The 57,671-nt window shown below is 73.7% G+C and carries 44 protein-coding genes; 32 read left to right on the top strand and 12 right to left on the bottom strand.

The genetic code is table 11. The annotated features are described in order from the left end of the window. The first annotated feature begins 5 nt into the window (after window positions 1–5). Together K7G61_RS11415 and K7G61_RS11410 are read left to right on the top strand one after the other, a co-directional pair. A complete protein-coding gene (locus K7G61_RS11415) occupies window positions 6–308 on the top strand; it encodes a putative quinol monooxygenase (protein WP_225846629.1) in 303 nt (100 codons plus the stop codon). A 149-nt stretch (window positions 309–457) separates the two neighbouring features. Beyond that, window positions 458–1,108 carry a hemerythrin domain-containing protein gene (locus tag K7G61_RS11410; protein WP_225846628.1) on the top strand — a complete coding sequence of 217 codons (651 nt, stop codon included), beginning with the start codon at window positions 458–460 and terminating at the stop codon, window positions 1,106–1,108. A 160-nt stretch (window positions 1,109–1,268) separates the two neighbouring features. On the opposite strand, the gene K7G61_RS11405 is transcribed toward K7G61_RS11410, so the two are convergent. Both K7G61_RS11405 and K7G61_RS11400 read right to left on the bottom strand, forming a co-directional pair. Then, window positions 1,269–2,189 carry a zinc-binding dehydrogenase gene (locus K7G61_RS11405; RefSeq protein ID WP_225846627.1) on the bottom strand — a complete coding sequence of 307 codons (921 nt, stop codon included), beginning with the start codon at window positions 2,187–2,189 and terminating at the stop codon, window positions 1,269–1,271. Between the two features lie 335 nt (window positions 2,190–2,524). Beyond that, complete coding sequence (locus K7G61_RS11400) at window positions 2,525–3,526, bottom strand: beta-ketoacyl-ACP synthase III (protein ID WP_225846626.1); 1,002 nt, start codon at window positions 3,524–3,526, stop codon at window positions 2,525–2,527. A 280-nt stretch (window positions 3,527–3,806) separates the two neighbouring features. Here K7G61_RS11400 and K7G61_RS11395 point away from each other — a divergent pair, with 280 nt between their 5' ends. The 5 genes from K7G61_RS11395 (at window position 3,807) to K7G61_RS11375 (ending at window position 9,398) form a co-directional block, all read left to right on the top strand. Then, complete coding sequence (locus K7G61_RS11395) at window positions 3,807–4,295, top strand: hypothetical protein (protein WP_225846625.1); 489 nt, start codon at window positions 3,807–3,809, stop codon at window positions 4,293–4,295. A 382-nt stretch (window positions 4,296–4,677) separates the two neighbouring features. Further along, a complete protein-coding gene (locus K7G61_RS11390; protein ID WP_225846798.1) occupies window positions 4,678–5,979 on the top strand; it encodes an ABC transporter substrate-binding protein in 1,302 nt (433 codons plus the stop codon). 92 nt (window positions 5,980–6,071) lie between these two features. Continuing rightward, window positions 6,072–6,992, top strand: coding sequence for a carbohydrate ABC transporter permease (locus K7G61_RS11385; protein ID WP_374204116.1), 921 nt, complete (start codon window positions 6,072–6,074; stop codon window positions 6,990–6,992). Then, on the top strand, window positions 6,989–7,909 hold the full coding sequence (locus tag K7G61_RS11380) for a carbohydrate ABC transporter permease (RefSeq protein WP_225846623.1): 921 nt from the start codon (window positions 6,989–6,991) through the stop codon (window positions 7,907–7,909). Before K7G61_RS11385 ends, K7G61_RS11380 begins: the two co-directional genes overlap by 4 nt. A 169-nt stretch (window positions 7,910–8,078) precedes the next feature. Continuing rightward, window positions 8,079–9,398 (top strand): cellulose-binding domain-containing protein, encoded by a 1,320-nt coding sequence (locus K7G61_RS11375; protein ID WP_225846622.1) that lies wholly within the window; start codon window positions 8,079–8,081, stop codon window positions 9,396–9,398. A 192-nt stretch (window positions 9,399–9,590) separates the two neighbouring features. Here K7G61_RS11375 and K7G61_RS11370 read toward each other — a convergent pair whose 3' ends face one another. Then, window positions 9,591–11,087 (bottom strand): cellulose binding domain-containing protein, encoded by a 1,497-nt coding sequence (locus K7G61_RS11370; RefSeq protein ID WP_225846621.1) that lies wholly within the window; start codon window positions 11,085–11,087, stop codon window positions 9,591–9,593. A 430-nt stretch (window positions 11,088–11,517) separates the two neighbouring features. On the opposite strand from K7G61_RS11370, the gene K7G61_RS11365 reads away from it, so the two are divergent. The 12 genes from K7G61_RS11365 (at window position 11,518) to K7G61_RS11310 (ending at window position 23,917) form a co-directional block, all read left to right on the top strand. Beyond that, the gene (locus K7G61_RS11365) at window positions 11,518–11,910 is read left to right on the top strand and encodes a hypothetical protein (RefSeq protein ID WP_225846620.1); all 393 of its coding nucleotides are present in this window, start codon (window positions 11,518–11,520) and stop codon (window positions 11,908–11,910) included. A 145-nt stretch (window positions 11,911–12,055) separates the two neighbouring features. Then, window positions 12,056–12,295 (top strand): hypothetical protein, encoded by a 240-nt coding sequence (locus K7G61_RS11360; protein ID WP_225846619.1) that lies wholly within the window; start codon window positions 12,056–12,058, stop codon window positions 12,293–12,295. A 641-nt stretch (window positions 12,296–12,936) separates the two neighbouring features. Continuing rightward, on the top strand, window positions 12,937–13,167 hold the full coding sequence (locus K7G61_RS11355; RefSeq protein WP_225846618.1) for a type A2 lantipeptide: 231 nt from the start codon (window positions 12,937–12,939) through the stop codon (window positions 13,165–13,167). A gap of 138 nt (window positions 13,168–13,305) precedes the next feature. Then, window positions 13,306–14,106: an HlyD family efflux transporter periplasmic adaptor subunit gene (locus K7G61_RS11350; protein ID WP_225846617.1), complete on the top strand. Its 801-nt coding sequence runs from the start codon at window positions 13,306–13,308 to the stop codon at window positions 14,104–14,106. A gap of 83 nt (window positions 14,107–14,189) precedes the next feature. Beyond that, window positions 14,190–16,337, top strand: coding sequence for an NHLP family bacteriocin export ABC transporter peptidase/permease/ATPase subunit (locus K7G61_RS11345; protein WP_225846797.1), 2,148 nt, complete (start codon window positions 14,190–14,192; stop codon window positions 16,335–16,337). Between the two features lie 12 nt (window positions 16,338–16,349). Further along, complete coding sequence (locus K7G61_RS11340) at window positions 16,350–19,262, top strand: NHLP bacteriocin export ABC transporter permease/ATPase subunit (protein ID WP_374204115.1); 2,913 nt, start codon at window positions 16,350–16,352, stop codon at window positions 19,260–19,262. Between the two features lie 20 nt (window positions 19,263–19,282). After that, window positions 19,283–19,786, top strand: a complete 504-nt coding sequence (locus K7G61_RS11335) for a metallophosphoesterase (protein ID WP_225846616.1) — start codon at window positions 19,283–19,285, stop codon at window positions 19,784–19,786. Between the two features lie 155 nt (window positions 19,787–19,941). Then, window positions 19,942–20,127, top strand: coding sequence for a hypothetical protein (locus K7G61_RS11330; protein WP_225846615.1), 186 nt, complete (start codon window positions 19,942–19,944; stop codon window positions 20,125–20,127). Between the two features lie 16 nt (window positions 20,128–20,143). Continuing rightward, the gene (locus K7G61_RS11325; protein WP_225846614.1) at window positions 20,144–20,833 is read left to right on the top strand and encodes a hypothetical protein; all 690 of its coding nucleotides are present in this window, start codon (window positions 20,144–20,146) and stop codon (window positions 20,831–20,833) included. Then, on the top strand, window positions 20,827–21,789 hold the full coding sequence (locus K7G61_RS11320; protein WP_263984235.1) for a hypothetical protein: 963 nt from the start codon (window positions 20,827–20,829) through the stop codon (window positions 21,787–21,789). Before K7G61_RS11325 ends, K7G61_RS11320 begins: the two co-directional genes overlap by 7 nt. Further along, a complete protein-coding gene (locus tag K7G61_RS11315) occupies window positions 21,786–22,715 on the top strand; it encodes a hypothetical protein (RefSeq protein WP_225846613.1) in 930 nt (309 codons plus the stop codon). The genes K7G61_RS11320 and K7G61_RS11315 overlap by 4 nt, the downstream gene beginning before the upstream one ends. Then, window positions 22,712–23,917 carry a serine hydrolase gene (locus K7G61_RS11310; RefSeq protein ID WP_225846612.1) on the top strand — a complete coding sequence of 402 codons (1,206 nt, stop codon included), beginning with the start codon at window positions 22,712–22,714 and terminating at the stop codon, window positions 23,915–23,917. The genes K7G61_RS11315 and K7G61_RS11310 overlap by 4 nt, the downstream gene beginning before the upstream one ends. A gap of 88 nt (window positions 23,918–24,005) precedes the next feature. Here the strand turns inward: K7G61_RS11310 and K7G61_RS11305 are convergent, their stop codons facing one another. Next, window positions 24,006–24,431 (bottom strand): CBS domain-containing protein, encoded by a 426-nt coding sequence (locus K7G61_RS11305; protein ID WP_225846611.1) that lies wholly within the window; start codon window positions 24,429–24,431, stop codon window positions 24,006–24,008. A gap of 279 nt (window positions 24,432–24,710) precedes the next feature. Between K7G61_RS11305 and K7G61_RS11300 the strand changes: the two genes are divergently transcribed. Next, on the top strand, window positions 24,711–25,328 hold the full coding sequence (locus K7G61_RS11300) for a DUF5947 family protein (protein ID WP_225846610.1): 618 nt from the start codon (window positions 24,711–24,713) through the stop codon (window positions 25,326–25,328). A 100-nt stretch (window positions 25,329–25,428) separates the two neighbouring features. Here K7G61_RS11300 and K7G61_RS11295 read toward each other — a convergent pair whose 3' ends face one another. After that, window positions 25,429–26,262: a slipin family protein gene (locus K7G61_RS11295; protein ID WP_225846794.1), complete on the bottom strand. Its 834-nt coding sequence runs from the start codon at window positions 26,260–26,262 to the stop codon at window positions 25,429–25,431. A 167-nt stretch (window positions 26,263–26,429) separates the two neighbouring features. After that, window positions 26,430–28,649 carry an NADP-dependent isocitrate dehydrogenase gene (locus K7G61_RS11290; protein WP_225846609.1) on the bottom strand — a complete coding sequence of 740 codons (2,220 nt, stop codon included), beginning with the start codon at window positions 28,647–28,649 and terminating at the stop codon, window positions 26,430–26,432. A gap of 277 nt (window positions 28,650–28,926) precedes the next feature. Between K7G61_RS11290 and K7G61_RS11285 the strand changes: the two genes are divergently transcribed. From K7G61_RS11285 to K7G61_RS11275, 3 genes are all read left to right on the top strand, one after another. Continuing rightward, the gene (locus tag K7G61_RS11285; RefSeq protein ID WP_225846608.1) at window positions 28,927–30,471 is read left to right on the top strand and encodes a Re/Si-specific NAD(P)(+) transhydrogenase subunit alpha; all 1,545 of its coding nucleotides are present in this window, start codon (window positions 28,927–28,929) and stop codon (window positions 30,469–30,471) included. A gap of 6 nt (window positions 30,472–30,477) precedes the next feature. Further along, window positions 30,478–31,956, top strand: a complete 1,479-nt coding sequence (pntB, locus tag K7G61_RS11280) for a Re/Si-specific NAD(P)(+) transhydrogenase subunit beta (protein ID WP_225846607.1) — start codon at window positions 30,478–30,480, stop codon at window positions 31,954–31,956. Window positions 31,957–32,038: 82 nt separating this feature from the next. Beyond that, the gene (locus tag K7G61_RS11275) at window positions 32,039–33,478 is read left to right on the top strand and encodes a serine hydrolase (RefSeq protein ID WP_225846606.1); all 1,440 of its coding nucleotides are present in this window, start codon (window positions 32,039–32,041) and stop codon (window positions 33,476–33,478) included. 31 nt (window positions 33,479–33,509) lie between these two features. Here the strand turns inward: K7G61_RS11275 and K7G61_RS11270 are convergent, their stop codons facing one another. The 3 genes from K7G61_RS11270 to K7G61_RS11260 are packed head-to-tail and all read right to left on the bottom strand — an operon-like array spanning window position 33,510 to window position 36,789. Next, a complete protein-coding gene (locus K7G61_RS11270; RefSeq protein ID WP_225846605.1) occupies window positions 33,510–34,322 on the bottom strand; it encodes a hypothetical protein in 813 nt (270 codons plus the stop codon). Beyond that, entirely contained in the window at window positions 34,319–35,752 is a 1,434-nt protein-coding gene (locus tag K7G61_RS11265; RefSeq protein ID WP_225846604.1) for an ABC transporter permease subunit, read from the bottom strand. Before K7G61_RS11265 ends, K7G61_RS11270 begins: the two co-directional genes overlap by 4 nt. Next, window positions 35,749–36,789 (bottom strand): ABC transporter ATP-binding protein, encoded by a 1,041-nt coding sequence (locus tag K7G61_RS11260; protein WP_225846603.1) that lies wholly within the window; start codon window positions 36,787–36,789, stop codon window positions 35,749–35,751. The genes K7G61_RS11265 and K7G61_RS11260 overlap by 4 nt, the downstream gene beginning before the upstream one ends. Before the next feature lie 118 nt (window positions 36,790–36,907). Here K7G61_RS11260 and K7G61_RS11255 point away from each other — a divergent pair, with 118 nt between their 5' ends. From K7G61_RS11255 to K7G61_RS11225, 7 genes are all read left to right on the top strand, one after another. Beyond that, window positions 36,908–38,119, top strand: a complete 1,212-nt coding sequence (locus tag K7G61_RS11255; RefSeq protein ID WP_225846602.1) for a sensor histidine kinase — start codon at window positions 36,908–36,910, stop codon at window positions 38,117–38,119. Between the two features lie 46 nt (window positions 38,120–38,165). Further along, window positions 38,166–38,921: a response regulator transcription factor gene (locus K7G61_RS11250; RefSeq protein WP_225846601.1), complete on the top strand. Its 756-nt coding sequence runs from the start codon at window positions 38,166–38,168 to the stop codon at window positions 38,919–38,921. Between the two features lie 140 nt (window positions 38,922–39,061). Further along, window positions 39,062–39,928 carry an MIP/aquaporin family protein gene (locus tag K7G61_RS11245; protein ID WP_225846600.1) on the top strand — a complete coding sequence of 289 codons (867 nt, stop codon included), beginning with the start codon at window positions 39,062–39,064 and terminating at the stop codon, window positions 39,926–39,928. Window positions 39,929–39,985: 57 nt separating this feature from the next. Continuing rightward, on the top strand, window positions 39,986–41,503 hold the full coding sequence (gene glpK, locus K7G61_RS11240) for a glycerol kinase GlpK (protein WP_225846599.1): 1,518 nt from the start codon (window positions 39,986–39,988) through the stop codon (window positions 41,501–41,503). A gap of 225 nt (window positions 41,504–41,728) precedes the next feature. Further along, entirely contained in the window at window positions 41,729–42,676 is a 948-nt protein-coding gene (locus K7G61_RS11235; RefSeq protein WP_225846598.1) for a N(4)-(beta-N-acetylglucosaminyl)-L-asparaginase, read from the top strand. Window positions 42,677–42,749: 73 nt separating this feature from the next. After that, on the top strand, window positions 42,750–43,580 hold the full coding sequence (locus K7G61_RS11230) for a M55 family metallopeptidase (RefSeq protein ID WP_225846597.1): 831 nt from the start codon (window positions 42,750–42,752) through the stop codon (window positions 43,578–43,580). Window positions 43,581–43,904: 324 nt separating this feature from the next. Further along, entirely contained in the window at window positions 43,905–45,014 is a 1,110-nt protein-coding gene (locus K7G61_RS11225) for a sugar ABC transporter substrate-binding protein (RefSeq protein WP_225846596.1), read from the top strand. Between the two features lie 217 nt (window positions 45,015–45,231). On the opposite strand, the gene K7G61_RS11220 is transcribed toward K7G61_RS11225, so the two are convergent. Beyond that, a complete protein-coding gene (locus tag K7G61_RS11220) occupies window positions 45,232–45,993 on the bottom strand; it encodes a metallophosphoesterase (protein WP_225846595.1) in 762 nt (253 codons plus the stop codon). A 524-nt stretch (window positions 45,994–46,517) separates the two neighbouring features. Between K7G61_RS11220 and K7G61_RS11215 the strand changes: the two genes are divergently transcribed. Then, window positions 46,518–50,552, top strand: a complete 4,035-nt coding sequence (locus tag K7G61_RS11215; RefSeq protein ID WP_225846594.1) for a carboxypeptidase regulatory-like domain-containing protein — start codon at window positions 46,518–46,520, stop codon at window positions 50,550–50,552. Between the two features lie 109 nt (window positions 50,553–50,661). On the opposite strand, the gene K7G61_RS11210 is transcribed toward K7G61_RS11215, so the two are convergent. Then, on the bottom strand, window positions 50,662–51,675 hold the full coding sequence (locus tag K7G61_RS11210) for a LuxR family transcriptional regulator (RefSeq protein WP_225846593.1): 1,014 nt from the start codon (window positions 51,673–51,675) through the stop codon (window positions 50,662–50,664). Window positions 51,676–51,864: 189 nt separating this feature from the next. Between K7G61_RS11210 and K7G61_RS11205 the strand changes: the two genes are divergently transcribed. Continuing rightward, the gene (locus K7G61_RS11205) at window positions 51,865–53,004 is read left to right on the top strand and encodes a hypothetical protein (RefSeq protein ID WP_225846592.1); all 1,140 of its coding nucleotides are present in this window, start codon (window positions 51,865–51,867) and stop codon (window positions 53,002–53,004) included. Between the two features lie 137 nt (window positions 53,005–53,141). Here the strand turns inward: K7G61_RS11205 and K7G61_RS11200 are convergent, their stop codons facing one another. Further along, on the bottom strand, window positions 53,142–57,077 hold the full coding sequence (locus tag K7G61_RS11200; RefSeq protein ID WP_225846591.1) for a GH92 family glycosyl hydrolase: 3,936 nt from the start codon (window positions 57,075–57,077) through the stop codon (window positions 53,142–53,144). Between the last annotated feature and the right edge of the window lie 594 nt (window positions 57,078–57,671).

Here is a 57,671-nt window from a genome sequence, read left to right as displayed (position 1 = left end):
CCACCATGGTTTCCGTAGGACTGCTCGCGCGTTTCCCGGTCCGGCCGGGCAAGGAGGAGGAGTTCGCCGCGCTGCTGAGGGAGGCCGTCGCACTGGTGGACGACGAGCCCGCGACGACCGCCTGGTTCGGCCTGCGGATCGGGCCGTCGGAGTTCGGCATCTTCGACGCCTTCCCCGACGAGGACGGCCGCAAGGCGCACCTCGCCGGCCGGCTGGCCGAGATCCTCATGGGCAAGGGTGCCGAGCTCTTCGCCGGCCCGCCGTCCATGGAGGAAGTGGACGTGATCGCAAGCAAACTCCCCGCCTGACGGATCCGCCCGGCCGGCCCGCCCGACAGGAGCCGGCCGGCCGCGGGTCCGGTGGGAGGGATCAGCACGGATGACGGCGGTGGCCCGCGGGCCGCCGCCGTCGGTGTTTTCCCGCACCCCCGTAGTCCCGCCTTCTTCGAGGAGCCCCCATGAGCGTCGACACCCGGTACGGTGCGCCGTCCCGGCACGACTTCCTGATGATGTACGCCACCCACGACGCCTTCCGGCGCGACCTGGAGCGCCTGGCCGCCGCGGCCGAGCCCCGGACCGGCAGCCTGCGGGCCTTCAAGGAGGGCTGGAGGACCTTCACGTACTACCTGACCATCCACCACACTTGCGAGGACAAGGCCCTGTGGCCGCCGGTGCGGCGCAAGGCGGGCGGCGACCCGGCGCGGGTGGCGGTGCTGGACGCCATGGAGGCCGAGCACGGCGCGCTGGACCCGCTGATGGCGTCGGTCGACGCGCAACTGGCCTCCGGCGACACGCGGCGGCTGCCGGAAACCGTCGCGGAACTGTCCGCGGCGCTGACCGCGCACCTGGAGAACGAGGAGGCCAAGGGGCTGCCGCTGGTGGACGCGCTGCTCGGCGAGAAGGAGTGGAGCGCCTTCGAGAACGAGCAGCGCGACGCGGTCGGCGTCACGGGCGCGGCGCAGTTCTTCCCGTGGGTGCTCGACGGCGCCCCCGCCGCGGTGGAGGAGAAGGCGCTCGCCCTCCTGCCCTCGCCGGTGCGGTTCCTGTACCGCAGGCAGTGGCTGCCGAAGTACCGGAAGAACTCGCCGTGGGGCGCGAGCCGCGCCTGACGGCGCCACCTGCCCGCTCCACCACGACCGCCGGGCACACCAGGGGCCGGTCCACCCTCCGGGGCGGACCGGCCCCTCTCGCGTTTTCCGGCGTTGTACCGCGGCTTCCGGGCGTTCTCCCGCGGTGTCGGCGGCCCGCGCGGCGCCGCGGCCCGGGCGCTCAGAGCGTCAGGACCACCTTGCCGGCCACCGTGCGCGCCTTGAGCGCGAGCAGCGCCTCGCCCGGGGCGGACCAGTCGGTGACCAGGGCCACCTGGGGGTCGATCCGGTCCTCGGTGACCATCTGGAGGAGGAACGCCAGGTCGCGGCCGACGTCGTGCCGGGTGATCTCGTCGAACAGGCCGAGGGAGTACAGGCTGACGCCCGGCCGGGCCCGGCCCCAGTCGGCGGGCAGGCGAAGTTCGGCGCCGGCCGAGTTGCCGAAGCAGACCACCGAGCCGCCGGGCACCACCGCCTGGAACCCCTGCGCGAGCACCTCGCCGCCGCAGCCGTCCAGCAGGACGTCGACCGGCTCGGTGTTCCTGGCGCCGTAGACGTCGACGACGTCCGCCCCGAGTTCCGCCAGTCCCCGCGCCCGTTCGGGCGAGCCGACCCAGGCGATGACCCGGGCGCCCGCGGCGGCGGCCAGCTGCACCGCGATGCGCCCGACACCGCCCGCCGCACCGGTGATCAGTACGGTGCGGCCGAGCAGCCGGCCCGCGTGCCGCAGTGCGTTGAGCGCGGTGAGTCCGGCCACCGGGAGCGCGGCGGCGGGTGCCCATTCGACCCCGCCGGGGATCTTCGCCAGCCGTGAGGTGTCGAGGGCGACGCGTTCCGCCCAGCCGTCGCGGTCGGCGAGGCCGACCACGCGGGTGCCGGCGGCGGGTCCGCTGCCGTCGTCGGCCGCGCGGACGACGGTCCCGGCCACGTCCCAGCCCAGCCGCGAGCCGGGTGGCAGCCGTTCCAGGAAGCCGAGCTCACCGCGGTTGACGGCGACGGCCCGGACCTCCACGAGTGCCTGTCCGGGCGCGGGCCGGGGTTCCGTGACCGCGTCGAGCCGTATCCCGTAGGCGCCATCTGTTGCTGTGACGAGAGCCTTCACGAGTTACCCCGCTTTCCTTCGCACATCACCAGTGGGGGAAGGGAGCGGCACGTCCGGCGGACCGACGGACGCGGCGGCCCGTACCCGGGTGTGCCTCTCCTCCATGTGTAAGTAGAGCCCTGGGACCGGCCGGTCGTGACGCTTCGGTAACCGATCCCGCGCGGCGCGGCCGCCGGCGCCCGCGCCGCGCCCGCCTGCCCGTACGGCAACCGCGCAGGCCAGACGAGCCGCGGCGGCGGGCGGGGCGCGGAAGGCGCGAGGGGGTGCGAGAAACATCACAGGGGCGGCGGGCGCCCGTCGGTGGCCGTGCGGCGAAGGCCGCCCGCCGGGACGCGTCAGGGCAGGGTCGCCACCAGCGCCGCGTACGACAGCCCGGCGCCGTAGCCGAGGAGCAGGGCGGTGTCGCCGGACACGGCGGCGCCGGAGGACAGCACGGCCTCCATGGCCAGCGGGATGGAGGCGCCCGAGGTGTTGCCGGAGGTGACGATGTCCTTGGCGACGGTGACCCGCTCCGGCAGGCCCATGGAGCGGGTCATGCTGTCGATGATGCGCTCGTTGGCCTGGTGCGGGATGAAGGCGTCGAGGTCGGCCGGGGTGAGGCCGGCCGCCTCCACGGCCCGCACGGCGACCTTGGACATCTCGTACACGGCCCAGCGGAACACCCGCTGGCCGTCCTGGCGCAGCGCGGGGAACGGGTGGCCCGGGTCGCTCCTGAGGACGTCCCAGGGCACGCTCTGGCGGATGGCGTCGGCCTGCGAACCGTCGGCGCCCCACACGGCCGGTCCGAAGCCGGGGGTGTCGCCGGGGCCGACGACGACCGCTCCGGCGCCGTCGCCGAAGATGAACGCGGTGGAGCGGTCGGTCAGGTCGAGGATGTCCGACATGCGCTCCACGCCGACCACCAGGACGTGGCCGCCGCGGGCGCGCACCGAGTCGGCGGCCAGCACGATGCCGTGCACGAAGCCGGCGCAGCCGGCGGAGATGTCGAAGCCGGCCGCGTGGCGGGCGCCGATCCGGTGGGCGATCTCGGTGGCGACGGCGGGCGTCTGCATCAGGTGCGTGAAGGTGGCGGCTATGACGCAGGTGATGTCGTCGGGCGTGACGCCCGCCGCGGCCATCGCCTTGCCCGCCGCCTGCTCGGCCATGGCGCCGAGCGTCTCGTCGGGGCCGGCCCAGCGGCGTGTGACGATGCCCGTCCTGGCCCTGATCCACTCGTCCGAGGAGTCGATGTACCGGCAGACCTCGGCGTTGTCGACCACCCTGCGCGGGCGGTAGGCGCCGACGCCCAGCAGCCGGGCGTGCCGGGCCCCTGCCGGGGCGGCGAACTCATTCTTCATGCGAGTCTTTCCCGTCCATCCTTCTCGCGAGCCTCTCCCGTCCGTCAGCCGGTCGCCGGCTTTCGACGGTGCGTAGCCGACCGAATGCGTGCAGTCCTCTGATCATCTCGCGGTCCGCGCCCCGCCGCCGAACCGCCCCCCTGATCCGGGCCGGCCGGGGGCGCCCACCGGCAAGTTGCGGTCGAGGCATTGCCGGGAGCCGGGCGGGGCCGCAGTTTGGGGGTCGTTCCGCATCACCGGCCGGGCGCCCCACCGCCCGCCTCGAAGAAGGGACCACGCCGTGCTCCGCACAACGTTCGCGTGCCTCGCGGCCGCCGCTGCCGCCGCGCTCGTCGCACCCGGTCAGGCCTCGGCCGCGACCGCTCCCCCCACGCCCGCCCCCGCCGCCTGCGCGAGCGTCGGCGGTGTCGCGGTCGGCCCGCTGACCCTCACCCCGCCCGAGGTCCGGCCCGGCCAGTTCTCGACGGCCTCCTTGCCGCTCACCGACTGCGGCGACACCCCGCAGACGGTCGGCGTCATGTCGTACGGGATCTGGCTGTCCGCCGCCTCGACCGGCATCCCGGCCGGCTGTCCGGCGATCGACCCGCTGGTGCGGCAGGTCGTCCTCGCCCCGCACCAGACGGTTTCGACCGCCACGACCTATCTCGTGCCCGCCTCCTGCACCGCTGACGTGCTGCGGGTGACCATGCAGATCAGTGGTCAGGACGGCACGCTGCTGGCCCGGCGCACCGCCGATCTGGTGATCGACCAGCCGACGGCGGTGGGATAGTACGAAGAACTGCGGCCGCCTTCCCCCGCCACCGCGGGGAAAGGCGGCCGACGTGCGTTCAGGCGCCGCACGGAAGCGAACAGGTTCCAACACACCAGGGGAGATCACGGTCCGGCAACGCATCACGAAGAGGGCGTTGACGGTGCCTGCCTAGTGGCGTAGAACTAGCCTGCAGTTGCGATGGCGTTTCATCTTGGTGACTTCTGTTGGAAACGGACCAGTGTGAGAGGGCCCCTTGAACCTCCGCTCCCGCCAGCACATTTCGCCTTCCGCTCCCTGAAAACGCCCACACACACATGGAGGCACCATGTCGGACGTCGAGTCGTCGGGTAGCTCGTCGGGAAGCACCACCCAAGGCGGCACCTCGCCCACGCGCAGAAGCCTGCTGAAGGGCGTCGGCGGCGCCGCGGGCCTGGCCGTCGCCTCCGGCGGTCTGCTGTCGGCCTGTTCCAGCTCGTCGAAGAAGAAGGACAACAGCTCCAAGGGCGGTTCGAGCGGCTCGGTGGCGGGCAGCACGGTGACCTTCGGATCCAACTACTCCGACCCGGCTGCCAAGACGGCCTTCGCCGCGCTGACCGCGGGCGCGACGGCGTCGACCAAGGTCAAGATCAACATTAACACGGTCGACCACAACACGTTCCAGCAGAACATCACCAGCTACCTGCAGGGCACCCCGGACGACCTGTTCACCTGGTTCGCCGGCTACCGCATGCAGTACTTCGCGGCGCAGGGCCTGGCCGAGCCGATCGACGACGTGTGGGAGAAGATCGGCTCCAGCTTCGGCCCGGCGGCAAAGCAGCTGTCCACCGGCCTGGACGGCCACCAGTACCTGGTGCCGATCTACAACTACCCCTGGGTGGTCTTCTACAACAAGTCGGTCTTCCAGTCCAAGGGCTACACCGTCCCGACCACGTGGGACGACTACATCGCCCTGTGCAAGAAGATGAAGGGCGACGGGCTGATCCCGCTCGCGTTCGCGGACAAGGACGGCTGGCCGGCGCTGGGCACGTTCGACATCCTGAACCTGCGCATCAACGGCTACGACTACCACGTCAAGCTGATGAAGCACGAGATCCCGTGGACCGACCAGGGCGTCAACACCGTGTTCCAGCACTGGGCAGAGCTGATGCCGTACCTGCAGTCGGGCGCCAACGGCCGGATCTGGCAGGACGCGGCCAAGACGCTGGAGCAGAAGAAGGCCGGCATGATGTTCCAGGGCACCAACCAGGTCGCCGCCCAGTACGTGACGGACAAGGCGAACCTGGACGACCTGGACTTCTTCGTCTTCCCGGCGATCAACCCCAAGTGGGGCCAGGACTACATGGACGCCCCCACCGACGGCTTCATGCTGTCGAAGAAGGCGAAGAACGTGGACGCCGCCAAGGCGGTCCTGGAGTACATCGGCACCGGCGCCGCGGAGGCCGCGTACCTCAAGACCGACCAGTGGGACGTGGGCCTGGCCCAGGGCCTGCAGGTGCCCACGTACAACGCCATCCAGAAGAAGTCGGTCACCGAGATCGGCAAGTGCAAGGCGGTCGCCCAGTTCATGGACCGCGACGCCGACCCGGCGATGGCCACCGCGATGATCTCGATCATCCAGAAGTTCATCGACGACCCGTCCGCGAGCAACATCGCCTCCTTGCAGAAGAGCGCGGAGTCCCAGGCGAAGGCGATCTACTCCTGATGAGTTCCGCCTCCCAGGTGCGCACCCCGGCGGCGGAGGCCGGCCCGTCCCCAGCGGACGGGCCGGCCCGCCGCCGTCGGCATGTGCGCCGCATGACGACCCGCGACCGGATAATGGTCGCGGTGCTGCTCGGTGTGCCGCTGCTGCTCGACCTGGCCTTCGTGTGGTTCCCGGCGATCGGCACGGTCGCGCTGTCGTTCTTCAAGTGGAACGGCGTGGGCAGCCTGCACACCCACTCCTGCAAGCCCAACATGCCGTCGATCCTGAACAACGGCTGCGTCTACGGCGTGCAGAACTATCACCAGGCCGCGACCATCTACCCCGAGTTCTGGCCGGCGGTCCGCCACAACCTGATCTGGCTCGCCGTGTTCGTGGTGATCGCCACCCCGCTCGGCATGCTCTTCGCGGTCGTGATCGACCGCGGCATCCGCGGCAGCCGCATGTACCAGTCCATCCTGTTCCTGCCGGTGATGCTCTCGCTCGCCCTGGTCGGCATCATCTGGGAGTTCGTCTACTCCCAGAACTACGGCCTGATCAACACGGTCATCCACCGCAACGGCGACAGCAACGCCATCGACTGGCTCGGCAACCCGCACCTGAACCTGTGGGCCGTGCTGGTCGAGGCGACCTGGCGGCAGTCCGGATACGTGATGGTGCTCTACCTGGCCGGCCTCAAGGCGGTCGACCCCTCGCTGCGCGAGGCCGCCCTCGTCGACGGCGCCAACGCCTGGCAGACCTTCTGGCGTGTGGTCTTCCCGGTGATGCGGCCGATCAACATCGTGATCATGGTTGTCACCGTCATCGAGTCGCTGCGCGCCTTCGACCTGGTCTACATCACCAACAAGGGCATCAACGGCCTGGAACTGCTGTCGGTGCTGGTGACCTCGAACATCGTCGGCGAGACCCAGCGGGTCGGCTTCGGCTCCGCGCTGGGCGTGGTGCTGCTGGCGATCTCCCTGGTGCCCATCTGCATCTTCCTCTACCAGTCCTTCCGCCGAGAGGAGACGCAATGAGCGCCGAAACCCTCACCCGGGTCCCGGCCGCCTCCCCGGCCGGCCGCGGCCCCGGCAACCGCCGCAGGCCCTGGGGCCAGATCGCCTCGCAGATCTTCCTGATCTCCGCGTCCATCCTGTGGCTGCTGCCGATCGCCTTCGCGCTGTACGTGGCCGTGCGGCCGTACTCCGACACCCGCAAGTACGGCTACGTGTCCATGCCGCACCACCTGACGTTCAAGAACTTCTCGGACGCCTGGTCGCAGTCGGACATGCTGCACTTCTTCTGGAACTCGGCGCTGATCACCGTACCCGCGGTGATCATCGTGCTGGGCCTGGCCTCCGGAGTGGCGTTCGTCCTCACCCGGGTCGATGTCAAGGTCAACGTCGCGCTGCTGATCGTCTTCACGGCCGGCAACCTGCTGCCGCAGCAGGTCATCATCACCCCGCTCTACCGGATGTACCTGAAGATCCACCTGCCGCACTTCCTGGCCGGCAGCGGCCTGATGTACAACTCGATCTTCGGCCTGATCGCCATCAACGTCGCCTTCCAGCTGGGCTTTTGCGTCTTCGTGCTGAGCAACTACATGAAGTCGATCCCCGGCGAGATGTACGAGGCGGCCGTCGTCGACGGCGCGTCCTTGTGGACCCGCTTCTGGCGGCTGACCCTGCCGCTGTGCCGGCCCGCCCTGGCCGCTCTGGCGACCTTGCTCACCACCTGGATCTACAACGACTTCTTCTGGGCCATCACCCTGATGTCGTCCGGAGACAAGCGCCCCGTCACCTCGGCGCTGGCCAACCTGCAGGGCCAGTTCGTCAGCAACCAGAACCTGATCGCGGCGGCCGCCATGATCGCCGCGGTCCCCACCCTGGTCGTCTACATCCTGCTGCAGAAGCAGTTCATCGCCGGCCTCGCGCTCGGCTCCAGCAAGGGCTGAGCCGCGGCCGCCACGGCCCGCGGGGGCCCCGGACGTCCGGTACTTCCGGGTATGAGGGGGCTTCCGCGGGGCGGCGCAACACCCGTGCCGTACGCGGACATTGACATGTCCGGCTCCTCCTCGTATATGTGGGAGCGCTCCCACACCCCCCACCTCAGGAGGAGCACGCATGCGCATGTTGTTCTCCCGGGTACGGCGCCGGCCCTGGCTGTGGCCGGCCGCGGCGGCGGCGCTGCTGCTGCCCGCGCTGATCACACTGCCCGCACACGGCGCGTCGGCCGGCTGTTCCGTGACCTACACGCCCAACGAGTGGTCCGGCGGCTTCACCGCCCAGATCCACGTCACCAACTCCGGTCCCGCGCTGAGCAGTTGGCAGGTGACCTGGACCTACGGCGGCGACCAGCAGATCACCTCGGGCTGGAACGCCCAGGTCACCCAGTCCGGCAACGCCGTCACGGCGGTCAACGAGAGCTACAACGCGTCGCTGCCGAGCGGCGGCTCCGCCGACTTCGGCGTACAGGGCACCTGGCACGCCTCCGATCCGACTCCGTCCGCGTTCAGCCTCAACGGCATGGCGTGCGGGGGGACGGGCGGCACGACCGGCGGGACCACCGGCAGCACCACGACGACCGGCGGGACGACCACGGGCGGCACCACGACCGGCGGCACGACCACCGGTGGCACGACGACCGGCGGAACCACGACCACCGGCGGGACGACGACCGGCGGGACCACGACGACGGGCGGAACCACGACCGGCGGAACGACCACCGGCGGGACCACCGGCGGGACGACGGGCGGCGGCTGCCAGGGAGCCGTGATCTGCACGGACTTCGAGGACCAGACGGGCACGGCGCCCTCCGGCCAGTGGCAGACGGTCGCCCCTGACTGCCAGGGCACGGGCACGGTCTCGGTCGACACCTCGGTCGCCCACAGCGGCACGCACTCGATGCGGGTGGACGGCAAGACCGGGTACTGCAACCACATCTTCCTGGCCTCCACGAAGGACCTGTCCTCCGTCGGCCCGGTGATGTACACGCGGATGTGGGTGCGCCACACCACGGCGCTCCCGGTGAGCCACGTCGCCTTCGTGTCGATGCCGGACAGCTCCCAGGGCGGCAAGGCACTGCGGATCGGCGGGCAGAACAGCGCCCTGCAGTGGAACCGGGAGATCGACGACGCCACGCTGCCCGCGCAGAGCCCGGCCGGTGTGGCGCAGAGCGTCCCGCTGCCCACCAACCGCTGGGTCTGCCTGCGATTCGCCATCGACACGACCAAGCAGGCCGCGCAGACCTGGGTCGACGACCAGGAGGTGCCGGGCCTGCACCTGGACGGCGTCCCCACCCAGGACATCGACAACCAGTGGCTCAGCCGCACCACTCCCCCGCGTCCGACCGCGCTGCGGCTGGGCTGGGAGAGCTACGCGAGCGGTGACGACACCCTGTGGTTCGACGACGTGGCGGTGGGCGCCTCGCCGATCGGCTGCTGAGGGTGCGCGCGGTCGCGCCGGAACGGGACAGGCCGGCGCGGCCGCGGGAACGGACACGGCCGGCCGCCGATGGGAATCGGCGGCCGGCCGTGCCGTGCGCGGCGGCCGGTCCGCTGCGGGATCAGCGGACCGACCCCCGCCGTTCGCCGGGGCGCCCGCGCCGCGGGGCGGGCGGGCGCCGTACGACGCCGCTCAGGAGGCCGTGCAGGACGGCGTCCCGAGGTTCTGGTCGGAACCGGTCAGTGTCATGCCGAGGGTCGTACTGGCCGCCGGGGCGAGCGTGCCGTTGTAGGAGGCGTTGCGCAGCGTCGTGGCGGGCGCCGAGGCGTCGACCGAGGCGTTCCAGACGCTGCTGATCTGCACCCCGGACGGCAGGGCGAGCCGCACGGCCCAGCCGGAGGTGGCCTTCGTACCGGAGTTCAGCACCTGGACGTCGACCTGGTAGCCGCCGGGCCAGGAGCCGGTGACCTTGTAGGTAGCGGTGCAGCCGCCGCCCGTCGTCCCGCCGGTGGTCCCGCCGGTCGTGGTGCCGCCCGTGGTCGTACCACCGGTCGTGGTCCCGCCGGTCGTCGTACCACCGGTCGTGGTCCCACCCGTGGTCGTCCCGCCCGTGGTGGTCCCGCCGGTCGTTGTACCACCCGTGGTCGTCCCGCCCGTCGTGGTACCACCGGTCGTGCTGCCGCCGGTCGTCGTACCACCCGTCGTCGTGGTCCCGCCGGAGGTCGTGTACGTGACGCCGGTGTACGCGGCCGAGCACGTGCCGCCGCAGGAGGACGGCAGCGAGAAGGAGTAGGTGCGGCCGCCGAACAGGTAGGCGTCGGAGGAGTCGCGCACGCGGATGGTGAAGTCGGTGCCGCCCGAGGTGGTCGGGTCGATGAGGAACGCCTGCCCCATGTCGCTGTCCATCTGGGCGTCGTGCCAGGTGCCGTCGGCCTGCTGGTACTCGACGCCGTGCACGCCGTTGGGGAGGTTGGAGACGGCGACCGCGGCCCAGTAGCGCTGGGCGCCCTGCAGGAAGCCGATCTTGATGTCGCCGCTGTAGTTCGGGGCCGGCTCGAAGTGCCAGGCGATGTGCCGGTTGTTCCATTTGTCCGCCAGGCCGGTCACGGCGGTGCCGTTCTGCTGGAAGCGGCCGAGCGAGGAGGTCACCAGGTCCAGGTGGTTGGGATCGTCCCGGCACCAGGCGTTGCTGTCGCCGCAGCTGTCGGCGACGAGCATGTCGAGGGTGGCGCCGTTGTACGAGTCGGACGTCCACGAACCGTTGCGGCAGAACGGCTCGTTCTGGGCACCGTCGTTGATGCCGGTGCAATAGTCGCCGATGCTGACCTTCACCCAGCGCCCGCAGTTGTGGCCGTTGTCCCACAGGCCCATCTTGGAGCTCATGTCGGGCGGCAGCGGGCGCGGGTAGAAGCTGTAGTCACCCGGGGTGTTGTAGACGTTCAGGGCGACGAAGTCCTGCGTCTCCAGCGCCGTCTGGGGCAGGCCGCAGCCGCCGTACGGCTGGCCCAGGCCGTCGAAGTGGGTGGCGTTGCCGACCAGGTCGGCGTCGGCGGCCACTTGGGACCGCGCCGCGCTCGCCGCGGAGGCGGGCAGCAAAGTGGCCGCGCACAGCAGCGCGGCGCCGAACACGGCGACGAGGGCCACCAGAAGCCGCCGGGACGGCGGGCGTGGGGGTGCGTATCTGCGCATGGGGCATCTCCGGTGTCGTGGGGGGAGAGCACTGCAAGGGAATGCCGATGGGAGCGCTCCCATAATCTCCCGGTCCCGCCGACCGTGTCCACCCGCCGGATACACCCGGGCCCACCGTTTCCGTGCGGCCGGCGGGGCCCGGGAGAGCGCGCAGGACACGCGCTCGCGGCCCCGCGCATTCACCGCCGCGCCCGTCCGCCCCGGCAATTCGGAATAGGGCGCCAGCAATGCGGCACCGGTCGCGTCTTGACGTGATTTTTCGCCACATGCCTTCGGCCCGGCGGCAGTTGCCGGGCGTCGACCGGTCCGCTGTTCGTGGTGTAACCTCTGCCGCCAACACCGCGTGCCCCCGGGAAAGATCCCCGTTCGGATCCGCCCCGCCTCATGGTGTCATTCCTCGGTGAAATGCGCGTGTGCAAGGAGCCAGGGCATGGCCGCAATTCCCGCGCCCGTTCCCGGGCCGCCGCCGGACACCTGGGACCGCCGCCTGCCCAGCGACCCGGGCGCGCACGAACGGGCACGCCTCGCGGCAATCGTCGCTTATGCGTTCACGGTGGCCACGGTTGTGGCGGGAATCGTGCTGCGACCGCGCTTCAGGCACCGCACGGTCAACCGGGCGGCTTTCCACCGCGCCCACGCCGAACCCGCGCTGTCCGCCATGATCTCCGGCGGCGTCAACGGCCGCGCTTTCGTCCGCCGGCCGGTGTGGCGGATCGGCGCCCGGGAACTGCCCGCGCCGTTCGGCGGCGCGAGGCGGCGGAATCCGGTGGGCGTCGAAACTCTCGGCGCCGGGCGTCCACCGGCGCCGGGAGCGGTCGAATGAGCGGTACGGAGCCGGTCGGCGGGTACGGGCCGTACAGGGGCGGGCCCCCGCCGTCCGTTCCCGCGCGTCCCGCGGTGGCCGCGGCGCCCGTCGTCCACGCCGGCTCCTTCCCGGCGCGGAGCGCCCCGGCCCCGGGCCGCTCCCGGTGAGCGGCTACCGGGCCCGGCGGCCCGGGCGCCGGGCGCCGGCCGGGGGGCTGCTGCCCCGGCTGCTGAGCCTGCCAGCCCGGCTGCACGTGCGCTGGCTCGTCATCGCCCTGGTGATGGCCGCCGCGGTGGGCCTGTACGGCAGGGTGCTGGCGACCGCGCCCCCGATGCCGCCCACCCGCGCGCCTCAAACGGGCACGGCCACCTCGTCGCCCCCGCCGCGCGCGACCCTCCCGTAGCCCGGGCCCATCGCCTCCCGCCCTCACGGGCCGCGCCCCGGGACCTCGCCCGCCCCGGCGAACTCGCCCATGTCCCGTACCCCGCGCCGCCACCGGCCACCGGCCACCGGCCAAGCGCGCACTTCCCGCGGTTCGCGAATGGCGTGACATCGCCGCACATGCCCGGATCACTGCGCGTGTCTGCCGACGTGCGTGTACGAATACCGCTTTCGACTGGCCCGCACACCACAGTTGCAGAAGCTGCACAGACTCCCGCCGCATCCCCGATTTCATGACGCGGAGCACACCGCGGGCGCAGAAGTGTTCGAGGGAATTGGGCCGTTCGGCGCCCGCTCGCGTACCGGCCGGTAAGGCATGTGAAGAAAGCGTCGCCATCCGGTGCGCGATTCCCGTGCGGTGCGGGCGGGCCGGCCGGCACGCGAACGGTGACGGGTGGCCGGGTGGCCGGTTGACGTGCTTACATCGGGCGCCAAGCGGGAGTCGATACACGCACTTCCGGTTCTCCGGGCGTCAGGACGACCGTTGCCGCCGACCTGCCGCGGACGTGATGCCGTGCCGCGCACGGCAGTTGTCGAATGCATTACCGATTCCGGTCGGCGGCTTTATGAAACATTCCAGAAGGACGAAGGGAAAACGCGAGTATGCGTAAGGACTCCACGCCCCAGGTCGAGACCCGCGAGATCTCGGACAGCGACCTGGACGGCATTTCCGGCGGTGTGAGCGTCTCCGGCGGCGTCTCCGTCGACGGTCTGGACACCCTGCTGTCCGAGGCCACCTACGCGCTGCCCTCCCTGCCCGTCGGGCAGGTCGTGGGTCTGGTCGGCGGTGCCACCGGCACCCTGTCCGGCGTGACGGGTCTCGCCGGCCTCTGAGCCGACGGACACCCCGCCCCGCCGCGGGGCGGTAGCAGTGCCCATGAACCCCGGCGCCCGACGGCCCGGGGTCCATGGGGGTTTCGGGCCCCGGCCGCGCCGGCCGGGGCGGTCGACAGATGTGAGGAAGCGCCGTCCGTGGAGTTCCGCCAGAAGGCACTCGCCAAACTGCGGTCGCCCGAGGAGCTGGACCTGCCCGTGCGGCTGGCCCGGCCGCAGGGGTGGCTGGTGCTGTCGGTCGCGGTCGTGGTGCTGGCCGCCGCCGCGGTGTGGGCGGTGGCCGGCACGGTGTCCTCGAAGCTGAGCGCGCCGGGCGTCCTCACCCACGGGCAGGGCAGTTACGTGCTGCAGAGCCCGCTGGCCGGGCAGGTGGTGGCCGTCCGGGCCACCGAGGGCGACACGCTCGCGGCCGGCGCACCGGTGCTCGACCTGCGCACCGCCCAGGGCGTGCGGCCGGTGCGTACGGTCGCGGCGGGCCGGGTGGTCACGCTCCCGGCCGGTATCGGCGCGGTGATCGCCACCGGCGCCGATGTCGCGACCCTGGAGCGGGTGCGGCAGGCGTCCGACCCGCTGGTGGCGATGCTGTACGTCTCCCCGTCCAGGGCCGCCTCGATCCCCGCCGGCGCCCCGGTGGAGCTGACCGTCGCCTCGGTGCCGGGGCGTTACGGCAGGCTGCGCGGCAAAGTCGCCGCCGTCGGCGGCCTGCCGCAGACCCGCGGGCAGCTCACCGCGTTCCTCGGCGACACGCAGCTCGCCGACGCGTTCTCCGCCAAGGGCGCGCCGGTGGCCGTCCTGGTCCGCCTGGAGCGGGGCCGCTCCCCGTCGGGGTACGCCTGGTCGGAGCCGCCGGGACCGCCGCGGGCCCCGGCCTCGCTGACCGGCGTCAGCGGTTCGGTACGGCTGTCCGCGCAGCGCCCGCTCGACTGGCCGCTGCCGTGAGCGGCCGCCGCGCCCAGGACCGCGCCGGGCGGCACCGTCCCGCGCCCGCCGCCCCGGCCCGCGCGACGCCGCGGCGCAGGATCGTGCGCACCCCGTCGGTCCTGCAGATGGAGGCCGTGGAGTGCGGGGCGGCCGCGCTGGCCATGGTGCTCGGCCATTACCGCGCGTACGTACCGCTGGAGGAGCTGCGGATCGCCTGCGGGGTCTCCCGGGACGGCTCGCGGGCGAGCAACCTGCTCAGGGCGGCGCGTACGTACGGCCTGAAGGCCAAGGGCATGCAGATGGAGCCGGCCGCGCTGGCCGCCGAGGTGGCGGCCCCTGCCATCCTGTTCTGGGAGTTCAACCACTACGTCGTCTACGAGGGCACCCGAAGGCGCTTCGGCCGCCGCGGCGTGCACATCAACGACCCGGCCAGGGGCCGCCGTTTCGTGCGGGCGGAGGACTTCGACGCCGCTTTCACCGGCGTGGTGCTGACCTTCGAACGGGACGAGGGCTTCCGCAGGACCGGGCGCAGGCCGGGTGTGCCGAGCGCGCTGCCGGCCCGGCTGCGCGGTACCTCGGGCACGATGCCGGCGGCGGTGCTGGCGAGCCTGCTGCTGGTGCTGGTGGGCGCGGCGGTGCCCGCGCTGAGCCGTACGTACATCGACTCGTTCCTGATCGGCGACCAGTCGTCGCTGCTGGGCGTGCTGTTCGCGTCCATGGCGGCGATGCTGGTGCTCACGGCGGCGCTGACCGCCGTGCAGCAGGCCAATCTGCTGCACGGCCGGATCATCTCCTCCACGCTGACCAGCGCCCGCTTCATGCGGCATCTGCTGCGGCTGCCGGTGCAGTTCTTCGCCCAGCGCAGCCCGGCCGACCTCGTGCAGCGGCTGCAGTCCAACGACTCGGTGGCCGAGACGCTGGCCAGGGACCTGGCGGCGGCGGGCGTGGACGCGGTGGTGGTGCTGCTGTACGCGGCCCTGCTGTGGACCTACGACCCGCAGCTCACGGTGGTCGGTGTGGCGGTGGCGCTGCTGAACGTGGTGGCGATCCGGATCGTTGTCCGGCTCCGGTCCACCGGCACGCACAAGCTGCGCGCGGACACGGCCCGGCTGACCAGCACCTCGTACGGCGGCCTGCAGTTGATCGAGACGCTGAAGGCGACCGGGGCGGAGAACGGCTTCTTCCGCCGCTGGGCCGGGCAGCACGCGGCCACCCTGGACACGCAGCAGCGGCTCGGGGTGCCCAGCGCCGCGCTGGCGGTGGTCGCGCCCACGCTCGCCGCCCTCAACAGCGCGCTGATCCTGCTGATCGGCGGCCGGCGGGCGGTGCAGGGCGGCATCTCGATCGGTCTGCTGGTCGCCTTCCAGGCCCTGGTGACCAGCTTCACGGCGCCCGTCACCCGGCTGGGCGGCGTCGCCGGCCGGGTGCAGGACCTCGCGGCCGACGTCACGCGGCTGAAGGACGTGGAGAGCTTCCCGGCCGACGACCTGTACACCCGCGCCCGCCCCGACGGCGCCGGTGCCCGCCGGCTCAGCGGTCATGTGACGCTGGAGAACGTCACCTTCGGCTACAGCCCGCTGGACAAGCCGCTGCTGACCGGCTTCTCGCTGTCGGTCGGCCCCGGCCGCCAGGTGGCGCTCGTGGGCGGCTCGGGCAGCGGCAAGTCCACGGTCTCCCGGCTGATCTCGGGCCTGTACCGGCCGTGGGAGGGCGAGGTGCGCATCGACGGGCGGCGTCTGGCGGACATCCCGCGCGGCGCTTTGACGGCCTCGGTGTCCTTCGTGGACCAGGACGTCTTCCTGTTCGAGGGCACGGTGCGGGACAACGTGGCGCTGTGGGACCCGTCGGTGCCCGACGAGGACGTGGAGGAGGCGCTGCGGGACGCGGCCGTGTACGACGTGGTGGCGCGGCGCCCGGGCGGCATCCGCTGCCGGGTCGAGCAGGACGGCCACAACTTCTCCGGCGGGCAGCGCCAGCGCCTGGAGATCGCCCGCGCGCTGGTGCGGCGGCCCAGCGTGCTCGTGCTCGACGAGGTGACCAGCGCCCTGGACGCCGAGACCGAACGGGTCGTCATCGACAACCTGCGCCGCCGCGGCTGCGCCTGCGTGGTGATCGCCCACCGGCTGAGCACGGTGCGCGACAGCGACGAGATCGTCGTGCTGGACCGGGGCACGGTGGTGGAACGCGGCCGGCACGAGCAGCTCGTCGCGGCGGGCGGCGCGTACGCCGCCCTGGTCAGGGAACGCTGAGGTGACGGCGACGTGACGGCGTATCCCGAGTATCCCGACGTGGCCACCGCGGCGGCCCCGGGGCCCGGGGACGTGGTGACCGGCGCGCTGGGCGGGCTCGGCACGCCGGTCGACTGCTCGGGGCTGCGCAGCCTGCCGCTGGAGGGGCCGCAGGTGCTGTGGCTGGTGGTGGCGGGCGCCATGGACCTGTTCGCGGTCGACGCGGGCGGCGAGGGCACCTGGCACTTCCTCGGCCGCCTGGAGAGCGGCACGCTGCTCCTGGGCCCGGTGCCGGGCCCGCGCCACACACTGGTCAGCAGGCCGCTGCAGGGCTGCGTGGTGCGCCGCATCGGCCTGCGTGAGCTGTTCCCGCCCGCCGGGCAGGCCCCGTACGGCGGCGGTCCCGGCCACGATACGGGCCACGACTACGACTACGACTATGGCTACGGCGGCCACGAGGGCTCCGTCGGCTACGGCTTTCCGCCCGATCCCCATCTGGAGGACGCCGTCGCCCGCGGGCTGGGCCGGGGCCTGCGGGTGCTGTTCGAAGCGCGGGTCGACGGCCGGCCCGCCGCCGGGGCGGCCCCGGCCGACGAGGACATCCTGTGGCTGCCGGTGGACCCGGGCAGTGTGCAGTACGGCGCCGTCTTCGGCGCGGACAGCGCCGGCGACCTGCTGATCGACGGCGCCATGTGGCAGCGCATGGTCACCCAGCAGTCCAGGCTGCTGACGTCCCTGGGCCGCTGGATAGAGCGGCTGGAGCGGGCCCACGAGGAGCGCGCCGCGGCCGGCGTCCGGGCGGGCGAGGCCGCGGGCGAGCGGGCGCACGAGGCGCTGCTGGCCTCCATCGGCCCGTCCGGGCGGACCCGGCGGGCCCGGGCCGGCACCGCCGACGACACCACCCTCGCGGTGTGCCGCCTGGTGGGCGCGGCGGCGGGCGTCGAGGTGTCGGCCCCGGCGGGGCCGGCCGACGACCGGGTGTCCGCCGTCGAACGCGTCGCCCTGGCCTCGGGCCTGCGCACCCGCACGGTGGGCCTGCGCGGGCGCTGGTGGCGCGAGGACGTCGGTCCGCTGGTCGGCCACCGGGCCGGCACCGGCACCCCGGTGGCGCTGCTGTGGCGGCGCGGACGGTACGAGGCGGTGGACGCGCGGGGCCGCAGGACCGGCATCGGCGAGGACAGCGCCGCCCGGTTCGAGCCGCAGGCGGTGATGTTCTACCGGCCGCTGCCGGCCGGGCGGCTGACGATGCGCCGGCTGGCGCGGTTCGGCCTGCGCGGAACCGGCGGCGACCTGCGCAACCTCGTGGTGGGCAGCCTGGTCGCGGTGGGGCTGGGCGCATTGGTGCCGATCGCCACCGGGCAGGTGCTGGGCTCGTACGTCCCGGCGGGCGAGAGCGGCCTCATCGTGCAGGCCGCGCTGGGGATCGTGGCGGCCTCGGTGGTGGCGGCGTTCTTCATGCTGCTGCAGAACGTGGCCGTCCTGCGGATGGAGGGCCGGATCGAGGCGGCCCTGCAGCCGGCCGTGTGGGACAGGCTGCTGCGGCTGCCGGTGGGCTTCTTCGCCCGGCGCTCGACCGGTGAACTGGCCGGTGCGGCGATGGGGATCAGCGCGATCCGCCGGGTGCTGTCCGGGATCGGCCCGGTGGTGGTGCAGTCGGGCACGGTCGCGCTCGTCGACTTCGTGCTGCTGCTGTGCTACAGCGTGCCGCTGGCGCTGGCGGCCCTGGGGCTGCTGGTCGTGGTCGCCGCCGTGTTCGCGGCCACCGGCCTGTGGCAGGTGCGCTGGCAGCGGCGACTGGTGGCACTGGGCAACAAGCTGAACAACCAGGCGTTCCAGACCCTGCGCGGGCTGCCGAAGCTGCGGGTGGCGGGCGCGGAGAGCTTCGCGTACGCGGCCTGGGCCACGCAGTTCGCGCGCAGCCGTGAACTGCAGCGGCGGGTGGGCCGGATCAGGAACCTCACGTCGGTGCTGGGCGCGGTCTACCTGCCGCTGTGCATGCTGTTCATGTTCATGCTGCTGGCGGGTCCGGCGCGCGGCACCCTGTCGCCGAGCGCGTTCCTGACCTTCAACACGGCGGTGACGACGATGCTGGCCTCGGTCACCCAACTGACCGGTGCGCTGGTCTCGGCCGTCTCGGTGCTGCCGATGTTCGAGCAGATCAAGCCGGTGCTCGACGAGCCGCCCGAGGTGCGCGAGGGCAGCGCGCAGCCGGGGGCGCTGGCCGGCGGGATCGAGGCCAGGGGGCTGTCGTTCCGGTACTCCGACGACGGGCCGCTGGTGCTGGACGACGTGTCCTTCCAGGTGCGGCCCGGGGAGTTCGTGGCGGTCGTCGGGGCCAGCGGCTGCGGGAAGTCGACGCTGCTGCGGCTGCTGATCGGCTTCGACCGCCCGGTGTCCGGCAGCGTCCTGTACGACGGCCAGGACCTCGCCGCGCTCGACCAGGCCGCGGTGCGCCGCCAGTGCGGGGTGGTGCTGCAGCAGGCGCGGCCGCTCACCGGCTCGATCCTGGACTGCATACGCGGCGCCGACGGCGAGTTCACGCCGGAGGAGGCGTGGCAGGCCGCCGCGATGGCGGGCCTGGCCGAGGACATCAAGGCCATGCCGATGGGCATGCACACCGTGATCCCGGACGGCGGCGGCGCGGTCTCCGGCGGCCAGCGGCAGCGGCTGATGATCGCCGCCGCCCTGATCCGCCGGCCCCGGATCCTCTTCCTCGACGAGGCGACCAGCGCGCTGGACAACGGCACCCAGCGGGTGGTCATCGACAGCACCCGCGCCGTGCGGGCCACCCGGATCGTCATCGCGCACCGGCTGTCGACCGTGATGGACGCCGACCGGGTGATCGTGATGGACGCGGGCCGGGTCGTCCAGCAGGGCCGCCCGGACGAACTGCTGGCCGACACCGGCGGCCTCTTCCACGAGCTGGTGCGCCGTCAGATCGGTTGAGGTGCGTGCACAATGAGGCCGTGCGCCTGCTGCTGATCTCCGACACCCATGTGCCCAAGCGGGCGAGGCGGCTGCCGGAGCGGGTGCTCGCCGAGGCCGGCCGGGCCGACGCGGTGGTGCACGCGGGCGACTGGGTGGACGCGGCGACCCTCGACCTGCTGGAGCGGCGCGCCCGCCTGCTGATCGGCGTGTACGGGAACAACGACGGGCCCGAGCTACGGGCGCGGCTGCCGGAGGTGGCCCGCGCGGAGCTCGGCGGGGTGCGGTTCGCGGTGGTGCACGAGACCGGCGGCGCCAAGGGCCGCGAGGAGCGCTGCGCGCGCCGCTTCCCCGACGCCGACGTGCTGGTCTTCGGGCACAGCCACATTCCCTGGGACACCACCGCCCCGAACGGCCTGCGGCTGCTCAACCCGGGTTCCCCGACCGACCGCAGACGCCAGGCGCACCACACGTACATGACCGCGGTGGCCGACGCGGGTCGCCTGACCTCGGTCCGGCTGCACCGGCTGACGGCGGCGGCGTAGCCCGTACGGCGGGTCGTACCGCCGTGGACGCCTGCTCAGATGTTGCACCGTAAACCGCCCTTGCGACTCGGACTTGTTGCGAATTCTCCCGTTTGCGGCGTTTTGCCGACGCTGCCAAGCTGAGAAGGCAGTCTCGAATCGAAGGAGATGGTCGTATGACTCCGCAGCTCACCTCGTCCGTCGACACGGCACGCCTGGCAGCCGAGGTCGAAGGTCTGGTGGACCGCGCCGAGCCCGAGGGCGTGTACCGCGACACTCGGGAGATGCGCACCGGCTTCCTGCTTCTGGGCCTGTTGCTGAGCTCGCCCCCGACGCCGCGTCCGAAGAAGGACGTCCGCTGAGGGCCCGGGAACCGCGTTGGCCGAGCAGACGAGGGACAGCGGTCCCCTGAGCGCTGCCGTCGCCGACGTCGCGTCCGGAGTCGCGCTCGCCCTGGGCGAGGGCGGCTCCTACGCGCTGTCGCGCGTCCTGGCGCGGGACGACCCGGTCGCCCTGGCCGCGATCCGCGTGCTGGGCGCCGACGTGCTGGCCCCGTACGCGCTGGACGGGCGGCAGGGCGCGCGCGACGGCCGGGACGAGTCGGTGGTACGGCGGGCCCTGGCCGCGTATCCGCCGGGCGCCGACGCCTCGGACGTGTCGGTGTGGAGCTACCGCGGCCTGGTGGAGGCCTCCCGGGCGTATCTGCCCGGCACCTGGCCGGCGCAGCCGCGCGCGGGCGACGACTGGGTGCGCACCGACCCATGGCCAAAGCTCTCCCATCACGCCTCGCAACTGGCCGCGCTGTCCCTGCCGGGCCTGGCGCCCGCGCTGGCCGACGCGCTGGCAGCCCGCACCGAGGACCTGGCCAGGGGTTTCGTACGGGCGGTGCGCCGCCGGGACTGGCTGCAGGCGGCCGGGATCGGCCGCTGGCTGGCCGGCAGCCCGGACACCCCCGAGTCGCTGGGCCTGGACAGCGGGCTGGCGTTCGTCCGCCGGATGGGCGAGGGCGACGCCCGCGTGGCCCTGCATCTGGCCGCCGCCCAGCGCTTCCACGGACGCGGATGGTGACCGCCCACGGGCCGGACCGCGAACTGCTGGACCGGACCGCCGAGCGGGCGCTGCGCCGGCTGGACGCCATGCGGCCCTCCTTCCGCCTGCCGCCGGACGTCACCACGGGGGCGGACCCGGACCTGACCCTCAAGCCGCTGGCCGAACTCGCCGAGCTGGCCGGGCTGGTCGCCGAACGCCACCCGCTGCCCGCCCTGCGGGACCTCGCCACCGGGCTGTTCGACTTCGCGTGGCGCGAGTCCGGGGAGGGCGAGCTGTTCGCCGAACTGGTGCGCGCCGAGCCGCAGGCCACCTACCCGGTGGAGATCTACGGGGTGTTCGCGCGGGCCGGCCGCCGCAGCGCCCGCGCCGAGGAGCTCATGGCGACCACGACGCGGCTGCGGCTGTGGCGGGTGGCCCGCGCGGACCACACCCGAACCCTCGGCGTCCTCAACGCCGAGCGGCGCATCGGCCTGCCCCCGCACGCGGACTTCTCCGCCGTCCTGGCGCTGACCGGCCTCGGCCGGCGCGCCGAGCCGTGGGCGCTGGACCGCACGGCCGTCTACGGCGTCACGCACGACGTGTTCCACCTCACCGACTGGGGCAGGACCCGCCGGCGCCTGCCCGCCCACCTCGCCGACTACCTGCGGCTGTGGGTCCCCGCCTGGCTGGAGACCTGGACCGACGAGGAGCTGTGGGACCTGGTCGGCGAACTGCTCGCCGTCTCGGCCTGCCTGCCCGGCGCCCCCTACCACGCGGGCGCGTGGCGGCGGCTGGCCGCCGCGCAGGCGGCCGACGGCTCGGTGGCGGAGGTGGGGACGCTGCCGCCCGGCGCCGATCCCTTCACCGGCTGCTACCACTCCACCCTGGTGACCGCCTTCGCCGCGACCCTGGCCCGGCAGGCCGTGCCCCGCGCGGCCCCCGCCACCGCGCGGCCGGGCCGCGTCCCCTCCCCCGACAGCGAGGTGACACCGTGACCGCCGCACCCACCGCGCTCCTGCACCAGGTCGGCGAACGCGCGCTGGCCTGGCTGGACGACAACCGCGAGCACTTCCGGCTGACCGACGAGGAGCTCGCGACGCCCCGCTCGGTGATCGAGCGCCTCAAGCCGATCGGCGAACTGGCCATCAACATGCGGGTGCTGGCCCGCGAGGGCGTGGCCGGATCGCGGCAGCAGGAGCGCTCCACCCGGCTGCTGGACTACGCCTGGCGGGAACTGCTCGACGGCGGCAACGTCCTGGCCGAGCTCCAGTTGCACGAGCCGCTCTCCCCCGTCCCGCTGGAGGTCTACGCCGGCTTCCACGAGCTGGGCCACCGCCATCCGGGCGTCGAGGAAGGCATCGAACTGGCCCGCTCGACGGCGAGCTGGCGGGCCCTGGAGATGGTGCCCAACCGCCGCCTGGGCGTCCTCAACGCCGAACGGCGCCTCGGGCTGGCCCCCTCCGGGGACTTCGGCGAGGCGCTGGCGGCCACATGGCTGGGGCGCACCCCGGAGCCGTGGACCGTGCAGTACCACATCGCCTACGACCTCACCCACACCGTCTTCCACCTCACCAACTGGGGCGAGGCCCCGCACCGCATCCCGCCCCCGATCGCGGAGTACCTCGCCCGCTACCTGCCGGCCTGGCTGGACGACTGGGCCGACCTCGGCCACTGGGACCTGCTGGGTGAACTCCTCGTGGTCGACGCCTGCCTGCCCAGGCCCGCCCTGGACGCGGAACTCTGGGAGCGGTACGCGGCCGCCCAGTCCGAGAGCGGCGCGATGCCCGAGCAGCACGGCATGCCGGCGGACGACGACCCGGGCATCGTCTTCGACCTGGTCCACCACCCGACCCTGGTGGCCGCGTTCGCCTCCGCGATGGCCACCTCGCGGGCCCTGACGGCGGCCGGCGCGTCCGGATGAACGGCGACTCGGTGAGCGGCGGGCCGCTGTACGACGGCCCGGTGAGCGGCGGCCCGCTGAACGAAGGCCCGGTGAGCGGCGGCCGGGCGGCCGGCCTCGACGGTTCGCGGGAGCGGGCCGGGGCGGCGGCGGGGGCGGGGACGGGGACGGGGGCGGGGACGGCCGGCGAGGACGCGCTGCGCGCCCGCCTGACCGCGGACCTGGCCCGCCTGCGCGCCCCCGACGCCGTCCTCGCGGTCAGCAGGCACGGCCGCCGTACCGTGGCCTGCGGCGGCAGCGCGCGGCGGCCGGCCGGGGAGCGGGAGGGCCTGCGGTACGCGGTCGGCTCGCTGTCCAAGACGTACACCGCGCTGCTGCTGGCCGAACTCGCCCACGCGGGCGCCGTCGGCCTGGACGACCCGGTCGTCGCGCACCTGCCCGGCCCGCCGCCCGCCGACGCGTACGCCCGCCGGATCACGCTGCGGCACCTGGCCACCCACACCTCGGGCCTGCCGCGGGTGCCGCCCGAGATGGTCGCCGGCGCGCTGCTGCGCCCGTACGCCAACGGCTACGCGCACCACGACACCGGACGGCTGCTGCGCGCCTTCGCCCGGGCCAGGCCGCGCAATCCGCCCGGCAGCCGGTGGCGCTACTCCAACTTCGGCGGGGCGCTGCTCGGTACGGCCCTCGCGCACGCGGCCGGCACCGACTTCGCCGCGCTGCTTACCGCCCGTGTGCTGCGCCCGCTGCGGCTGTACGACACCGGGACGGCCGCGGACCCGGGCCGGGACGCCACCGGCCACCGGGCGGACGGACGCACCCCGCTGGCGCCCGCCGGCACCGCCGGTTTCGCGCCCGCGGCCGGCGTGCGGGCCACCCCCGCCGACCTGCTCGCCTACACCGAGGCGCACCTGCGGCCGGGCTCGGGCCCGGTCGCCCGTGCGCTGCGCGGGGTCCAGGTGCCCCTGCTGCGGCGGGGGTTCGGGCACCGGCACTGCCACACCCTGGCCTGGTACCGCCATCCGGCGCCCGGCGGGCCGCTGCTGTTCCACGCCGGGGCGACCTTCGGCATGCAGGCGTTCGCCGGGTTCCACCCGGCGTCCGGCACCGCGGTGGTCGGCCTGGTGACCCGCCACGACCGCGCCTGCCGGATCGTGTCCCTCGCCCACGCGCTGCTGTACGACCTGGCCTCGTCGGCCCCGAGGAGCGCGCCGCAGGACTGACCGGGCCTCCCGTCGCGGGCACGGCCGCCCCTACGTCCTTGGGACGGCCGTGCGCTTCTCCGGGCGGGCGCGGGTCCGCCCGGCGGGCTCAGTGGTTCGGCGGGGCGCCGGATATCTCCGCCAGGGCCGAACCCGGTTCGTCGAGCACGGCCAGGTCGCCGAGGGAGAGCATGCCGACCGGGCAGCCGCCGTGCTCGACCACGGGAATGCGGCGGATGGCGAACTCGCGCATGAGCTCGGCCGCGTGGTCGGTGGTGTCGTCGGCGGACACGACGGCCAGCGGCGGATGGGTGCACAGGTGCCCGGCGGTGATGGCCGCGGGGTCGAGGTCGCGCCCGAGGGCGCGCACCACGATGTCCCGGTCGGTGATCACCCCGAAGAGGTCGCAGTCGTAGGCGACCAGGACCTCGCCGATGTCCTTCTCGCGCATCAGCCGGGCCACGTCGGTCAGCGAGGCCATCGGTTCGACGGCCGCGGCGCCGGGCGACATCACTTCACGTACCTGACGGGTCATGGCGGCCTCCGGGTTCGTCGAGCGCCCCGCGTCCTGCGCCTTGCCGGGGCGGACGGCGGTAAACCCGCCGTGAGGTGCCCACGCCGCGGCGGGACGGTTCACTCCGACGGCCGCCGCCGGGTGAGCGCGGGTCCGCCGCCCCGCGTATCCAGGAAGGGACGCCGCCCCGCCGGCGGCGCCGCGTCGGCGCCGGAGGAGGCAGCACATGAGACAGCGCGTGAGGGAGCTTTCCGGGGGGAGCGGTCGCGCGGGGGGCGGCGCGGGCGCCGGAGGAGCCCGGTGAGCGGGCCGGGCGTACTGCGCGGGCCGGCCGGGGGCCGGCCGGACACCGGCGAGCGGTGCGAACTGTGCACCCGGCCGGTCGGAGCCGAGCACCGGCACCTGGTGGACCTCGATGAGCGCGTGCTGGCCTGCGCGTGCGCGGCGTGCGCCACGCTGTTCGACCGGGAGGGCGCGGTGGGCGGCCGTTTCCGCGCCGTCCCGGACCGCCGCGTGGGCGAACCGGCCTGCTCGGTGCCGCCGGCCGCGGCCCGGGCTCTGCTCGGCGCCCCGGCCGGCGCGGCCTTCTTCGTACGGGACTCGGCCGCCGGCGGCCCGGTGGCGCTGCGCCCCGGCCCGGACGGCCCGACGAGCTCCGCGGCCGATCCGGACGCCTGGCGGTCCGCCCGCGACGCCTGCGGGCCGGCGGGGCTCCTGGTGCCGGACGTGGAAGCGCTGCTGCTGCGGTGCGAGGCCGGCGCCGTGTCCTGCTGCCTGGTCCCGCTCGACGCCGCGTACGCCCTCCTGGCGCGCCTGGCGCCGCTGTGGCGGCCGCCCGACGGCGGGCCCAAGGGCCGCGAAGAGGTCGCCGCCTTCCTGGCCGGGGCCGCGCGCGGGGCGGCGGCCCCGCCGCGCTGAGCCCCGCGTACCGCGTCCCGGCCCCGCCGCGAAGCCCGGCCCGGGCACCCGGAGGCCGCCAGGTGCCCGGGGGTTCTTGCCCCCCGCGTGCCCCGCCCCGCTACCGCCGCCCCTCGCGGTCGCGTCCGCCCGGCGCGCCCGTGGCGGCGAGGGCCGACGGGCCGGGCGGCGCGGTCGTCTTCCGCGGCTCGCCGTCGGGGCGGGTCGGCCCGGAAGCGGAGGCCGGGGCCGTCTCCTCCGCCACGAACCGGGTGATCGCCTTGGCGCTCTCCAGGAACTGGGAGGGGAAGACGATCGTGCTGTTCTTGTCGCCGGCGATCTCCGCCAGAATCTGGAGGTTGCGCAATTGGAGGGCGACGGGGTGGTCGGAGATGACGTCGGCGGCCTCGGCGAGCTTGCCCGCGCTGAGCGCCTCGCCCTCGGCCGCGATGATCTTGGCCCGCTTCTCGCGTTCCGCCTCGGCCTGGCGGGCCATCGCCCGCTGCATGGACACCGGCAGCTCGATGTCCTTCAGCTCGACCAGGAAGACGTACACGCCCCACTGCTGGGTGGTGCGGTCCAGGATCTCGCGGATCGCCAGGTTGAGCGTCTGCGTGTCGGTGAGGACCTGGTCGAGCATCGAGCGGCCGACCACGTTGCGGACCGTGGTCTGGGCGATCTGGCCGACCGCGGCCCGCACGTCCTCGATCTCCACGATGGACTTCACCGCGTCCACCCGCCGGTAGTACGCGACGGCCGCCACGTGGATGGACACGTTGTCCTGGGTGATGATCTGCTGGGACGGCACGGGCATGGTCACCGTCCGCAGACTGACCTTGATCATGCGGTCCGCCAGCGGGGCCATGAAGTGGAAGCCGGGCTTGCGCACACCGTGCAACTGCCCCAGCCGGAACACCACTCCCCGCTCGTACTGCCGCACGATGGCGGCTCCCATATTCGACACGGTTCCGCCTCCTCGCCGATCGCCCCTCTTCCAGCATCCCTCCACCGCGCCCGAAACGGCACGTCAGCCGTCCGCCCCGGCCCGGCGGACGGCCGGGCCGGGGCGGAACGGGCGGGAGGACGGGGCGGGCGGGCCGCGGTACGCGTCCGCCGGGGCGGTCAGCCCAGGCTCGCCAGCGCCTGGTTGAAGGTCGCCGACGGGCGCATCACCGCGGACGCCTTGGCCGGGTCCGGGTGGTAGTAGCCGCCGATGTCCGCAGGTCCGCCCTGGACGGCGATCAGCTCGCCGACGATGGTCTCCTCCTGCTCGGCCAGCGTCGCGGCGAGGCCCGCGAACGCCTCCGCGAGCTTCGGGTCCTCGCTCTGCCCGGCCAGCTCCTGGGCCCAGTACAGCGCCAGGTAGAAGTGGCTGCCGCGGTTGTCGATGCCGCCGACGCGCCGGCTGGGCGACTTGTCCTCGTTGAGGAAGGTGCCGGTGGCCCGGTCCAGGGTGTCGGCGAGGATCCGCGCCCGGGCGTTGCCGCCGGCCCGGGCGAGGTGCTCGAAGCTGGCCGCGAGCGCGAAGAACTCACCGAGGCTGTCCCAGCGCAGGTAGTCCTCCTTGACCAGCTGCTGGACGTGCTTGGGCGCCGAGCCGCCGGCCCCGGTCTCGAACAGGCCGCCGCCGCCGAGCAGCGGGACCACCGACAGCATCTTGGCGCTGGTGCCCAGCTCCAGGATGGGGAACAGGTCGGTCAGGTAGTCGCGCAGCACGTTGCCGGTCACCGAGATGGTGTTCTCGCCGCGCCGGATCCGCTCCAGCGAGTAGGCGATGGCGTCCACCGGCTTCATGATCTCGACGGTCAGGCCCTCGGTGTCGTGCTGCCCCAGGTACTGCCTGACCTTGCCGATCAGCACGGCGTCGTGGGCCCGGTCCTCGTCGAGCCAGAAGACGGCGGGGTCGCCGGTGATCCGGGCGCGGGTGACGGCGAGCTTGACCCAGTCCTGGATCGGCAGGTCCTTGGTCTGGCACATGCGGAAGATGTCGCCGGCGCTGACGACCTGCTCGATGACGGCCTCGCCGGCGGCGTCGACCACCCGCACGGTGCCGGTGACGGGGATCTCGAAGGTCTTGTCGTGGCTGCCGTACTCCTCGGCCGCCTGCGCCATCAGGCCGACGTTGGGCACCGAGCCCATGGTCGCGGGGTCGAAGGCGCCGTTGGCCCGGCAGTCGTCGATGACGACCTGGTAGATGCCGGCGTAGGAGCTGTCGGGGATGACCGCGAGGGTGTCGGCCTCCTGGCCGTCGGGGCCCCACATGTGGCCGGAGGTGCGGATCATGGCCGGCATGGAGGCGTCGACGATGACGTCGCTGGGGACGTGCAGGTTGGTGATGCCGCGGTCGGAGTCGACCATGGCGAGCGCGGGGCCTTCGGCGAGTTCGGCGTCGAAGGACGCCTTGATCCGCTCGGCCTCGGGCAGCGCCTCGATGCCCTTGAGGATGCCGCCCAGGCCGTCGTTGGGGGTCAGGCCCGCGGCCGCGAACCGGTCGCCGTACTCCGCGAAGGTCTTGGGGAAGAAGGCGCGCACCACGTGCCCGAAGACGATCGGGTCGGAGACCTTCATCATCGTGGCCTTCAGGTGCACCGAGAACAGCACGCCCTCGGCCTTGGCGCGGGCCACCTGGGCGGACAGGAACTCGCGCAGCGCGGCGACGCGCATGACGGAGGCGTCGACGACCTCGCCGGCCAGCACGGGCACGGACTCGCGCAGCACCGTGGTGCTGCCGTCGTCGCCGTGCAGTTCGATGCGCAGGGAGCCCGGGGTGCCGATGACGGCGGACTTCTCGGTGGAGCGGAAGTCGTCGGCGGTCATGTGGGCGACGTTGGTCCTGGACCGCGCGCTCCAGGCGCCCATCCGGTGCGGGTGGGCCTTGGCGTAGTTCTTCACCGAGGCCGGCGCCCTGCGGTCGGAGTTGCCCTGGCGCAGCACCGGGTTGACCGCGCTGCCCTTGACCTTGTCGTAGCGGGCGCGGACCTCCCGCTCCTCGTCGCTCTTGGGATCGTCCGGGTAGTCCGGCAGGTCGTAGCCCTGCTCGCGCAGCTCGGCGATGGCCGCCTTGAGCTGCGGGATGGACGCCGAGATGTTCGGCAGCTTGATGATGTTGGCCTCGGGGGTCTTCGCCAGCGCGCCCAGCTCGGCCAGTGCGTCGGGGATCCGCTGCTCGGCCGTCAGCCGTTCGGGGAAGCTCGCGATGATGCGGCCGGCCAGCGAGATGTCACGGGTCTCGACGCTGACGCCCGCGGTCGACGCGTACGCCTCGATCACTGGCAGGAACGAGTACGTCGCCAGGGCCGGCGCCTCGTCGGTGTGCGTGTAGATGATGGTCTGGTCAGCCACCGGTTACTCCGCTCCAGTCTCGTCAAATTTTGCTCGACATCAAGATATCTCCTCCGCCGCCGGGGTCCGCCCGCCCCCGTCCCCGGCCGTGACCTCGGCCACTGGCGGCCCGCGCGCGGGCCCCCTGACCACCCCTGATACCGGTGAGTAACAAAGGCCACGGGCCCGGATGGTCTTGTATCTCGGGGTCGGCTCCAGCAATGTCGTGCGCGTGCGCCTTGGACCGCGCCGACCGTCCCCCCGTGCGGTCCGCCGTCATCGGGTGAGAGGGAGAGCGATGTCTGATTCACCACCGCAGCGGATCGGTGTCGTCGCGGAGTCCGCCACCGGGGAGACCCGCGTCGCGGCGACTCCGGCCACCGTCCGCCAACTGCTGCAACTGGGGTACGAGGTGGTCGTGGAGTCCGAGGCCGGGGCGGCCTCCGGCTTCACCGACGAGGCCTACACACAGGCCGGCGCGACGATCGGCGACGCCTGGCGGGCCGATGTCGTGCTGAAGGTCAACGCCCCCTCGTCCGAGGAGATCGCCGGGCTGCGCGACGGCGCCACGCTGATCGGGCTGATCTCCCCGGCGCTGAAGCCGGAACTGCTCGACGAGCTCGCCACCCGCCCCGTCACCGTCCTGGCCATGGACGCGGTGCCGCGCATCTCCCGCGCCCAGTCGATGGACGTGCTCAGCTCGATGGCCAACATCGCCGGCTACCGCGCGGTCATCGAGGCCGCGCACGTCTTCGGCCGGTTCTTCACCGGCCAGGTCACCGCGGCCGGCAAGGTGCCGCCCGCGAAGGTGCTGGTGGCCGGCGCCGGCGTGGCGGGGCTGGCGGCGATCGGCGCGGCCAGCAGCCTGGGCGCGGTGGTACGGGCCACCGACCCGCGGGCCGAGGTCGCCGACCAGGTGCGCTCGCTCGGCGGGGAGTTCCTGGCGGTCGAGGTGGACCAGCAGGTCAGCAGCGACGGCTACGCCAAGGCGACCTCGCAGGACTACGACCGGCGCGCCGCCGAGATCTACAGCGAGCAGGCCGCCGAGGTCGACATCATCATCACCACCGCGCTCATCCCGGGCCGCCCGGCGCCCCGGCTGGTCACGGCGGCCGACGTGGCGTCGATGAAGCCCGGCAGCGTCATCGTCGACATGGCCGCCGCCCAGGGCGGCAACGTGGAGGGCACGGTCGCGGGCCGGGCCGTCGTCACCGACAACGGTGTGACGATCATCGGCTACACCGACCTGCCCGGCCGGCTGCCCGCCCAGGCGTCGCAGCTCTACGGCACCAACCTCGTCAACCTGCTGAAGCTGCTCACCCCGGATAAGGACGGGCGGCTGACGCTGGACTTCGACGACGTCGTACAGCGCGCGGTGACGGTCGTACGCGAGGGCGAGAAGACCTGGCCGCCGCCGCCCGTGCAGGTATCGGCCGCGCCCGCCGCGCAGCCGGCCGCGCCGCCGCCCGCGCCGCCCGAGCCGAAGAAGCCCCGCCTCACCCCCGTGGCCCGCTTCGGCCTGATCGGCCTCGCCATGGCCGCGATGTTCCTGCTGATCGCCTTCTCCCCGGCCCAGCTCGCGGAGAACTTCACGGTGTTCGCGCTCGCCGTGGTCATCGGCTACTACGTGATCGGCAAGGTGCACCACGCGCTGCACACCCCGCTGATGTCGGTCACCAACGCGATCTCGGGGATCGTGGTGATCGGCGCGCTGCTCCAGATCGGCCACGAGTCGGCCGCGGTCACCGTGCTGTCGGCAGTCGCGATCCTGCTGACGAGTGTGAACATCTTCGGAGGATTCGCCGTCACCCGCCGCATGCTCGGCATGTTCTCGAAAGGCTGAGGTCCGATGACCGCCACCACGGCCACCCAGGCGGCCGACATCGTCGCCGCCCTGCTGTTCATCTTCAGCCTCGCCGGGCTCTCCCAGCACCGCACCTCGCGGGCCGGCGTGGTCTACGGCATCGGCGGCATGGCGCTCGCGCTCGTCGCCACGATCATCGTCGCCGGCCGGGACATCTCGGGCGGCGCCGTCGCCCTGATCCTCGTCGCCATGGCCGCCGGGGGCGCGGCGGGCCTGTGGCGCGCCCGCCGGGTCGAGATGACCCAGATGCCGGAGCTGATCGCCGTCCTGCACAGCTTCGTCGGCCTCGCCGCGGTGCTGGTCGGCTGGAACAGCTACTACGAGGTCGAGTCGCACGGCTCGGCGCAGACCCGGATCGCCCACGACCTGCTGCGCATCCACCACGCCGAGGTCTTCATCGGCATCTTCATCGGCGCGGTCACCTTCACCGGCTCGGTCGTCGCCTTCCTGAAGCTGTCGGCGCGGATCAAGTCCAGTCCGCTGATGCTGCCCGGCAAGAACGCCCTCAACCTGGGCGCGCTGGCCGCCTTCGTGGGCCTGACGATCTGGTTCGCGGCGAGTCCGGACCTCGGTCTGATGATCGCGATCACCGTGCTCGCCCTCGCCCTGGGCGTGCACCTGGTCGCCTCCATCGGCGGCGGCGACATGCCGGTCGTGGTGTCCATGCTCAACAGCTACTCCGGCTGGGCCGCCGCGGCGGCCGGGTTCCTGCTGAACAACAACCTGCTCATCGTGACCGGCGCGCTGGTCGGCTCCTCCGGCGCCTACCTGTCGTACATCATGTGCAAGGCGATGAACCGCTCCTTCATCTCGGTGATCGCCGGCGGCTTCGGCATCGAGGCGCCCACCGGCGGCGACACCGAGCAGGGCGAGCACCGGGAGACCAGCGCCGAGGAGGCCGCCGAACTGCTCGCCGGGGCCGCCTCGGTGATCATCACCCCCGGTTACGGCATGGCCGTCGCGCAGGCGCAGCACCCGGTGGCCGAGCTGACCCGGTCGCTGCGCGAACGCGGCGTCGAGGTGCGCTTCGGCGTGCACCCGGTGGCCGGCCGGCTGCCCGGCCACATGAACGTGCTGCTGGCCGAGGCGAAGGTCCCCTACGACATCGTCCTGGAGATGGACGAGATCAACGACGACTTCGCCGACACCACGGTGGTGCTGGTCATCGGCGCCAACGACACCGTCAACCCGGCGGCGGCCGAGGACCCGACCAGCCCCATCGCCGGCATGCCGGTGCTGCGGGTGTGGGAGGCCGAGAACGTCGTCGTCTTCAAGCGGTCCATGGCCTCGGGCTACGCGGGGGTGCAGAACCCGTTGTTCTTCCGGGAGAACAGCAGCATGCTCTTCGGCGACGCGAAGAAGAGCGTGGAGGCCATCCTGGCCGCCCTGGCCACCGCGCAGGGCGGCCCGCCGGCGGCGGCGCGTCAGGGCGCCCGGCCCTCGCAGCAGCCGACACCGGCCTGAGCGACCGCGCCCGCCCGGTAATGGACAGGGGGCGGCGGGCCCGGCCCGCCGCCCCGCGGCACGACTTCACCGGTGAGGACCCATGACGACCAGCCGGCCCCTGCCGACCGCGGCGCCGTCCGCCGTGGGCGTGGACGCGCGCGGTGTCCACGCCTTCCTCGACGCCGTGGAGAGCGCCCCGGACATCGAGCCGCACAGCCTGATGGTCGTGCGGCACGGCCGCGTGGCGGCGGCCGGCTGGTGGGCCCCGTACACCGAGCACCGCCCGCACCTGCTGTACTCGCTGAGCAAGATCTTCACGTCCACGGCGGCGGGGCTGGCCGTCGCCGACGGGCTGCTGGACCTCGACGCGCCGGTGATCTCGTACTTCCCGGAGTTCGCCGCGGACATCACCGACCCGCGCAGCCGGGCCATGCGGGTACGGCACGTGGCGTCCATGGCCAGCGGCCACGTCATGGAGACGATCGAGCGGGCGGCGGCCGCGGACCCCTACGAGTGGGTCCGCGGTTTCCTGCTGGTGCCGCCGGACCGCGAGCCCGGCACGGTCTTCGCGTACAACCAGCCCGCCACGTACACGCTGGCCGCCATCGTCCAGCGGCAGACCGGGCAGCGGCTGACGGACTACCTGCGGCCGCGCCTGCTGGACCCGCTGGGCGCCGGGTTCACCGCGTGGAGCGAGCGCCCGCGCGGCCGGGACATCGGCTTCAGCGGCATGTTCGCCGCCACGGACGCCGTCGCCCGCCTCGGGCTGCTGTACCTGCGCGGCGGGATCTGGGAGGGGCGGCGGCTGCTGCCCGCGCGATGGGTGGCCGAGGCGACCCGCCCGCACGTGTCCACCGCCGGCGGCTTCGCCCAGGGCCCCGACTGGCGGCAGGGGTACGGCTTCCAGTTCTGGATGTCCCGGCACGGCTACCGCGGCGACGGCGCCTACGGGCAGTTCTGCCTGGTGCTGCCCGAGTACGACGCGGTGGTCGTGACGACCGCGGCGACCGAGCGGCTCCAGGCCCTGCTGGACATGGTGTGGGAGCACCTGCTGCCCGCCTTCGCCCCCGCCCCGGTCGAGGGCCGGGCCGAGCAGGACGCGGAACTGGCCGAGCGGCTGTCCGGCCTGGCCCTGCCCCAGGCCGCGCTCAAGCCCTCCCCCGCCGAACCGGCCGCCTGGTCCGGCGCGGACTTCGCCCCCGAGGGCGGGCACTGCGCGCGGCAGCCGTCCCTGACCGGCGTCACGGTCCGCCCCGCAGGCACCGGCTGGACCCTCACCCTCAGCGAGGGCGACGACCGCCTCGACCTGCGCTTCGACGGTACGGGGTGGGCCGTGGCCGATTCCCCCGCCGCCCCGGTGCCGACCGCGGTGAGCGCGGGCTGGACGGACGACGGGGCGCTCGTCGCCGACATCGTCTTCCTGGAGACCCCGCACCACCTGGAGCTGACCTGCGCTCCGGCCGAGGGCACCTTCACCGCGCGCTGGCGCACCGAGCCGCTCCACAAGGGTCCGCTGCGCACCCACCGGGCGCCCCGGTAGGGCCGGCCCCGGTGGGGCCGAGCGGGCCGCTTCAGGCGTCGCGGCGGCGCAGGAGGACCCATCCGGCGGCGAGCGCGACCGCCGCATAGGCGGCGAGGACGGCCAGGCCCGTCCAGGGTCCGAGCGGGGCCGTACCGGTGCCCGGCGGTGTCGCCTGGACGGCGAGGCCCGCGGTCATCGGCGAGACCTTCTGCACGTCGTGCAGGACGCGGCCGGACATGGGCACGGCGAGCGTGAGGGCGTAGGGCCCGTACAGCAGGCCCGTGACCGTGCCCGCCGCGGCGGCCTGGTGGCGCACGACGGCCGCGAGTCCCGTTCCCAGGAGGGTGACCAGCAGCAGGTAGAGGAGCGTGCCCAGGGCGGCCCGCTGGAGGGCGGGGTCGGTCAGGGCCGCCGCGGGGTGGCCGCTCGCGGCGGTGAACCCGCGGGCGGTCAGCGCCGCCCGGCCGGCCAGCAGCGCCCCCGCCACGCCGGCCGCCCCCGCCGCCAGCACCGCCGCGAGCGTCACGGCGGCCTTCGCGGCGAGGACGCCCGTACGCCCGGGGTGGGCGGCCAGCGTGACCCGCATCATCCGCGGGTACTCGGCGGACACCAGGGCCACCGCGACCATGACGGCCGCGAGTTGGGCGAGGTAGACGCCGGACAGGGTGAGCGCGGTGGTGTCCGGCCCCGGGCAGGGGGCGTGCGGCGGGCAGCGCGGGGGGTCCTGCGCGGCGCCGGCCAGCGCGCCGACACCGGTCATCAGCGCGGCCACGGCCGCCAGTGTCCACAACTGGCCGGGCACGGTGACGAGTTTGGTCCACTCCGCGCGCAGCGCCCGCACCCGCGTGCCGGGCCTCTTCACGCGTCCCTCCCGCGCTGGAGCCAGAACGCCGTGCCGAGGGCGGCGGCGGTGTACCCGGCGAGGACCGCGAGGCCGGCCCAGGGCCCGATGACGTACTCCACCAGCGGCTGCGTGTGGTGGATCGCGGCGCCGGCGATCGGGGTGGCGCGGTTCACCCACGTGTCCGCGCCGACCGTGGTGACGGCGGAGACCAGCGGCAGGGCGACCAGCAGGGCGAACAGCGCGATCACCGCCGCGGCGGTGCGCCGGACGATCGCGCCCACGCCGAGGGCGAGCAGCGCCACGAGGGCCAGGAAGAGCGCGCCGCCGACGAGGGCGCGCAGCACGGTCGGGTCGGTGGCCGACCGCCGCGGGAAGAGCGGGGGCGCGAATCCGTTCCCGCGCTGCACCGGTGTCGCGACGAGGAAGGCGGTGACGTCGGCGACGAGTCCGGCGAGGAAGACGCTGACGGCCAGGACGACCGCCTTGGCCGCGAGTACGGTTCCGCGGCGCGGGCTGACGGTGAACGTCGTGCGGATCGTGCGGGTCCGGTACTCCGAGGTCATCGCCAGCACGCCCAGCGCGATCACCGCGAACAGCGCGGTCCGCGCGCCGGTGAGCGCGTTGGCGACCATGTCGGAGGAGGCGTCGACGCCGACGCCGCCGATGCCGGGGCTGCCCAGGTCGCCGCTGCCGGTGAGCGTGAGGGTGCCGCCGGCGGTGTGCTCGGTGCCGGGACCCGTGGTCGGCACCTCCGCTCCCGGGCCCTGCAGCCCGCTGGGCGGCGACGTCACGTCGGTGAGCCGCCAGCCGCCCGGCGCGCCCGGGCTCACGGCGACCCGCGTGAAGTCGGCCCGGCCCGTGGTGGGGACCGCGCTTCCCACCGTCCTGCGCGGGCCGTCCCGGTGCAGCCGCGCCACGGGCGGCGAGGTGACGAAGATTCCGGCCCGTACGGTGGCGGGCAGTCCGCTGTCGCCGACCGTGGCCACGGTGTCCCAGGTGCGGCCGTCCGCGGACTCCTGGCCCGTCACCCGGTGGCCGGTGCGCACCAGCCGCAGCCAGTAGGGCGCGCGCGCCTTGGCGTCGCCGAGGTACTCCTTCTTCGGGCCGGCCTGCATGCGTACCCCGTGCCCGGGGGTCACCATCAGCGACACCGACGGTGAACCGCCGACGGCGTCCGCCTTGAGCATCACGCCGGCCTTGGCCCACGGCGAACTGTCGCGCTGTGTGCCGACGAGCGCGGTGACGCTCACGTCGCCGGCCGCGGGCCGGTGGAGGAAGGTGAAGGCGTCGAGCGTCTTCGGGCCGCCGTAGCCGGTATGGCTGCCCTGGGCGGACAGCAGTCCGATCAGCACGGTCAGCGCGACCGTGGCGAGCAGGGCCACCGACGTGCTGCGCACCGAGCGCAGCTTGGTCCATTCGGCGCGCACGGCGCGGATCAGGTGCGTCATCGCCGCGGCCCCGTCTCGTCGGCGCGGACGGGCGCGTGGGGCGCGGGCCCTTCGGGAGGGGGCGCCGCGGAGCCGGACGCCCCGGACGCGGGGGCCGCGGGGTCCTCGGGGGCCGCGGGGCCGGAGGCGCGGAACTCGGCCGCCTCGCGGGTCAGGTCGAGGTAGGCCTCCTCCAGCGACGCCCGGTGGCGCGCGAGCCCGTCGAACGGCACGCCGTGCGCGCCCAGTTCGACGGCGACGTTCTCGGCGCTCAGCCCGGACACCGTCAGCGAGTCGGCGCCGAGTACGCAGACGGTGGCGCCGGCCGCGGCCAGGACGGTCATGGCCTCGCTCCTGCGGGAGGTCCGCAGCATCACCCGGTCGTCGGAGGCGGCGGCCAGCAGGGAGGGCACGTCGGTGTCGGCGAGCAGCCGGCCGCGGCCGATGACGACCACATGGTCGGCGGTGTCCTCCAGTTCGCCCATGAGGTGGCTGGAGACCAGGACCGTGCGGCCCTCGGCCGCCAGCGACCGCAGCAGGCCGCGGATCCAGCGGATCCCCTCGGGGTCCAGGCCGTTGACCGGTTCGTCCAGGATGAGGACCTTCGGGTCGCCGAGCAGCGCCCCCGCGATGCCCAGCCGCTGCCGCATGCCGAGCGAGTACCCCCCGACACGTTTGCGCCCGGCCGCTCCCCCGAGTCCCACCAGTTCCAGCACCTCGTCGACCCGCCGGGCCGGCAGGCCGTTGTACCGGGCCTGCCACAGCAGGTGGGCGCGTGCCCGCCGCCCGGGGTGCACCGCCTCCGCGTCGAGCAGCGCCCCCACCACGCGCAGCGGCTCGTCGAATTCGCGGTACGGCCGGCCGCCGATCAGGGCGCTGCCCCCGTCCGGCGCGTCGAGCCCCAGCATCATCCGCATCGTCGTGGACTTCCCGGCCCCGTTGGGGCCGACGAAGCCCGTGACCTTCCCCGGCTCGGCGGTGAACGACAGCCCGTCCACCGCGGCCGTCCCCCCGTAACGCTTGCGCAGATCGCGCACCGCGATCGTCAACTCGTCCATGTGCCGAACCTATTGAGCCGGAGCCGCCGTGCCGTCCCGCCCACGGGGAGTCTTCGGGGCGGCGGCCTCCCCCGTGCGGGGGAGGCGCGCACGGCCGCCCCTTTCCGATAATGGGCAGGTGAGATGGCCAGACCGCGCCTCCCGGCTGGGCAGGCGAGTCGCCGGCGGCGTGCGGCGAGCCGCGGACGCGCCCGACCTCCCCCTGGTCGCGGCGGCGGTACTGGCGGCCCTGGCGCTGCTGCAGGCGGCCGCGGGGCCGGCCGCCGACGGGTCGCGCGCGTCCTCGGTCGCCGGCACCGCCCTGGCCCTGGCCGTCGGCTCGACCGCTCCGCTGGCGTTCGCCCGGGCGCACCTGGTGCCGGCCGCGGCGGCCGTGGCCGCCGCTGTGCTGCTGACCCCGCTGAGCGGCGCGCTTCCCACGGTCGCCGGGATGGCCGCGCTCGCCGCCGTACTGCACCTGGTGGGCCTGCGCTGCGCCCCGCCGGTGGCGCTGCTGTTCGCCGTGCCGTTCGTGGCGTACGCGGTCGCGCCCGTGGCGGCCGAGCCGGGCGGGAAGGCGCTCGCGGTGTCGTTGCTGGCGGGCGCGGCGGCGGCGCTGTCCCTGGGAGCCGCGCGCCGCCGCGGCCGCGAGACGGCGGCCCGTACGGTGGCGGACTGGGCCTACGCCGACACGCTGCTGCAGAACGCCGCTCGCGGCGAACGCGCCCGTATCGCCCGCGAGTTGCACGACATCGTCGCCCACCACATCAGTTCGCTGTCCGTCCAGGCCGAGACGGCGCGGCTGACCACGCCGGGGCTGCCGCCGCTGGGCGCGGAGCGGCTGCTGGCCATCGGCGAGACGGCCCGCCTGGCGCTGACCGAGATGCGCGGGCTGCTCGGGGTGCTGCGGGAGGACACCGGGGACGCCGGGCCCGCCCGCGATCCCCAGCCGGGCCTGGACCAGTTGCTGGCCCTGGTGGACGGGGCCCGCGACGCCACGGGCGCGGTGGTGCGGCTGACGGTCAGCGGGCACGTCCGCCCGCTGGACCCGGGCGTGGAACTCGCCGCGTACCGCATCGTCCAGGAGGCGCTCACCAACGCCCGCCGCCACGCCCCCGGTTGCGCGGTCGACGTGGAACTGCGCTATGCCCGGAGCGCCGTGCGCATCCGCGTCCAGGACGCCGGCGCCGGCGGGTCGCCGCGCGCGGGCGGCCACGGCCTGCTCGGGATGCGCGAGCGCGCCGCGGTGCTCGGCGGCACGGTGGAGGCCGGGCCGGGCCCGGCGGCCGGATTCCTCGTGACCGCGCAGCTCCCGGTGGCCCCGGCGCCCGCGGTGAGGGCGACGCCGTGACCGCCGCGCCGCGCCGCCGTCCCCGCCGGGTCGCGCGGGCGGCGGCATGACCGCCCCGCCGCCGCCGGGGCGTACCGTGCGTGTCGTGGTGGCCGACGACCAGGACGTCGTACGCGCCGGGTTCGCGGCGCTGCTGGCCACGCAGCCGGACTTCGAGGTGGTCGGGAGCGCGGCGGACGGCGCCGCGGCGGTGCGGCTGTGTGCGGCCGTGCGGCCGGACGTGGTGCTGATGGACGTGCGCATGCCGGTCCTCGACGGCATCGAGGCCACCCGCCGGATCACGGCGGCCGCGCGGGACGGCGAGGGGCGGGGCGGGGACGAGCGGGACGGGGACGGGCGGGAGCCAGGGCCGGGCGGGCCGCGGATCGTCATGCTGACCACCTTCGACCTGGACGAGCACGTGTACGACGCCCTCGCCGCCGGGGCGAGCGGCTTCCTGCTCAAGGACATGGCGGCGGAACGCCTCTTCGACGCCGTCCGGATCGTGGCGGCCGGTGAGGCGCTGCTGGCCCCCACCGTCACCCGCCGCCTGATCGGGGAGTTCGTCCGCCTCGGGCAGCGCCGCCCCGGGCCGGCCGCCGCCCTCCTGGCCGCCCTCACGCCGCGCGAGACCGACACCCTGCGCCTGCTGGCCGAGGGCCTGTCCAACGCCGAGATCGCCGAGCGCCTCGTGGTGAGCGCGGAGACCGTGAAGACCCATGTCAGCCGGGTGCTGGCCAAGCTCGCCGCCCGCGACCGCGCCCAGGCGATCGTGCTCGCCTACGAGTCGGGCCTCGTCGTCCCGGGAGTCGCCGGGCGGTGACCGTAAGTGACGGGTGCCGTCCCCCGGACGGGTCAGCGCTGCGGGCGGGGCGGCCTCCGGCGTGTTTCCGTGGGAGGGATCAGTGCACGCGAGAAGCAGCCTGAGCCGGTCCGCCGCGGGCCGGCGGGAAGCGAGTGGCCATGGCGCAAGGACGCACGGCGAGCTCGACCGGGCCGATATTCGGTGGGCTGCTCGGGGAGATGTCGGCGGAGTTCGCGGGGACGATGATCCTCATCCTTTTCGGTGTGGGCGTGGTCGCCCAGGTGGTGGCCGGCGGCGCGCTGACGACTCCGCCCGGCGGGCTGGGGGGTCACGACTCCATCGCCTGGACCTGGGGCCTGGGCGTCACCTTGGGCGTGTACGTGGCGGCGCGGCTGAGTGGCGCCCATCTCAACCCGGCGGTGACGCTGGCGCTCGCGGCGTTCAAGGGCTTCTCGTGGCGGAGGGTGGTGCCGTACTGGTGCGCCCAGTTCCTCGGCGCCTTCGTCGCCGCGCTCGTCGTGCGCTGGGACTACACCGAGGTGCTGGGGCACGCCGATCCCGGGCACACCATCAAGACGCAGTTCGTCTTCTCCACCCTGCCCGGCAACGGCAACCCGGCGGCCGGGGTGCACGAGTGGGGGGCGCTGCGCGACCAGGTCATCGGCACGGCGATCCTGCTGATGCTGATCCTCGCGCTCACCGACCTGCTCAACAACCCGCCGCGCGCCAACCTCGCGCCCTACATCATCGGCCTGGTGGTGGTGGCGATCGGCATGGCGTTCGGTACGGACGCCGGGTACGCCATCAACCCGGCCCGCGATCTCGGACCCCGGCTGGCCAGCTACATGACCGGTTACGGAACGGCTTGGCGGGACCAGTGGGGGAACCTGTACTGGTGGGTGCCGATCGCCGGGCCGCTGATCGGCGGTCTGGTCGGCGCCGCCCTGTACAGGCTGTTCATCGGCTTCTTCCTGCCCACCGCCGAGCCCGAACCTCCGGGACGGGTCCCGGCTCCCGAGGGCTGACACTCACTCACCGGCTCACTCACCGGCCAACACCCCCCCACGAGAGGCAGCACAGCCATGGCGGACTTCGTCGGCGCGGTGGACCAGGGGACCACCAGCAGCCGTTTCATGATCTTCGACCACGACGGCAACGAGGTGGCGAAACACCAGCTGGAGCACACGCAGTACCTGCCGCGCCCCGGCTGGGTGGAGCACGACCCGGTGGAGATCTGGGAGCGGACCAACGTCGCTATCCAGAACGCGATCCGCTCCGCGGGCATCTCCGCGTCCGACCTCGCGGCCATCGGCATCACCAACCAGCGCGAGACCACCGTCGTGTGGGACCCGCGCACCGGCCAGCCGTACGGCAACGCCATCGTCTGGCAGGACACCAGGACCGACCGGATCGCCTCGGCCCTGGAGCGGGACGGGCACGGCGACCTGATCAGGCGCCGGGCCGGCCTGCCGCCCGCCACGTACTTCTCCGGCGGCAAGATCAAGTGGATGCTGGAGAACGTCGACGGCCTGCGGGAGGCCGCCGAGCAGGGCAACGCGGTGTTCGGCACCACGGACTCCTGGGTGCTGTGGAACCTCACCGGCGGCCCCAACGGCGGCATCCACGCCACCGACGTCACCAACGCCAGCCGCACCATGCTGATGGACCTGGAGACGCTGGACTGGGACGACGAGCTGCTGGAGATCTTCGGCATCCCGCGGGCGATGCTGCCGACCATCCACCCCTCCTCGCACCCGGAGGCGTTCGGGGTGACCCGCACCACGCGGCCCACCCGTACCGAGGTGCCGATCGCCGGTGTGCTCGGCGACCAGCAGGCGGCCACCGTCGGCCAGGTGTGCTTCGCCGTCGGCGAGGCCAAGAACACCTACGGCACCGGCAACTTCCTGCTGCTCAACACCGGTACGGAGGCGGTTCGTTCGGAGCACGGCCTGATCACCACGGTCGCCTACAAGTTCGGTGACGCGCCCGCGGTCTACGCGCTGGAGGGCTCGATCGCCGTGACCGGCGCGGCGGTGCAGTGGCTGCGCGACCAGATGCACGTCATCACGGACGCGGCCGAGAGCGAGCGGCTGGCCAAGACCGTCGAGGGCAGTGACGGCATCTACTTCGTGCCGGCCTTCTCCGGGCTGTTCGCCCCGTACTGGCGCTCCGACGCGCGCGGCGCGATCGTCGGCCTGTCCCGCTTCCACACCAACGGCCACCTGGCGCGGGCGACGCTGGAGTCGATCTGCTACCAGAGCCGGGACGTGGTGGACGCGATGGAGCAGGACTCCGGTGTCCACCTGGACGTGCTCAAGGTGGACGGCGGCGTCACGGCCAACGACCTGTGCATGCAGACGCAGGCCGACGTGCTGGGCGTGCCCGTCAGCCGCCCGGTGGTCGCCGAGACCACGGCGCTGGGCGCCGCGTACGCGGCGGGTCTCGCGGTCGGCTTCTGGCGCGACACCGACGAGCTGCGCGAGCACTGGCACGAGTCGCGCCGCTGGGAGCCGCAGTGGTCGCAGGAGCGGCGGGAGGCCGGCCACGCGGGCTGGCAGAAGGCCGTGGAACGCACCCTGAACTGGGTGGAGGTGGACTGAACCCCGCCCTTCCCGCGCGCTCCTCCTCGCGGGGCGCCCCGGTGCCGGAAACGGGCCGGGGCGCCCCTTTCGGCGTCTCCGGAAGGGGCTATGCGCAGGCGGGGGGCGGGTGCCAGACTGCGTCACCGTAACCGTATCCGCAGATCGGACAGTCGGGTCCGGACAGCGGGCGCGGCGAGGCGGGCCGCCCGCGGCCGGGCGGGCGCCGGATCGGACAGGAGGACCATGGCGGACGCGCTGATCATCGGGAGTGAACGCAGCGACGTGGGGCTGCCGGCCGGGATGGAGATCCTGCGGCGCGGCGGCTCGGCGCTGGACGCCGTGGAGGCGGCGATGCGGCGCTGCGAGGACAACCCCGCCGACCACTACGTGGGGACGGCCGGACTGCCCAACGCGCAGGGCGTGGTGGAACTGGACGCCTCGCTGATGCTGGGTTCCGGGCGGCAGTTCGGCGCGGTCGCCGCGCTGCGCGACTACCCGAACCCCATCTCGGTGGCCCGCGCGGTCCTGGAGCGGCTGCCGCAGCACGGCCTGCTGGTCGGGCAGGGCGCGGCGCTGTTCGCCGAGGAGTGCGGGTTCACCACGGCCGACCTGCTCACCGACGCCTCCCGTGAGCAGTGGCGGGAGCAGGTCGCCGACTCGCGCGAGGCGGTGGAGGGCGAGAACACCGCGGCGAGCGAGGGCGACCGGCGCTACCGCGAGAGCGCGCTCGCCCTGATCCGCCGGCTCGCCCCGCACGACGGGCCCTGGGGCACCATCAACATCATCGCCCTCGACTCCTCGGGTGAGATGTGCGTGGGCGTGTCCACCTCCGGCTTCCCGTACAAGTACCCGGGGCGGGTGGGCGATTCGGCGCTGCCCGGCGCCGGCAACTGGTGCGACCTGCGGGCCGGCGGCGCCGCGTGCACCGGCCGCGGCGAGCTGAGCATGCGCGGCGGCACCGCCCGTACCGTCGTCGACCTGATGGCGGCGGGGCACGAGCCGGCCGAGGCGTGCCGGGCCGCGCTCGCCGACGCGGCCACGCTGCCCGACGAGTTCCGCTCGGAGCTGCGGGCGCTGGCGCTCACCCCGGACGGGCGGCACGGCGGCGCGGCCGGCCAGGAGGGCAGCGTCTACGTCCTGATGACCGAGGCGTCCACGCAACCGGAGTTCCGCCCCCGGGTGGTGCTGTGAGTGCCCGCCCCGCCGCCGGGAAGCGGACGGAACGGGTGAACCGGGCGAACCGGGCCGCGAAGGGAGACCTCCGGTGAAGATCTTCGTCTCCTCCGACATGGAGGGCACGGCGGGCGTGGTGGACTGGTCGCAGTGCCGCCCCGGCCAGCCGGAGTACACGTACTACCGCACGCTGCTGCAGGAGGAGGTCAACGCCGCCATCGAGGGCGCGATGGCCGGCGGCGCGAGCGAGTTCCTGGTGAACGACTCGCATTCGACGATGTCCAACCTGCGCCCCGACGCGCTGGCCGGCCGGGCCCGCTACCTGGCGGGCCGGCACAAGCCGATGTACATGATGCAGGGCCTGGACGCCTCCTTCGACGGCGTCTTCTTCGTCTCCTACCACGGCTCGATGTCCGGCCCGCGCGCCACGCTCTCGCACACCTACAACCCGCTGGCCATCGCCGAGGTGCGGCTCGGCGGCGTGCTCGCGGGCGAGAGCGGCATCAACGCGCTGGTGGCGCTGGGGTACGGGGTACCGGTGCTGCTGGTCACCGGGGACGCGACGACGGCCGCCGAGGCCGAGCCGTTCTGCCCGGGCGCCGTGCCCGCGGTGGTCAAGTCCTCGGTGTCGCGGTTCGCGGCCGACAGCCTCCACCCGCACGAGGCGCGCGAGGTGATCCGCGACGCCGCGCGCAGGGCGGTGGAGTCGCTGCCGGACGCGGCCCTGCCCCGTATCGAACTGCCGGCCACCCTCACGGTACGGATGCGCAATCCCGACCTGGCGGAGATGGCCACCTGGGTCGGCGGGGTGGAGCAGGACCCGGCCGACCCGGTCGCGGTGACCATCACCGACTCCGACCCGATCCGCCTGTACCGCACCTTCGTGACGGTCGTACTGCTCACGCGCGGCATCGCGGAGTGAGCGGGGCCGGGCCGGGGCCGGGGCCGCCGAGCCGGAACCGCGGGGCCGGGGCCGGCGGCCGGTCGACCCGCCCGGCCAGGCTTTCTCCAAGTTCGGGCAAAAGGCCGGGCGGGTGCCCGAGCGGGAAGTTCACATGTTGGCGCCGACGCCGTGGAAGCCGCTCGCGGCCGGCGGGTGGGAGCGCGCCCACGGTCCGCCGCAGGCAGTTCGCCCCCGTCCGGGGCGAATTGATGTTCACTTCTTGACGAGCCGTCCCGCTGACCTGTTGACTCACCGCACCTGGGGTCGCGGTGTGGTGGCCCTGTGTCCAGGAGGCGATGTTCGATGAACGGGTTCAGGCGCGGAGTGCTTGTCGGAACCGCCGTGGTGTCCCTGACGCTCACCATGGCCGCGTGCGGCAAGGCGGGTCACAAGAGTTCCGACGACTCCGCGAGTGCGAGCTCCGGCTCCAGCTCGGGCGGCAAGACCATCGGGCTGCTGCTGCCGGACACCGTCACCGCCCGGTACGAGCGGTTCGACCGGCCGCTGATCGAGGCCAAGGTCAAGGAGCTGTGCCCGGACTGCACGGTCCAGTACGACAACGCCGCCGGTGACCCGTCCAAGCAGGCGCAGCAGGTCAACACCATGATCACCAAGGGTGTGAAGGTCCTGATCCTGGACGCGCAGGACTCCGTCGGCATCAAGTCGTCGGTGCAGGCGGCCGTCGCCAAGGGCATCAAGGTCGTCGCCTACGACCGCCTCGCGCAGGGCCCGGTCTCGGCCTACGTCTCCTACGACAACGAGAAGGTCGGCGAGCTGCAGGGCCAGGCCCTGCTGGACGCGATGGGCTCCAAGGCCACCCCGAAGTCCAAGATCGTGATGATCGACGGCGACCCGGCCGACCCGAACGCCGCCGAGTTCAAGGCCGGCGCGCACAAGATCCTCGACGGCAAGGTCGACATCGCCTACGAGCAGACCGGCCTGTGGAAGGACACGGTCGCCAACCAGAAGATGACCGCCGCGCTCACCCAGCTCGGCAGGAACAACATCACCGGCGTGTACTCGGCCAACGACACGATGGCCGGCGGTATCGCCACCGCCCTGAAGGGCGCGGGTGTCAGCGTGCCGCTGACCGGCCAGGACGCGGACCTGGCCGCGCTCCAGCGGATCCTGGTGGGCGCGCAGACGTCCACGATCTACAAGGCCTACAAGCCGGAGGCCGACGCCACCGCCGAGATCGCGGTCGGCCTGCTGCAGGGCAAGGACGTCACGTCCGTCACCTCCACGACCCTCACCAGCGGCTCGGGCGACAAGGTTCCCTCCAAGCTCCTGACGCCCGCGTCGGTGACGAAGGCGAACATCAAGGACACGGTCCTCAAGGACGGCCTCTACACCACCGCGCAGCTGTGCGCCGCCGAGTTCGCGCAGCCCTGCAAGGCCGCGGGAATCCAGTAGTCCGGGGCCGGTGACCGGCGGCCGGTGGCCGTCGGTCCGTGACCGGTGAGCCGTGCCCGGTGAGCCATGGCCCGGCCCGGCCACCGGTGGCCCGGGTCCCGCCGACGGCGATCGGCGGGACCCGGGCCGTTCCCGTGCCGGGGCGGTCCCGTGCCGGGGCGGTCCCGCCGCGGGTCCTTTCCCCGGGGCGGGACCGTCAGGTCTCGCCCCGGGTCCGTCAGGAGCGCGCGGCCACCACCCGGTAATGGGTGGTCACCCGGCCTTCGTCGTCCAGGACGTGGAAGGCAAGTGCCGGGGGCTCGTCGAGATGGACGAGGTCGTTGTCGTGGGCGCGCCGCTCCCAGGGCAGTTTGGTCGTGGAGACCACGCCGGGAGCCACCAGCAGCGGGCGCCCCGCGAACGTGGTGACGGCGGCGGTGTGCGCGTGGCCGCACACGAAGGCGGTCAGTACCGGGTGGCGCGCGGCCAGTTCGGCCAGCGCCCGCTCGCCGAACTGGCGGATGCCGTCCACGAAGGGAATGTGCAGCACGGCGGGCGGGTGGTGGAAGCCGACCAGCACCGGCTCGCCCTCGGGCGCGGCCGCCAGCACCCCCTCCAGCCAGGCCAGCGTCCCCTCCTCCAGCGCGCCCTCGTCCTTGCCCGGCACGGAGGAGTCGCACAGCGCCACGGTGAACCCGGCGCCGCGGTACACCTGGTCGACCGGCGCCCGCGACGCGGGCTGCCCGAGCAGGTGCTCCCGGAACGCCGCGCGGTCGTCGTGGTTGCCCGGGCAGGCGAGCACGGGGTGGCGGGAGGCCAGCAGCTCGCGGGCCCGCTCGTACTCCTCGGGCAGCGCGTGGTCGGCGATGTCCCCGGTGACCAGGACGGCGTCCAGGTCCCATTCGACATCCTCCAGGTACGCCATGACCGCGCGGGTGCGCGCCGCGCTGCGCGGCCCGGTGTCGACGTGGACGTCACTGAGGTGGGCGATCACGATCACGGCGGCGTGTCCCTTCCTGCGGGTGTACGGGTCGGGCGGATGCGCGACGGCCCGACGCTACGGCCCGGCCGGACGGGCGGTGAAGGTCCACTCCGGTCCATGTGGCCTGGCTCGCCCGCGGTCCGTGCGGGCGAGGAGGGTGGGCACGAGGGGGGTGGGCACGAGGGGGGGTGGGCCGATCCCGGTCGGCCCACCCCGTCGCGCCGTGCCGCGGCGCCGCTACTTGCGTCCACCGGTGCGCCGCCGTGGGCGACTGTGAGGGTTTCCGCCGGATTGCGGTGCGGCCGAGCGTCCGCCGACACCGCGAGCCGACCACCCGTCAGGTCCCGTGTGTCGCAGGCGTTAACACGTCACGGCGGCAAACCGCCAGGGTCCCGCATTGACCACTCCGGGCGCGCGGTTGGACCTTTGTGCTGGTCAACAGCCCTTCCACAGACCGCCGTCGGGACCGCGCGCGGTTGCGACGACGCAGCCGCGGCCCACCGGCGGCGGGCGGGCACTGTCCCGTACGACTGGAGCCACCCTTGCCCGGAACGAGACGCTTCTTCCCGCAACCACTCACGAGGCGACGCAACCGCACCGCGGCGAGCACCGCCACGGCCGCCGTACTGGCCGTGCTGGCTGCGCTCGCGGTGCTCCTGCCCCAGCAGGCCGTCGCCGCCGCGACCACCGCCGGCTCCCCCTCGGCGCCGGTCGCCGCCGCACCCGCCTGCGGCACCCCGGCGCCGGGTCACTTCGGGTGCTTCGCCATGCGCCGCACCGACACGCGCCCCACGCTCGGCGTGCGACGGCTGACGGCCGGTCGGGCGGCCGCCCCGGCCGGCTACTCCCCCGTCGACCTGCGGTCCGCCTACAACCTGCCGGCCGACGGCGGTGAGGGCGCCACCATCGCCGTGGTGGACGCCTTCGACGACCCCGGCGCCGAGGCCGACCTGGCCGTGTACCGGGCCCAGTACGGTCTGCCGGAGTGCACCACCGCGAACGGCTGCTTCACGAAGGTCGACCAGCGCGGCGGCACCGACTACCCGATCGCCGACGACGGGTGGGCCGGCGAGATATCCCTCGACCTCGACATGGTCTCCGCGATCGCCCCCAAAGCGCACATACTGCTGGTGGAGGCCGACCAGTCGCTGTCGGACTCCCTGGGCGCCGCCGAGAACACCGCGGTCGCGATGGGCGCCCGCTACGTCTCCAACTCCTGGGGCTCCTACGGCGACGACCCGGCCGACCTCGCCTACGACGAGAGCTACTTCAACCACCCGGGCGTCGCGGTGGTGTTCAGTTCCGGTGACGGCGGATACGGCGTCAGCTACCCGGCCTCCTCGCCGTACGTGACCTCGGTCGGCGGCACCTCGCTGGTCCGCGACGGCAGCACCCGCGGCTGGAACGAGTCGGTGTGGAACGGCATCACCACCGACGGCACCGGCGGCCGGCACTGGGGCGCGCCCGGTTCCGGCTGCTCCACGATCGAACCCCGGCCCGACTTCCAGTCGGCGGTGGACTGCTCCGGCCGCTCGGTCGCCGACGTGAGCGCCGTGGCCGACCCCGCGACCGGTGTCGCGGTCTACAACTCCTTCTCCGACGGAGGCTGGAACGTCTACGGCGGCACCAGCGCCTCGGCGCCGATCATCGCCTCCGTCTACGCCCTGGCCGGCTCCCCGGTCACCGGCAGCTACCCGGCCGCGTACCCGTACCACGCGGCGGGCGCGCTGAACGACGTGACGCAGGGCGACGACGCGAGCTGCGCCGACCGCTCGCTGTGCGGTTACGGCACCACGCCCGACTGCGCCCCGCTGTGGACCTGCGCGGCCCGGCCCGGCTACGACGGCCCCACCGGCCTCGGCACCCCGGACGGCACCGCCGCCTTCCGGGCCGGCCCGCACGGCACCGTCACCGGTACCGTCACCGACGCGGCCACGCACGGCCCGGTGGCCGGCGCCACGGTGAGCCTGGACGGCCATACGGCCACCTCCGACGCGAAGGGCGGCTACCGCCTCGACGTGCCCGCCGGTTCGTACGACATGAAGGTCACCGCCTTCGGCTACGGCGACCTGGACCTGGGTACCGTGCGGGTGGCCGACGGCGCCGGCCTCACCGAGAACGCCGCACTGACCGCGGTGCCCTCGCAGACCGTCTCCGGCACCGTGCGCGACGGCGGCGGTCACGGCTGGGGCCTGTACGCCCGGATCACCCTGGAAGGCGTGCCCGGCACGGTGTACACCGACCCGGCGACCGGCCGGTACACGGTGAGGGTCCCCCGGGGCCGCACGTACACCGTGCACGCCACCGCGCTGTGGGCGGGCTACGGGCAGGGCACCACGACCGTCACCGTCGGCGGCTCGCCGGTGACCGGCGACCTCACCCTCCCGCTGAGCACGTCGGGAGCGCTCCCGCCCGGCTACGAGACGCGGTACAGGGGTGGCGGCCTGGAGTCCTTCGCGGCCGCCTCGGCGCCCGACGGGTGGACGGTGCGGAACAACACCTCCGCCGGCGGCTGGAACTTCGACGACCCGCTCAACCGCGGCAACCAGACCGGTGGCTCCGGCCGGTTCGCGCAAGTGGACGACTACGCGCTCGGCTGGGCCCCGGCCGACACCGAACTGCTCAGCCCCTCCTACGACTTCACCGGGGTGAGCGACCCGCAACTGCAGTTCGACACCGCGCTGCCCGCGACGTACCGGCTCGACGACCCGACCGCCGACGTGGACGTCAGCACGGACGGCGGCGCGACCTGGACCACCGTGTGGCACCACACGGACGTGGTGCCCGGCCCGGCGCACGAGACCGTGCCGCTGAGGGCCTACGCCGACGCACCGCACGTGCGGCTGCGCTTCCACTTCGCCGGCTCCCTCACCGGCGTCTGGGAGATCGACAACGTGGCGGTCGGCGCCCCGACCCTGGTGACCCGGCCCGGAGGGCTGCTGGTCGGCACGGTCACGGACGCCAACACCGGTGCCGGCGTGCTCGGCGCGACGGTCGCGGCCGACGCGGTGCCCGCCGACAGCGGCCGCGTGGTGGCCGCGCCCGGTGACCCGGCCGCGGCCAAGGGCCTGTACGCGGTCTTCTCCGGCCGCACCGGCAAGCAGCGCTTCACCGCGGGCCTGCCCGGCTTCGGCTTTCCGCCGGAGACCGAGGCCGTGAAGGTGCGGGCGAACGCCACCACCCGGGCCGACTTCGTCCTGCACCCGGCCCGGCTGTCCTTCGGCGCCTCCGCGCTGACCGCGAAGGTACCGGCGGGCCGCAGCCGGACGGTGACGGTGCGGATCCGCAACACCGGCGGGTCGCCCGCGTCCTTCTCCCTCGGCGAGCACGACCTGGGTACGGCGCCGGCCGCCGGCCCCGGCGCCGCGGCTCGGCGGGTGCCCTCGACGGTGACCCCGCAGGACCTGCTCACGTCCGCCACCGCGGCCCGGCCGGCGGACACCCGTTCGGCGGACACGCCGGCGCCGGGCGCCGATCCGGCGGCGGATCCGGCCTGGTCGCCACTGGCGGACCTGCCCACCGGTTCCTTCGGCGGGATCGCGGCGGTGCTCGACGGCACCCTCTACGAGGGCCTGGGCGAGGAGCCCGGTGGTGTGTGGAGCAACGCCTTCCGCTCCTACGACCCGGCGACCGCCACCTGGCGCAGCCGGCCGGGCCCGGCGACGCGCCGCGTCTACCCGGCCTACGGCGTCATCCGCGGCAAGCTGTACGTCACCGGCGGCCGCGACGCCTCTGGCGCGCCCATCACCGGTGGCGAGGTCTTCGACCCCGCCACCGCCACCTGGTCGCAGATCGCCGACGCGCCGCGCGGCTTCGGCGCCTCGGGCGCCGCGGTCGTGGGCGACCGGCTGTACGTGATCGGCGGCTGCGACTTCGCCGGCTGCGGCTACAGCTCGGTCCAGGTCTACGACCCGGCGACCGACACCTGGTCGGCGGGCCCGCAGTACCCGGAACCGGTCTCGTTCACGGTGTGCGGCACCGTTGCGGGCTCGATCACCTGCGCGGGCGGCGCGTACCAGCCGCAGGGGGCCGCACCCAAGGACACCGCCCACACCTACGTACTGGACACCGCGGCCGGTGCGTGGCGCCGCGTCGCGGACGCCCCCGCGGACTTCTGGGGCGCGACCGGTACGGCGGCGGACGACTCGCTCCTGGTGGCCGGCGGCCAGCAGATCGGTTCGGGCACGATGACCGCCCAGGCGTTCGCCTACCACCCGGACGGCGACACCTGGTCGGCGCTTCCCGCCCTGCCGCAGCCGGTGCTGGGCGCCCAGTCCGCGCCCGGCTGGTTCACCGTCGGCGGCTCGAACGCCTACGGCGTCCCGCAGTCGGCGGTGTACGAACTGCCCGGCTACGACCGGTCGTCCGGCGACGTGCCGTGGCTGACCGAGCGGACCCGGCGGCTCACCGTGCCGGCCCACGCCACCGTCACGGTCCGGGTCACTCTCGACGCGCGGGCCATGACCGCGGCCGACGCGGGTGCGCACCGGGCGGAGCTGACGCTGGACGGCGACACACCGTACGGCCCGGTGGGGCTACCGGTGACCCTGTGGGTGGAGCCGCCCGTACGGCACTGACCGCGGCCGCGGGCCGTGCGTGACCCGGGGGCGGGCCGGCTGCTTCGCCGGCCCGCCCCCGGTGCCCCGCCGCCCGCCGTCCCGCCGGCCGCGGGCGGCAGCGGCGGGGTCAGCCCGCCGTGCCGCGGCCCGCGCCGTCCTCCTCGGGGTGCCACCAACCGCGGCCGGCGAGCAGCACTCCCGCCTGGAAGCGGCTCGCCGCGCCGAGCCGGCCGAGCAGGGCCTGTACGCGGCGCTGGACGGTGCGCAGCCCCATGCCGAGCTGGCGGGCGATCGCCTCGTCCGGCAGGCCCATCGCCAGCAGCGAGATGATGCGCCGTTCCTCCTCGTTGACGAACTCGCCGGGACCGACCGGCGCGGTCCGGCCCGGCATGTAGGGCTGGGCCTGGCTCCACAGCGACTCGAAGAGGGTGGACAGCGCGTCCAGCAGGGCGGAGGGGTGCACCAGGATGCAGGCGTCCAGCACCTGCGGTGTGGCCAGCAGCGGGATCAGGGCGGCCTGGTCGTCGGCGATGATCAGCTTCATGGGCGCCTCGGGCAGGAACCGGACGTCCTCGCCGGCCGCGATGTCCGCCTCGACGCGTTCGATGGTGCCCGGCATGCTGAGGGTGTCGCGGGCGTGGATGAACCGGCTGCGCACGTTCCGGCCGGCCACCACGCTGGCGGAGTTGACCCGTTCGCCGTCGCTCGCCTGGGCGTAGGGGGGCGCGTCGATGCCGCGGATCTCCCGCTCGGCGCGGCTGAAGAGCTGCTGGCCGCAGCGCGCCACGCCGTCCCGGCCGCTGATGACCTCGATCAGCGCGGCGGAGTCACGGCCCCGGCGGGCCTCGCGGTGCCGTTCGGTGAGCCGGTTGGCGAGCGCGCGCGCCCGGTGGATGTCCCGTTCCCGGGCCAGCAGCAGCACCTCCAGCGCGTGCTCGGGCGGCAGGGCGGTCCAGCACGACGGGCTGCCGGGCAGCCGGGATATCAGCCCGCCGTCCTCCAGGCGTACCAGGGCGCCGCCCGCCTCGTCGGGGTCGAGGCCGGTACGCCGGCACAGGTCGTCGACGGGCATCGGGGGGTTGTCGACCAGCGTGAAGTAGAGGACTTCAGCCGGGCGGTCCAGGCCCAGGACTTCGAGCATCGCACCTCCGCACACGGTGGCCTGCGGCACCAAGGTGATTGACAGTAGAACTTTATGGTCCCGCCCGGCCCGTCCACCCGGCCCGGCCCGGCCTGCCGGAACGCCGTGCGGGGCGTACCGGCCGATACTGGGCACGGCCGCACCACCGCACGACCGCACCACCGCACGCCCTTCGTCCCTGGAGTCGCCATGGCACGGCAACGGCATCGGGCCTTCGGCGATCGTCCGGCTCCCGCCGACCGCCACGGTGACCGCCCGGCCGATCGGGGCCCTGGTCACGGCGGTGGTCAGGACGGTGGTCACGGCCGCGGCCACGACCGCGGCCGTCCGGCGCCCGGTGACGGCCCGTCCGGTACGGTCGGCCGTCGGACCCTGCTGCTGGGCGCGGCGCTGTGCTGCGCGGGCTGCTCGGGCGGCGGCACGCACCCGGCGCCGACGGCGTCCCCGGCGACACACTCCCCCGCCGGCCGCCCGTCGAGCGGTCCTCTCCCCCCGCTGCCGGCCGCCGCGCCGTGGAGGCCGGGCCCGGGAGAGCTCCAGCCCGCGGCCAAGCTCGCCGCGGTCGAGGCGGTGGAGGCCCTGGGCACGTGGCGGCCCGGGCAGGCCGGTCCCGCGCACGCCGCCGCCCGGTTGACCGCGCTGGGCGTCCCGGCCGCGCGGGCCGCCCGGCTCGCCCGGCAGACCGGTTCGCTGGCGCCGGCCGCGGACGAGGCGGTGGTCCAGGTGATCGACGCCCAGTACGGCGGCCTCCTCAGCGGCTCCGCGAGCGTCCTGGTGGTCTGCGCGCAGACCACCAGGACCGGTGGCACGATCGGGCACGGCGGCACCACCGTGGACGTCCGGCTGGTCCGCGGCGCCGGCGGCTGGCAGGTCACCGCGCTGCACCCGGCGGTCCCCGGACCGCCGGTCGCCCCCGGCGCCCTGGCCCGCGCGGTGCTGGGCGACTCCCGGATCCAGTTGCCTCCCGCCTCGGTCGCCGACGTGCGCAGCGGCCGGGTGCACGACAGCGTGCTGCGCGCGATGACCGTCCTCGCGGGGACCTACCGGATGTCGGTCAGTGTGGTCCGCTCGGGCCATCCGCTGGACGTGTTCGGCACCACCCGGCCCAGCGACCATCCGCGCGGCCGGGCCTTCGACGTCTGGCGGATCGACGGCCGCCAGGTGGTGGACCCGGCGACCCCGCGTTCCCTGATCGCCGCCTTCATGCGCGCGGCCGCGGCGGCCGGCTCGTACAACGTGGGCGGCCCGGTCCCGCTGTCCGGTCCCGGCGATCAGTTCTTCTCCGACGCCACCCACCACGACCACGTCCATATGGGCTTCCTGTCCTGACGGGTCCCGACCGGCCGGTCCCGACGCGCCGGTCCCGAGGAACCGGTCCCGAGGAACCGGTCCCGAGGAGCCGACGAGCCGGCGAGGGGGCGGGGCGCCCCCATGACGCCCCGCCCCCGCTGCCGCCGGCCCGGTCGTCAGCTCAGCAGCTCCACCTCCGCCAGTGAGGTGGCCGAGTCGCCGCCGGCGGTCACCACCAGGCGGTACGAGGAGTACGTGCCGGGGTGCGCGATCCGGAACGGCCTGGTCCGCAGCCGGTCGGCGAAGGACTGGCCGGTGCGGGTGTCCAGGGTCGTCCAGTGAGTGCCGTCGGCCGAGCCCTGGAGTTGCCAGGCCGTCGGGTCCTGGCCCGCGGTGGTGCCCGAGGTCAGCGTGTAGAAGGTGACCTTGTGCCCGGATCCGCCGTAGGTCCAGGTGATCTCGGGCGTGGCGGTCGGGAAGGTGACCCGGGTGTCGGAGGTGTTGTCGAACAGCGCGCTCGCGTCGGTGTCCCCCGTCGCCTTGGCGGTGCCCAGGCCCGGGCCCGTGGTGTCCGCGAGCGGCCGCGGCGCCTGGCCGGCGGGCGTCAGCGACACCGGCAGGGCGTTCTTGCCGCTGCCCCACGCCGAGGGCTTCGGGCCCATGGTGAAGTCGAGCCGGGCGCCGTGGGAGAGCTGCCGCTGGGTCAGGTAGACCTTGTCCCAGTTCTCGCCGTTCACCTTCAGCGACTGGACGTAGACGTTCGCCCGGCTGTTGTTCGGGGCATTGACGACGATGTCCTTGCCGTTGTCCAGGTGGATCACCGCCTTGGTGAACAGCGGCGAGCCGATGACGTAGTTGTCGCTGCCGACCTGCAGCGGGTAGAAGCCGAGCGCGCCGAAGACCTGCCAGGTGGAGGTGGCGCCGTTGTCCTCGTCGCCGGGGTAGCCCTGGCCGATCGAGCTGCCGGTGAACAGCCGCTGCTCGATCTCGCGCACTATTCCTTGCGTCTTGGCGGGCGCGCCCGCGTAGTCGTACATGTACGGGATGCCGAACGACGGCTGGTTGCTCAGGCCCAGCTCGCCCATCCGCACGTCACGTGCCTCGATCATCTCGTGGATGGTGCCGCCGTACGATCCGGCGTCGCCGTCCGCGGTCTCCGGGGTGGCGAAGAAGGTGTCGAGCTTGCTTTCCAGGGCCTTCTTGCCGCCGTAGACCGACGCGAGGCCGGCCGGGTCCTGCGGCACGGTGAAGGCGTAGTTCCAGGCGTTGGACTCGGTGTATTCGTAGCCCCAGGTGCGCGGGTCGAAATCGCTGTCGGGCACCCGCCAGGAGCCGTCGGCGGTCCGGCCCTCGAAGAAGCCGACGGACTTGTTCCAGAGGTTGACGTAGTTCCGGGCACGGCCGAGGAAGTACGCGGACTCCTCTTCGTAGCGCCGGCGGTCGGCCGGTGCGGTCTTCGGGTCCTTGGCCAGCCCGGCCGCCATGGTGCCGATGCCGTAGTCGTTGACGTAGCCGTCGAGCGACCAGGAGACGCTGCCGTCCGTCCCGGTGCTGGTGTAGCCGGTGAACTCCGAGGTGGCCAGGCCCTTGCGGCCCACGCCGGAGGCCGGCGGCACCACGGTGGCGTTCTTGACCGCGGCCTCGTAGGCGGCCTTGGCGTCGAAGCCGGTGACGCCCTTGGCGTAGGCGTCGGCGAAGGCCACGTCGGAGCTGGTGCCGGTCATCAGGTCGGCGTAGCCCGGCGAGGACCAGCGGGCGGTCCAGCCGCCGTCCTTGTACTGCTGTACGAAGCCGTCGGCCAGCTCGCCGGCCTTCTTGGACTCCAGCAGCGAGTAGGCGGGCCACTCGGTGCGGTAGGTGTCCCAGAACCCGTTGTTGACGTAGACCTTGCCGGTGACGATCTTGGCCCCGGTCTGCGTGGGGGTGCTCGGGCCGGCCGTGGAGAACGGGCTGGCGTACCGGTAGACGGGGTGGGCCGGTGTACCGGTGTTCTCGTACGCGGAGTTGGGGTAGAGGTTCATCCGGTACAGGTCGGAGTAAAGGGTGGTGAGCTGGTCCTCGCTCGCACCCTGGACCTCGACCTTGCCGAGCCGAGCGTTCCACTGCCGCTCGGCGCCGTCCTTCACCGCGTCGAACGAGGTGCCGGCCGGGATCTCCTGGTCCAGGTTCTTCCTCGCCTGGTCGGCGCTGATGAACGAGGTGGCGATCCGCATGGTGACGGTCCTGTCGCCGCTGGTGTCGAACCGGGCGTAGCCGGTGACGTCGTCGCGGCCCTCGCCGGTGACCTTGGTGGCGGTCTGCGGCGCGCGGTCGAACTCGGCGTGCACGTACATCCGGCTCGCACCCGCGGACAGGCCGCTGCGGTAGTCGGCGTAGCCGTCGAGGGTGCCGTGGGCGGCGTCCAGGGTGAGGCCGCCGTCGTTGGTCACGTTGTCGAAGAGCAGGTCACCGGTGTCGCCGGGGAAGGTGAAGCGGAAGACGGCCGAGTGGTCCGCGGGCGCGATCTCCGCCTTGATGCCGTTGGTGAAGGTGACGCCGTAGTAGTGCGGCCGGGCCACCTCGTCCGAGTGCAGATACGGCAGTGCCCGCTTGTCGCGGTCCAGGCTCGGCGTGCCGGTGGCCGCGGACGGCATGACCTGGAACAGGTCGCGGTCGCCCATCCAGGGGCTCGGTTCGTGGCTGATGCCGAGCGCCTGCAGGGTGGGCAGGTTGTCCGCGTTGTTCTGCGCGGCGTAGCTGTACTCCCAGCTCGCCGAGCCCGCGTCGGTGACCGGGGTGTAGAAGTTGAAGCCGTTGGGGACCGCGGTCAGCGGCAGGTTGTTGCCGCGCGAGAAGGACCCGGAGGAGTTGGTGCCGCGCCGGGTGTCCACGTGGTCGGCGAAGCTCGCCGACCGGTCCGGGGCGGGGGCGGCGCCGATGGCGAGGTCGTCGATCCAGCCCTTGAACTGGGTGGTGTCGCCCGGGTCGGCGCTTCCGGCCGGGTCGTCGTAGGAGAGCAGGATCCGGTCGACGGTCTTGCCGGCGGCGGCCTCGCCGAGCCGCGCGACGACGCGGTTCCACTGCGAGGCATAGAGGATCTTCGAGGTGCCCTGGTCCCTGGCGGTCAGGGGGACGCCGTTCTGGTCCCGCGCCGGGTCGGCCAGGCCGCTGAGGTAGGTGCCGTCGGTGAAGTGCAGGTCGATCGCGGCGTACGTACTGGGGTACTTCAGGTCGCCGCCGGTCAGCTCGGGGAAGATCTCGTACGAGAGCTGGGTGTCCGCGGTGACCGGTATCGCCACGTCGTACAGCTTGTCGACGGCGTGGACGGCGCCGGAGCGGGTGTGCGTGCCCGCGTACTGGAGCGCCTTCAGACCGGTGAAGCCGGTGTCGGGCTTGACGTCGGGGCCGGAGGAGGGGCCGCTGCCGATCTCGGCGGTCATGCCGGGCACGGGGGTGGGCGCCGGCGAGCCGTCCGACAGGATCAGGTCGGCCAACTGCGTGGACCCGGTGTTGCCGCTGTTGGCGGTGATGTCCAGCCGGTAGTAGCGGTACGCGCCGGGGTTCGCGACGTCGTACACGTCGGACTTGAACCGGCCGCCGAACTTCTGGCCGGTGCGGGAGTCGACCGTGGTCCAGGCGCTGCCGTCGGCCGAGCCCTGGAGCCTGAAGTCCTCGGGGTCGCGGTCGGGGAAGTCGTTGGCGGAGGTCAGTGCGTACTTGGTGACGGTGACGTCCTCGCTCAGCCGGTACCGCAGCCAGCCGCTGGTGGCGAAGGTGAGCCACTTGGTGGCCGGGTCCTCGTCGGCCGCCTTGGGCGCCGTCTCATTGGGCGGATTGTCACTGCTGGCGGTGACTTCGGTGATTTTGTCCTTGACGCTGCCGGGCAGTACGGGCACGGTGCCCGCGGTCACCCCGGAGACCATCGGGTTGCCCTGGGCGTCGGTCTCGGCGGCGCCGGTCCAGGTCGGCGGGGTGTCACCGGACTCGAAGGACGTGCTGAAACCGGCGGCGCCGTCGTCCGGTCCGGCGGACGCGGCGCGCGCGAGGGCGGACCCGGGCACGGTGAGGACCAGGGAAACCGCCGTGGCCAGCAGGGATCTGGCGAGAGCGCGGCGGACCGGACCACTTCTCATGCGGTGCTGCCTTTCTGCGTGTGACGCGGGGGTGGTGCCCGGCGTCCCGCCCGATTCATTCAGCAGGGCGGGGCGCCGCTCAATGACGCAGGTCACAACCGGTGCGACCCGCGGCCGGGTGCGGCCGGGCCGGGTACCGCGGTCGCGTCCTCCACTCGTTTTGACAACGTTGTCAGAATGCCGAGCGCATCCAGGCGGGATCCTTGAGGGACTGGAGGACGCAGGGACATCCCAATGGGACGTCAGGCATCCTGTCCCCAACCCGCCCACCCGTCAAGGCATCGGGAACGGCGGGTTCGCCGGGCCGCGCCTGGCCGTGACCTGGCGGTTCTGCCGCGAGGGACCCAACCTCCGGTCCGGGCACGGCAGTTGGCGAGCCTGCCGGGAGGGGTCGCGGAGGTGCCCCGGGCACACGTCGGGCGGGCCGTCACGTACCGGGGAGGCGACGGGGGCGCGCCGTGGGGGCGGACCTCGCGGGTCCGCCCCCACGGTTCACGGGACCACCGAGGGCCCTCGTGTGCTCAGCTCACGTTGACGGCGGTGTCGTCGATGACGAAGGAGGTCTGGAGGCTGGAGTCCTCGGTGCCGGTGAAT

The organism is Streptomyces sp. HPF1205 (genome assembly GCF_020400825.1).
Classification (GTDB): domain Bacteria; phylum Actinomycetota; class Actinomycetes; order Streptomycetales; family Streptomycetaceae; genus Actinacidiphila.
This window is presented reverse-complemented; position numbering and strand designations above follow the sequence as displayed.

What these genes read in the sequence shown, in the direction of transcription:
- K7G61_RS11415 (WP_225846629.1), top strand. Translation starts at nt 6, where the DNA reads ATGGTTTCCGTAGGACTGCTCGCGCGTTTCCCGGTCCGGCCGGGCAAG.
- K7G61_RS11410 (WP_225846628.1), top strand. Translation starts at nt 458, where the DNA reads ATGAGCGTCGACACCCGGTACGGTGCGCCGTCCCGGCACGACTTCCTG.
- K7G61_RS11400 (WP_225846626.1), bottom strand. Translation starts at nt 3,526, where the DNA reads ATGAAGAATGAGTTCGCCGCCCCGGCAGGGGCCCGGCACGCCCGGCTG.
- K7G61_RS11385 (WP_374204116.1), top strand. Translation starts at nt 6,072, where the DNA reads ATGACGACCCGCGACCGGATAATGGTCGCGGTGCTGCTCGGTGTGCCG.
- K7G61_RS11380 (WP_225846623.1), top strand. Translation starts at nt 6,989, where the DNA reads ATGAGCGCCGAAACCCTCACCCGGGTCCCGGCCGCCTCCCCGGCCGGC.
- K7G61_RS11375 (WP_225846622.1), top strand. Translation starts at nt 8,079, where the DNA reads ATGCGCATGTTGTTCTCCCGGGTACGGCGCCGGCCCTGGCTGTGGCCG.
- K7G61_RS11370 (WP_225846621.1), bottom strand. Translation starts at nt 11,087, where the DNA reads ATGCGCAGATACGCACCCCCACGCCCGCCGTCCCGGCGGCTTCTGGTG.
- K7G61_RS11365 (WP_225846620.1), top strand. Translation starts at nt 11,518, where the DNA reads ATGGCCGCAATTCCCGCGCCCGTTCCCGGGCCGCCGCCGGACACCTGG.
- K7G61_RS11355 (WP_225846618.1), top strand. Translation starts at nt 12,937, where the DNA reads ATGCGTAAGGACTCCACGCCCCAGGTCGAGACCCGCGAGATCTCGGAC.
- K7G61_RS11330 (WP_225846615.1), top strand. Translation starts at nt 19,942, where the DNA reads ATGACTCCGCAGCTCACCTCGTCCGTCGACACGGCACGCCTGGCAGCC.
- K7G61_RS11320 (WP_263984235.1), top strand. Translation starts at nt 20,827, where the DNA reads ATGGTGACCGCCCACGGGCCGGACCGCGAACTGCTGGACCGGACCGCC.
- K7G61_RS11310 (WP_225846612.1), top strand. Translation starts at nt 22,712, where the DNA reads ATGAACGGCGACTCGGTGAGCGGCGGGCCGCTGTACGACGGCCCGGTG.
- K7G61_RS11305 (WP_225846611.1), bottom strand. Translation starts at nt 24,431, where the DNA reads ATGACCCGTCAGGTACGTGAAGTGATGTCGCCCGGCGCCGCGGCCGTC.
- K7G61_RS11295 (WP_225846794.1), bottom strand. Translation starts at nt 26,262, where the DNA reads ATGGGAGCCGCCATCGTGCGGCAGTACGAGCGGGGAGTGGTGTTCCGG.
- K7G61_RS11285 (WP_225846608.1), top strand. Translation starts at nt 28,927, where the DNA reads ATGTCTGATTCACCACCGCAGCGGATCGGTGTCGTCGCGGAGTCCGCC.
- pntB (WP_225846607.1), top strand. Translation starts at nt 30,478, where the DNA reads ATGACCGCCACCACGGCCACCCAGGCGGCCGACATCGTCGCCGCCCTG.
- K7G61_RS11275 (WP_225846606.1), top strand. Translation starts at nt 32,039, where the DNA reads ATGACGACCAGCCGGCCCCTGCCGACCGCGGCGCCGTCCGCCGTGGGC.
- K7G61_RS11265 (WP_225846604.1), bottom strand. Translation starts at nt 35,752, where the DNA reads ATGACGCACCTGATCCGCGCCGTGCGCGCCGAATGGACCAAGCTGCGC.
- K7G61_RS11260 (WP_225846603.1), bottom strand. Translation starts at nt 36,789, where the DNA reads ATGGACGAGTTGACGATCGCGGTGCGCGATCTGCGCAAGCGTTACGGG.
- K7G61_RS11250 (WP_225846601.1), top strand. Translation starts at nt 38,166, where the DNA reads ATGACCGCCCCGCCGCCGCCGGGGCGTACCGTGCGTGTCGTGGTGGCC.
- K7G61_RS11245 (WP_225846600.1), top strand. Translation starts at nt 39,062, where the DNA reads ATGGCGCAAGGACGCACGGCGAGCTCGACCGGGCCGATATTCGGTGGG.
- glpK (WP_225846599.1), top strand. Translation starts at nt 39,986, where the DNA reads ATGGCGGACTTCGTCGGCGCGGTGGACCAGGGGACCACCAGCAGCCGT.
- K7G61_RS11235 (WP_225846598.1), top strand. Translation starts at nt 41,729, where the DNA reads ATGGCGGACGCGCTGATCATCGGGAGTGAACGCAGCGACGTGGGGCTG.
- K7G61_RS11225 (WP_225846596.1), top strand. Translation starts at nt 43,905, where the DNA reads ATGAACGGGTTCAGGCGCGGAGTGCTTGTCGGAACCGCCGTGGTGTCC.
- K7G61_RS11210 (WP_225846593.1), bottom strand. Translation starts at nt 51,675, where the DNA reads ATGCTCGAAGTCCTGGGCCTGGACCGCCCGGCTGAAGTCCTCTACTTC.
- K7G61_RS11205 (WP_225846592.1), top strand. Translation starts at nt 51,865, where the DNA reads ATGGCACGGCAACGGCATCGGGCCTTCGGCGATCGTCCGGCTCCCGCC.
- K7G61_RS11200 (WP_225846591.1), bottom strand. Translation starts at nt 57,077, where the DNA reads ATGAGAAGTGGTCCGGTCCGCCGCGCTCTCGCCAGATCCCTGCTGGCC.